Raw genomic sequence first — 51,140 nt, 5'->3', positions numbered from 1 at the left:
AGATGTGTATAAGAGACAGGGCGGCTGGAGGCATCGACCATCCCGGCCGGGCCCAGGGCACGGTAGCGGTCGGCCCAGCGTTTGGCAGTGGCGGGGCTGGTCTAAAAGCGTTCGGCGGCCCGGCGCAATGCCCAGCCGTCTTGGACCACGCAGCGGGCCAGGGCCAAACGCCCGGCGGGGGTCAGGCGGGCGTTGGCGTGGGTAGTGTGGATCATTGAGGGCCTCCTGGCGGTCGGGTAGATGTCGCAATCCACACCGATACCGGAGGCCCTCTTGTCGTGTGCCGGGGGTGGGTGTTACCAACCTCCGTGGTCAGTACAGCTAGAGCCCCCGGAGGTGGTGCCGTTGTCATGTCTGGCGTGCGACACGCAGCCTTCGCCACCTGAAACTGTCACACCCACCCGTAAGCCTGGCCTGGTGCGCTACTTCGAGATAAGGCTTCGGAAACCCGCTGACCCGGCACTGACCTCGCACGGGCTCGACGCGCTGACACCGGCTCGGCAGCGGACGCTGCTGTGGAGGGTGGCCCGCGACTACTCCGGCGCTCAGACGGCCGATCACATGCCCGAATGGACCACTCGGCCGTGCCCAGTACCGGCGCTGCGAGCATCGCGGTTCACATCCGCAGTCCTTGGAGATGACGGGCGCCACCACCTGTGGCATCAGAACTTGGGCATGGTGTGCAACGAGGAAGCTGTAGCGTCCCCACCGGGCGGCCCTTGGACTCACAAGCAGAAGTACATGTGGACGTCGAACGGGCGCCGGCGGCAACGCACTGTCGAGTGGTCGATCCGCTACGAGGGCGAACCTGAGCACCCCGATCTTGTGCCGTACGGGGAACGCTGCCAAGTCCTGGATCGGCTTCTCGGATGGCCGGAATGGGTGGACTTGGCGAGCCCGAGGTCCCGCCTTCGGTGGCAGGTGGCAGAACAGGTTGGGTTTGGTTGCTCGGTCTGTGGGGGCGTGGGTCTCGGGTTCATGGATCATGACCCGTTTACCGGGTTCATCCGGGGGATGCTGTGTCTGTCTTGCAACAACGAGGTGGACTTGTGTCCACACGCATCGGGGTGCCGGTGGGCAGAGTACCTGAATCGTCCCCCTGCGGAATCTCTGGAATTGGTGTACCCGCATCTATCGAAGACAACGCGGAGAACCTTGGAGAGGGCGCAGAAGCGGGGATGGGACCCGATGTTGTTCGCAGATGTTCGGGCGTACCGAGAACGGAACCAGTAACAGGATGCGTTGTGGTGATGGCCTATCCAGTTTCCTGTCTCGTGCTGGGTGTGATGGAGGGCATGTTGGGTGTCGGGATCGCCTCCCGTCACTCACGAGAGTCAGATCCCGACGGAGCAGGGGTGGAGCAGGTGCCCAGTTGGCGTGGCGCTTCGTTGCCAACCGCACAGGAGATGAGCGGCAGGAGCACGATTGCCTAGGGCACCGCGGCCCAGACGAGGCTGCGCGCGTTTTCGTTCTCGGCCTCCAAGCGCCGGATCCTTCGTGAGCTGAACCGTGAGGGCTTGGTGGACCATGGCGGTTCGACCCTGCCGCAACGTTCGTCTGTCAGTGGGCTCGCCCATACTTGGAGGGCGCGCGGCGATCATCGACGGTGGCTGCCCTTCCGGGAAGCGGAGACCGGGGGTTCCAAAGCGAAAGCGCTCTCCTGGATGACGATGATCGGAGTGGATTGGCTGACGAGCGAAGAGCGGTACCCGACCGAGACGCGTACCTGCTGGCGCAGGTGCGCGAGTCCTTCGGGCGGGTGGTGTACAGCCACAAGACCCATGAGAAGCAGGCAGACATCTGCTTCAACAAGCACCGACTGCAGCAGGGCGTGCTCATCGCTCTCACCGCGATCAGTTCTGGCACCTTCCTGGCCGCCGTGTTCGGGCTGTTGGGGAACCCGGTGCTGACCACTCTCGCGACCTCGTCCATCGCGCTGCTCGTGAGCTGGATGAGCCTCGGCGCGAAGACCTTCAAATTCGAAGAGGAGTCCAACGCCCACCGCGACATAGCCTCGGGGCTGTGGGACGTCCGCGAGTCCTACATCTCGCTCATCGCCGACCTGATGTCCAATGCCGTCTCTGACGCAGAGGCCAGGGAGCGCCGCAACGAACTCCAGCAGGCCACGCGCGACGCGTACGCCAACGCGCCCAGGACGAGCACCAAGGCCTTCGCACGGGCCCAGGACGGACTGAAAAACAACGAAGAGATGACGTTCACGACCCGTGAGATCGACCTCTTGCTTCCCGATACGCTCCGACTCGATGAGGGTGAGGGCCGGTCATGAAGACGTCCGAGATCTTCGACGCCCTGCTCGAGAACCTCAAAGTGGGCGAGACAGCGACCATGATCGCGTCCCGCCGGGACGAGATCACCAAGGCGCTCAACAAGGACTTCCGTTCTAAGGAAGGCTGCACCGATTACAAGCTCATGGTCGGCTCGTTCGGTCGGCACACGGCCATCAAGGGCGTGTCTGACCTCGACATGATCTTCATTCTCCCACCAGGGATTTGGTCGGACTACAGCAGCGACACCGGACCACGTCGGATACTCGAGCGCGTCCGGGACGACCTCAAAGCGCGGTACACGGACACCGAGATCCGTGTCGACCAGTGCGTCGTGCGGGTGCAGTTCAAGAGCAACGCCTTCAAGTTCGAGGTCCAGCCAGCGTTCAAGAACTCAGACGGTAGCTTCAACTACCCGGACACGGTCGCCGAGGGCTGGAAGGTCACCAAGCCGCGTGAGGAGATCGCCGCGACCAAGGAGTGCAACGACCGCACGTCGACGAACATGCGTCACCTGGCGCGGATGGCACGGGCGTGGAAGAACGCGAGTGGTGTGAACATGGGCGGCCTGCTCATCGACACCCTGGTGCACAATTTCTTCGCGCAGACCGATGACTACGACTCGGCGGGGACGGGCTCGTTCGACCTCATGGTCCGCGACTTCTTCGCGTTCCTCAAGGACGAGCCGGAGCAGGACCGCTATCTGGCGCTGGGTAGCAGGCAGTGGGTCAAGGTGAAAGCGAAGTTCCAACCGAAGGCTAAGAAGGCGTACGGCCGCTGCCTTGATGCGATCGAGAACGAGGGGAAGGTGGCGGCGAACAAGAAGTGGCGTGAGATCTTCGGGACGTCCGTGCCCCTGTCTGTCCGTGAGGGAGCTAAGTCGTATCGGGATACCGAGGAGTTCATCGAGGATCGCTACCCCATCGACATCTCGGGGACGGTTCTGATCGACTGCGATGTCACGCAGAACGGCTGGCGGCCGACTCGGCTGAGGGAGATGCTGCGCACGGGCGTGCCGCTTAAGGCCAACAAGGACCTGAAGTTCTGGGTCACCAGCTGCACCATGGCGCCGCCGTACGAGCTGAAGTGGAAGGTGCTCAATCGAGGCCCTGAGGCTGAGCGCCGGAACATGGTCCGTGGTCAGATCGTCGGGTCGAGCAAGCCGGGAGTTCGCCTCGAACACTCCGACTTCAAGGGTGAACACGTCGTCGAGTGCTACGTCGTCAAAGGCGGCGTCGTCGCTCGTGACCGCATCGACGTCCCGATCAACAGCACCAGCGTTGAGTCGCCGAGCGTTTCGTAGGCGCCTTATCACGGTGTATGACGAGGCCTTCGCGACCCTGCGGGGCCCGATCTCTAAAGACTGTCCTGGAAGGCGGAATCGCAAGCAACTCCACGAAGCGTCCTTAACCCTTGCTCAGGAACACCGACTTGAACAGGTCGGCGACGTCTCCGATTTCCCTGGTCGGCACTCGGAGTTCGCCGCTGGTGACGGCGTCGTTGCCGTCCTCGGTGAGGACCCAGGAGACCTCCACCGCGTTGGCGTGAGGATTCCTCGAGAGGATCACGTAGTCGTCTTGGTCGCTCGTCCACGGCACGTTCGGGCGGAACGACTCCGGCGTGAGAACGACTTCGGCGTTCTCACCGTGATTGCTCCAGGCCACGGGGTAGCCGCGCGAGACGGACCGGAGCACGGAGTAGTCGATATTGGGTTGGAAAGGATCATGCGTTCGCAACACGGGTTCGACGGCCTCCTTAAAGTCGGCATCGTCCGGGTCTAGGTGATCGAGCAACTCGCAGCCGTGGAAAGTCAAGACCATCTGCGGCTTTGCGACGAACCGGCCGTGGCTGACCACACGGATGCCTGCGCCTGGCAGCCCGACGCCCAGGAAGTGCTCGCGACCCTTCGCGATGTGCTCCGCCTTCCTGCTCTGCCAAGCAACCAGGGCTTTCTCCCGTTCCTGGGCCGACAGCGGACCTGGACTGGCGAAGACGCTCGACGCTGGCCAGAACGAGGTGGAGCCGAGACGGTCCTTGGTCGGCTGTGACTGCTTGCCGAACTGCTCCTCCTGGTAGTCACGCAGCGTCTCCAGGAGCTCTTCCACATGGTCGACCCTGCAGACCGGGCCGAGCACTTCCACTTCGAGCTTGATCGGCGGTTTCCCGCCACCGCGGGCGCGTTCCACGAGGGCGAGTACCTCTCCGGATCGGGCAGGCCGCGTGTTGCTGGTCCCTCGCACGTAAATCGCGCCGTCCTGGAGGCTGTCGCGGCGGTCACCGCTTTCGAAGCTCTTGTGGCACGGGAAGATCGACTGGCCGTCCTTCGGCGGTTGCGCGATGACGAACAGGACTTCGCTCTCGGAGCCAACGCTAAGTCGACCGAACTCGAAGGCCGGGAACTGAGGCCCGAGGTAGGGGCGGAGCCGGTCCTCGAGCTCATGGGCCTCAACCCCGCGGGGCACGCCCACAGCGCTGTCCTTTTGCGCGCCGATCACCAGCACCGCGTAGCCGTGGAAGTGCCGGGTTGCTTCGCTCGGGCGCCGGTTGGCCGAGCTGAGGAGGAACTTCGCGATCTTGGCCACGGCGGCCTTGCTGCTCATGTCGAGCGTGCTCTTGACCTCGAGGTAGGTCGTTTCGGCTTCGTCTCCGACGGCGATCACGTGATCGAGGATGCTTCGCAGGGTCCGCTCGCCGAGGGGGATGACGTCGGTGTCCAGCGCTGGGCCGAGCGAGCTCACTTGATCATCAGGCATGAATGATTCTCCCAATCGTCGCTGCTCGCCAGAAGAGGATCCGAGCGGGCCGCCTAGATCCTGACCAAGATTGGCGTCGGCCGGTTGATCTCCCAGATCTGCCAGCCGATCTTCTTCCCTAGGTCGCCGAAGCATCCTTGGACTCCGAGCCGGTGGAGGCAGAACCACCATGCGTCCAGCTCGTCCGCGATGGAGCCGCGGAGCCTCTTTAGGTAGGCGTCGAGCGCGGCGTTGTCACTGTACGGGACTTCGTGGAACTCGGGGAGAGACTCCCTGATGTGCACTTCCACTCGTTCCCAGTACTCGGATGGCTTGTCGTGTTCGCCGGGCTCGTCGGTTGCGAGGATGTCCAGGTGGTGGAAGCGCCCTGACCTCCCGTACCGAGCGAAGGCAGCGAAGACGAGGGGAAGGAGCATGCTCTCCTTGATGTGTCTCGCGAGGTGAGCGGAGTACCCGGGGGCAGCCGTGTTCTCCACGCCCTCGTCGATCACCCCCAGGACGTGAAGGTTCAGCTCCTCGATGTCATGGCCCCAATTCTTGAGGACCTTCTTCGTGGGCCAAGCGCCTGCGTCCGCGACTGCCGCGCACCCGAGCATGACCTTCATCGCCTTCTCAACGCCGATGCTGCCCAGGGTGAAGACCGCGTCGCCATCGAGATCCACGTAGCGCATGTCCCGGATCGCCTGAATCGAGTTGCGCATCAAGTTGCACACGGAGGCTGCTTCCTCAATCAGGGCGAACCCCTGGAGCCTGGAGAGGGCCGGGTGCAGCCCTGATCGGTGTCCTGCAGGAGTCGAGGTCATGCCCCACCCGCCTTCCGAAAGCTCGCCTGGCGGAGCTGTTCAGCAAGGTCCAGGAAACCGAGAAATTCAAGGATAAGAGCCAGCGCGTAGCCGGTGGGCCCGTGGCTGCTCTGATTTATCTTGAGCTCCACCGGTCACCCGGTCAAGGTCGATTTCACGTATGGTGCGGGAATGAGCTTTCGTGCTGTGGTTCTGGGAGGCTCGGGCCAGCTGGGGATATTTGTGAATTCTCCAGAAATTGATATTGCTGTTTCGCTGGCTATGTCTTGAGTTGCTTGAATGAAGCCCTCTACTGCAGTGATGTGGATGGATGGCCCATTCTTTGTTGTCGGGAAAAGCTTGGATTTGTTGCTCATTTTCTTGGGATTGCCGCCATGCGAGAGAAGATTGCGAAGGCTTGCGAGATCCCTTAAGTAGATGTTGAGTTGACTTCCTGTGAGAAGGATCCAGGGATCGCGAGACCACGTCGGGCCTCCGCCAGTTCTAGTCCGCGCAGACCAGGATGCGGTCACGTTTGAGACGCCGTATTCTCTATGAATCGCGTCTCTGATTCTGTCGGGTTCGATGGAGAGTGTGCGGTTCTTCTTCTTTCGATACCCCGTGATGTTTTCAAAGAAATTTTCAAATGGGCCATAGGTCAGAAGAAATGCGCCGTATCGAAGGCTTTGATACTCCTTGCTTCTGCCCTGTGATTCGTCTTGACGGTGAATCTTAATCATGTCGCAGGGGAGGGTTAATTGCTCGGCGAGTTCTTGCAATGCTTCTTCTATTTTATTCACGAGTTCTAAAACATTCCCTCTTGTGTTGCGGTGGAGGCAAGGTCGTATCGGGGCTTTCGGTCCTTGTCGGATTCCGGGAATTTGACTTCCTTGGTCTTCATTGTCTCAAGGGTGAGAATCGGGCCAGAGAGTACCTTGTTCAGTAGTTCTCTTTGGGCATTCTCCAGCTCGGTGATTCGGCGAAGTGCAGTCAGGAGCTCGTTGAACTCGGTGATCCATTCCTTCGGCCACGTATCGAGATGAATGTCGTCGAGCGGACTGGTTTTCTTTCCGCCAGGTTCTGATTTGCGGTAGGAGAACCACTTGCTGATGACGTTCATGCCGCCAACATCATAGTTCCACATGCGCTCTGTGACCGGTCCGAATGTGCCCTGCCCAACCTTGATCTCTCCCCGGCCCTCCTCGCCTGGGACATAGATCGGCTTTCCCGGGAGCTCTGAGCCGATAGCGGCGAGGTTCTTTGGCCGCCGCGGATCCTGGGGGTCGAAGCTGATCTTCCCCTTAGGTCGACCGTTTGCGGGGTCGTCGAAGACTTCACCGTAGGTGGCTGTCCACACGACCTGTCGGCCGATCTCGCAGGCCTCAGCCCACAGTTCGGGGTCAGCAGTGAGTGGTATCCGAATCCCAGGAGTGACTAGTTCCTCAGCGAACTGCTTGGTGAACGCGGGGTGCGCCGCGACCCCTGCAATGTACGCCACCAGGTCATGCGCGGTCACAGAGGTTCCGAAGATGTTCTCGAGCTGAGCGAGTAAACCGGGAGCTGTGTTAAGGGATCCATCGGGATGAAGCACCGGAAGAACCCGGCCGCCCTCACTCCCCTTAAAATGATGTTTATCGGGGATGAGAGTTGAGAATGTTATGGCAGGGCCTGACATGATGGCTTGTGAGTGCTGTTCGGTGATATAAACCTGGCCATCCACAGGCTCAGCCGACCAAAGGTCTTTGCGGGCGCGGTCGATAAGTCGATGATCGGGGATGATCCATTGCCTGTCAAAAGAGCGGTAGGCGATCCGCTTTGGTGGTGGGCATACTCCCGATTCTTCATTTATCGTTTTATCGTGTGATGGCGTGTTGGGAAGAGGTTCCTTGTTGCTTTTTACAGTGCAGCCGTGTGTCTCCTTGAGAAGTTTAGGCTTCTCTTGTGGTTCTGCTGAAACTAGCGCATTCCAGCGCTCTTGCAGAATGCTTGGATGCGGGCCATAAATCCATGTGCGTCCTGGAGTGATTCCCGGAGTCACCCAGCAAAACAGATCCCCTAGGGCAGGGTAGTCGTCCCAAGCTGACTCAGTCGCAGGCAAGAAGGGGGCCTCCCAACTCGTGCGAGCGGTCTGCCAGTTCGCACCGTCAAGGGTGAGTGCATCAAGTTGATCGTATTTCTGCTCTCGTTTGCCGGTCACCTTGGTGTAGTGAATGGCAGCGGGGACACTGGTGTCGGTGTCTGCACGACGGACGAAGATGGCGATGGCCAGTGGCTGCTGCACTCCAGGGAAGACCCGGGTCGGTACATCGGGCTGCATTCCCTCAGGGGTGACGTTGATGATCCACCCCTCCGAACAGGTCTCTCGCAGGTATCGGCGCATCCCCTTGAACCCCGGGCCCTTGAGATATCCAGAGGTCGTGATGAAGCTGACCACGCCGTGTCGGTCCTGAGGTTGGGCGTCGAACACCTTCCACGTCGCCCAGGCCCAGAAGTAGATGTAGAGGTTCTTGAGCACGTACTCCACACGCCCGTTGCCCTCCTTGCGGAAGCGCTCCAGCGGGGCCGTGGTGTCGGTGTTGTCTGATCCGGCCTCCACCCACCCTCCGAGCCCTTGAGCTCGCTCGTGGTAGGGCGGGTTACCGATGACGACGGTGACCGGGGTGTTCGCCTTGATCTTGTTCGCCTGCATGTGGGACTTGGCCAGTGCGTCCAGGCCGGGAAATGCTGCGGACTCGGCGATGAAGGGGTCGTCCAGTGTGTTGGTCACGTGCAAACGAACGCCGCCCTTGGGCAGCTCCGCACCGTAGCTTTTGAGGATGTCGACCGCGCGCATCTCCGCGACGGTGTAGGAACCCATTTTGAGTTCGAACCCGATGAGTCGCTGTGCGAGGTCGGTGATGGCGTGGCCTACCGCCCCTGGTCCATCGAGTTCTTCCGCGCGTTTGGCGGCGTGGTCGATGACGCCGTGCAGGTATGCGCCGGTGCCCATCGCGGGGTCAATCGTGGTGACCGAAGGGGAGAGGTAGCCCTGTTCGGCGTCCAGGCGGGTGGTGAGGACGTCATCGGTCAGTCGGACCATGTTCCGTACGACTTGGATGGGGGTGTAGTAGACGCCCGACTGGCGACGCAGGTCCGGGTCGTAGACCGAGAGGAATGATTCGTAGAGGTGGATGTAGGCGTCTTCGCGCTGCTCCCAGATGGGTTCCCACTGCACGGCGCCGATCACCCGGCGCAGCAGGTCGATGGTGACCTCGAAGGAAGCGACCGCGCTCTGGGACAGCAGCATGAGGGCCTGCGACATCAGCGCGTGTGGATTTCCGGCTTTGAGCTTGTGGGCGATCTGCCAGGTGTGCAGCTCCGCGACGTTAATGCCCTCGGTACGGGCCAGAAGGAACGCGAAGGTGACTGTCTGGGCGTACCCGTCGGCGAACACCTCGTCAGTCGCACTGGGAAAGAGCAGGTCACGCCAGTTCTCGGCGAGCTGGGTGAACTGCAGATCGTAGAGATGCGCGCCAGCTTTGAGTGCTTTCGCTTCGACCGCAAGTTGTTCCAGCACGGAGTCTCGTAGCAAGCGACACAGGGGCGCTACAGTCTCCACGAGCTGCTTGACCGTCGTGATGGGGGGCGGGGCCCACTTCAAGAAGGTAAGGAAGAGGGCCTCGGTTGCCAGGTCGTGGCTGCTCAGGTCCGAGCCAGAGGTGTGCAGGTCACCATCGAAGTCGACCTGGAGCTGAAGCTCCCCGTGCCGGTACAGGCGCCACTGCGTGCCGTTGGTGTAGAGCAGATTCGGCAGGTCCTTCAGCCGCTCCCACTGCTTCTTGTTGTGCCCCTTGAACTTGGTGGGGTCAAGGTTCTGCTTGGGCTTTTTCAGCTCGACATGGCCCGTGATCGCTCCGCCCACGCGCACCGCGAAGTCCGGGCGAGCCCCCTGTCCCTTCATGCTCGCTTCGTCGTGCACGACGACTTCCAGCTCCGCAGAGAGACCAACCTTGATGAGGAGACCTTCTACCGGGCCGCGGATCGCGGCCTCTGGCTGGCCAACGCCGTCCTGCAGCTTGTTCGCGCACTCTTGGCCGTACTCGGCGATCGCTGCACTCAGCCAGTCCTTAGGCAACCCGGGGGCTCCGATCCTCACGATGGCGGGTGTGTAGCCCATTCATACCAACTCGCGGGGACACAGGGACCAGGCCAAAGTCATCAAGTTCCTCTGACCCCACTAATTGTTCTGGTCTCCAGGCGTGGGCGCGAGCACACGGAATGTCACCTGTACGAGAGATAGTCAGGCGACCACCTTCTCCGCTCCTCACCCCTCGGGAGTCCTTGATGATGGGCACCTCGCACGCCGCGTCCGGTGTACTCGCAGGAGGTGCTGTTGGCCTCCTCTGCAGCGACGATCCCTTCGTGACCTTGATGTGCGCCGCGGTCGGCGCCGGCGCAGCCCTCCTGCCCGACCTGGACGAACCCCGCTCGACGGTCGGCCGCTCTTTGGGCCAGGTCACTGAACTCACCTCGACGAAACTGCGAGAGCTGTCCAAACGCACCTACCACCGCACGGCCACCGAGCTGGAGCTAGCAGCCCCGAAGGACGGCGGTCACCGCCATTTGACCCACACCATCCCCGCATGCTTGGTGTTCGGGCTGATCGCGATGGTGGTCGCCCTGGTGCCGCTCGGAGCGGCCCTGGTGGTGTTCGCGATGACCGCGCTGGGGTTGGGGACGGTGGCCCGCTCGCTGAAGAAATGGGGCACGCACAGGCAGCGGAAACGGGCGGTGTTGTGGATCGCAGGGTTTTTCGGCCTGTGCACGTTGTTCGTGGAGGGGTATGGGCCTGCGGCCTGGTTGGTGGGGCTGGTGGTGTGCACGGGGGCGCTGACCCATGTGCTGGGGGACTGGCTGACCCGTTCAGGAGTCCCGCTGGCATGGCCGTTCGTCGTGCGGGGGAAGAGGTGGTGGATGCTGAGCTCGCCGGTGGCCTTCCAGACCGGGAAGAGTCGGGTGGAGGACGGGATCCGGGTGGGGGCGTTGATCGGGTTCCCGATCATGCTGGCCTTGGGAGCGCCTGCACCTCCGGTGGCGTGAGTATCGGAAGCGTTGAACCATACAGCGGCTGACAGCACCAGAGAACGAGCTTCAGAGCGCCCGCTTCAGCGGGCCTAACGGTCTCGCGCACCCGGCGTGTTGCGCCCGGTTCTTCTCAGCGTTTCTGCAACACGATCAGCGCTTTCGTTGTTTATCTACAGCACAGCCATCGGCCGAGGAAAGCTCTGGGGGAATCATCTGTGGATAGCCCTGTCTGCGACTCCCAGATGGGTAGATCGAACTTATGGATGACGACGCTCCCCTGAACTTGGACGACCGAGCCTGGCTGGCTGACCTTCTTCGTGAGGTTGGTCCCGAGGGTGCTTATGAGATCGCTGAACTCTTGGGTATCGACCTTGATGACAACGTCGAGTAGACCGACCTGGGCTTGATGCAGCGCGTGGTCCTTCTCGCTGTGTCCCTGGGTTCTGGTTATGCGCAGGCACGGCCGTGGTTGGTGGCCGTGATGTGTGGAACTGACGAGGGCCGCCTCCCTTGAGGGGCGGCGGCCCTCATGTGGAGGGTCCGTCACCAGCCGCCCGAGATCTCCAGCCCCGTGTGGCCGGTAGTCAGCTGCCAGCCTCGAAGGTCCTGGACTACTTGGTTCCGGGTGATGCAACGGCAGTGGACGACCAGGCTATGTCCAGTCTGTCGGCCGCCATCGTGATCGCGTTCTCCAACTGTTCGTGTAGGTGCGTGGGGAGGACAGCCCCGGTGAGACCGGAAACGCCAAGCACTCTCGTTAGATCCCTGCTTTGATCAGCTGTGCCCTTCCACGAGCCGAGCAGTTCTCGGGCGGCGTACCCGTCCTCGGCACGTAAGACGATCGCCGTCACCGTGTCGGTGAGATCTGCTGTTTCGGCTCCCACACGGTGAAGCAGGTGTAGCGCAGCCAACCCGAGCCGTACGGAGAACAGAGGTCGGCTCACATCGAATGCCTGACTGACACTCTCGTGAAGATCGTTGACTTCGAGCGGGGTCTGATCCGAGAGTTCTGCTCGACACCACAGGTCCAGAACCGCTCGGAGTACCTGTTCCCACGGTTCTTGTACGGTCGAGCCCTCGACGAGAGCCAGGGCGTGCTCAGCGCGGCCCGACAACAAGTGGGCGACGATCAGGGTCTGGCGTCCATCGAAGAGCCGATCCCCGACCCCGCCGTGCCGCTGAGCCTGCTCTGCGGCTTGGTCCCACCGTCCTGCTGAAGTCAGGGCGCGGAGCCCGTCACCGAGCAGGATCGTCCACACCCACCGGTGCACTTCCTCGTGATCAGCCTCGGTCGCGGTGAGTCGATCCAGGGGCAGCGCTCGGCCGTCGAGCACGATCGCCTTCCCTGTACGCACTCCTTCGTGAAGAGCAGTGAGCATTGCGAAGGCCTGTCCACCATCGCCCGCGCGGATCCGCAAACGGGCCAGGTTCACTACGGGTTCCAGGGCACGTTGGGCCATCGTGGCGCTCAACGGAAGGTGAGCGAGGTAGTGCTCGGCATGCTTCCAGCACCAGGTGTGGGCCAACTCCTGCTGTCCGGTGTCGGAGGCGATCAGAGCGGCCCCGTTGTAGACACGCGAGGCCGCGTCCAGCGCTTCCTGGTCGATCCCCGCGCGGGCCAGAGCAGCGTCCTGGGTGATCATGTCGACCCGGTTGGTGAGTCGGTGGCCGGGTGGGCGGGGCCGCGGGACGAGAGGGAACCACCGCTCGAGGTTCATGCGGGGTCGCCCCAGGCGACCACCAGCGCGGAGCCGCCCCTCGCCATGACGCGCCGCGTCTCGGTCTCCTCGGCGGGTGTCGGGCCGTAGTGCAGTGCGAAGTGCAGCGGCTCGTCCCGGTGCGTTTCCCACGCGGTGATCTGTTCGGCCATTTGCTCAGCGAGTACGTGTCCGGCCTTGGCGTGCCCGATGACGCCGAGCTCGTGGCGGCCCGGCTGGTTCTCTACGGGGCGCAGGGTGAGATAGGCCAGGCCGCGTTCGACCACGGGTACCCCGGCCATGTCGCCCCACGGCAGACCTGGTGTAACCAGGTCGCTGTCCACGGCAGGTCGGGTGACGGGCATGCGTGAGAGGCGGTTGGGCAGGTGGGTGGCCAGCCAAAGCCACATCGGGTCCAGCGGCTGTCCCTTGCCGAACGTCACCCCCGACCACACGGTGCGGGGCTGTTCGGCCAGCACCTCGTGGACCTGGGCGCGTTCGATGGCCTGGTCCTGGTTGGTCTGGAGCAGCACGGTGGCGTCCGGGTCCAGGGCCAGGACGGTGCGGGGGTCGTCGCCGATCCCACCGCCGCGCAGCGGCATGAACGTGCACAGCTGGCTGTCGGTGCTCGACCAGTGGTCGCCGTCGGCTTCGAAGACGATGGAGCGGGAGACGTCCCCGGCGATGCGCACCGGGGCGATGAGCTTCCCGCCTGGGGCGAGCTGGTCCACCCAGGCGCGGGGTACGTCGTGTGAGCCGACCGTGGCGATGATCCGGTCGAAGGGGCCGCCTTCGGGGTGGCCGAGTGCTCCGTCTCCTCGGAGGACCTGCACGTTGGTGATGCCGTTCTCCTTCAACCTGGCCCGGGCTCCCTCGACCAGGTCGGTGTCGACGTCGATGGTGGTCACCGATCCGGCCGGTCCGACCAGGTGGCCCAGGAGGGCGGCGTTGAACCCGGTGCCGGCGCCGAGTTCGAGGACGCGCATGCCGGGTTCCAGGGCGGCCTGTTCGAGCATCATCGCGACCACGCCGGGCTGGGAGCCGCAGCTGATCGAGGCGCCGTTCTCGTCGTGCTTGATGTGTACCGGGGCGTTGTCGTAGGCCTCTTCCAAGCTGGCGTTGGGGACGAAGGCGTGCCGGGGGATTGATCCGAACGCGTCAGCTACTGCTTCGCTTCGGATCTGGCCGCTCTGGCGCAGTTGGTTGACGAGTTCTTCTCGGAGCCGGGCGGCGTCTGCCGAGGAAGCGGTGGTGTGGGTGGTGTCGGTCATGACGACTTCTTTCGCGGTTGTGGTCAGGATGTGCTGGTCGAGGTAGGGCAGGCCCCACCGGTTGAAGGCGAAGATCAGGTGGTGGGCGAGCACGGCTCTGAGTCCTCGGGCCAGGAGCCCGCGGTTGGACAGGTCCGCCAGTGCTCGGCCAGTCGTGGTGAAGGCTTCTGCCCACGGGGCGAGCGTCCCCAGCAGTCCTGTGCTTTCCAGACCCTCGGGTGCGGTGCGCATGAGGGTGTGCACCTGGGCACGGAGCCGGTCATCGGCGGTGAAGAGTGCGGTGGAGGGGCGCAGCTCGGCCACCCGCGCCCACGCGTCCCCCTGTTCGAACCAGTCCAGGCCCGCACCGCGCAGCAGAGCGGACCCCAACAGCAGGGCGAGTTCACGCCGCCCCAACTCCCGATCAGGAGCCACGTGGAGGCGGGCCAAGTAGGCCAGGGTGTGGCGGCTGTCGGCCTGGAACAACTGGTGGGCCAGATCCATGCTCGCCCGACCTCCGAAGGCGTGAACCTCCGGTTCGTAGACGGAGTACACCCACTCGGACACGGCACCGCCAGAGCGGAGCCTGGCGAGCTCGGCATCGAGAAGAGCGACGGCCCCGGGCCCCGCGCTATAGCGCAGCCGCCAGTGCGGGCGCTTGCGGATGAACCACCACGAGCCCAGCGCCGCAGAACCCTCCAACACCCGGACCAGGCACACCGCTGCCTCTTCGGCGCTCTCCCAGTCCGACCAGGTGATCAACACCTGCCCCTGCTGTTCAATCACGGGCGCCTCCTGTGGGGTCGCACAGCAAGAATCCCGCCCACCCGGACTTAGGAGCAGGGCCGGTCAGGGTGTGCAGGGCCAGGGCGGTTCCGGCTGCGCCTTCCAAGAGGCCGATGCCGCCGGTGGAGAGCAGCTTGGTCGCGACCGTGTGCGCGTCGCCGCCGCCCCCTACCGGGGTTAGCAGATCGTCCGCTTGTCCTGTGCCGGTGGTGTGGGCCAGCAGCGCCAAGCCCGCATATCCATGGCACAGCGAGGCATCGTTGACCACCGGCGAGACCGCAGCGGTCGTGAACACCCGGTGGAGCACACCCCGGCACCGCTCGGCCCTGGTCGCGTCCCCCAACGCTTTGGCGGCGAGCAGTTGGGCGTGGGCGACCCCGGCCGTCCCGTAGCACCAGGACGGCCGCTGAGGGCCCGCCACTTTCTCTGCCCCGAAGCGCTGGGCGCTGGTGACCCAGTAAGGCCACCAGACCAGGTCTGCATCGCCCTGCTGCCAGACATCGAGCCAGTCCAGAATGCAGCCCATCGCCTCCGCGCACTCCTGGACTGCGATACCGCGTTGCAGCGCCAGGGCGAGTAGCGCGAGCGGTCCGCAGATGCCGTGCGCCATGCCGGTGTTGGCGTGCCCTGACGGGAAGCGCGGATCCTCTTTTCCGTTGGGGCCAACGCGGGCCCACCAACCGGGAGCCTCCGCATCGTCCACCGTGAGGGGGCCGGTCAGGGCCTTCAGGTAGGAGAGCACCCCGGGCAGGAGCGGGTGGTGTTCGTCGCGGGCCAGGAGCAGGGCGCCGAGCCCGGCCAGGCCTCGGATGGTGTCGAACTCCGCCAACACCGGGCCTCCCCCGGACGCCAAGCGTGCCTGTGCGCGCTCCAGACGGTCGGTGACGATCCGGTCCACGGCCGCATCGAGCCGGGCGAGTTGGGGCCCGAACTCCGGGCGCACGCTCTGCGCCCGGTGCAGAACGTAGGCGAGCGCGGGCGCCCCGTAGAACAGGTGCGCCGCGGGGGAGGCATCCACCCCCTGGGCCACGGCACACTCCAACCACGCCTGGGCCCGCTCCCACGCACCCTCTCCGGTGCGGGCGCGCTCGATGTGCAACAGCGCGACTCCGGCCGCGCCCTGGGCCAGGGACTGGGGCCACCAACGCTCCCTGGCCCAGGCGCGCGCCTGCATAGGGCTGGCGAGCAGGTCGGCGACACGGGCGGCCACAGCACTTGCCCGGCTGGTGGTGCACGCCGCTCTCATGCTGACCTTCCTCGGCGCAGTTGCAGGACCACTTCGACCGGCCGGCCGCGGCACCAACCCGAGGCGGTGGGGGAGGGGGCTTGGGTGAGCACGGCGCTGCCTTCCTTGTTCAGGTGAGTGCGCAACAGGAACAGGCATCCGGGCTCGGACAAGTCCAGGCGGAGCCGTTGATCCCCCGCCCCCAGCTCAACCGTTTCGGGAAGGCGGCGTCGCCGCGCCCAGGCACTCCAGGCCTGGTACCAGTGCGGCCAAGCCGCGCTGGGAGGGGGGAGTTCGGTGGCAGTGAGGCGCCAGCGGGCGTCGGTGAGGACGAGGTTGCCCCAGCGCAGGCGGGGCAGGAACGGCAGTACGGAGGCGGCGCCCCAGTCGAAACCGGTGATCACGGTCCTGTTGGCCCGGGGAAGCTCGGCCAGGAACCGGGCCAGGGGTGGGGCGTAGCGCAGGTTCAGCGCATGGGGCACGAACGGCTCGATCCGAGCGTCCAGGGTGTGGGACCACAGGAACAGTTCGCGGCCGTCGTCGCCGACCGCGAGGTCGTCCACAGTTAGGGAGTCGTTCCTGCTCGCCGGGTATTCGCCGATGTGCATGAGGTGTTCCACCAGTTGCGGGGCGTGGGCGATATGGGCGCTCGCAGCTCGTACTGGCGGAAAGGACAGCTGGACCGGCACAGCGCTCATGCCTTGCGAGAGCAGGCCTGCCCAGTCGGGCTTCGTTTCGGTGAGGGCGGTGAAACGCCCGGCCATGGTGGCCATGGCACGCGAGGCGCCCAGAACCGCCAGGCGGAAGCGGCCGCTGTCCAACGCTTTGATCGAGGGTGATTCGATACGCAGGTTCAGCTCGGTGTGCTCTGGTGGGCGCAGCTCCCGGGAGGTGGCCAACTCCTGCACGAGCTCGTCCACGAGGACCTCTTGCTCACCCTCCAGCGCCGCCACCTGGGCTCGTTTGAGCAACCACCGCTCGCGCAGCCCCACCCGCTCTCCGGCCGCGGTCTGAGCGGGGGCGCTGTGAGCGGGAGGCAGCCCCAGACCTCGGGGGGCGATGATTTCGGCCAAGGGCACGAGCCCGTCCCCGTAGCGGTCAGCGAAGCGTTCCCGGTAACCGCGCCAGGCAGGAAGGCCTTCCGGGTGGGGGGAGAGAACACCGAGCAGGTGCGCGGCCTGTTCGGCGCAGCGCCCCACCGAGCAGGGGAGCGTGATCCGGGCATCCACGCGCAGGTCTACCCCGAGGGGCTGGGCCGGTGAGAGCTCGTCAACGGCCTCTTGTGCTTTGCGCAGCAGGTCCGGATCGGCTCCGCCTTGGTTGTGCGAGCGGATCAAGGAGTGCACTTGCTCGAGCTGAGAGACCGAGGGGCGGGTCTGGGGCAGGGTGTGGCCGCCCAGCCGGGTGAGGGCACTCAACAGGTGTTCGAGCGGGTCCTCGACCGCCAGGGGAGCGTACAAGTGGGAGTGCAGGGCCCGCACGCTCAGCAGACGGGCGAGCATGTCCTCGGCTTGGTCGAGCGATCCGCCAGGGTGGCTGCTGATGAGCGCCCGCACCAGGGCATCCCACCTGGTCGGAGAACGGGCTTTGTCCAAAACGAGCCGGACCGGAGGGGACGCGCCGACCCGTACCTCTCCAGGGCTGGTGCCGGGCCCCGAACGGGCGAACTGCGCCACGGTGAAGGCACCGTCCTGCTCGGTGACGGTGTTGTCCGCTGCCAGAAGCAGGCGTTCGCGCACCTGGGGCAGCGACACCAGCTCCCCGACGACCTGGGCCATCCAGGCTCCGTTGACGCGGGCGAGGCGCTGATGGTCGGTTCCGAACATCGTTGAGGCAGCCTCGGTGAACTCGGCCGGCGCCACCCCGGCGAAGAGCCCGAAGGGCGTGGCCCGGTGGCGGATACGGAGAACGTACCGCAGCAGAGCTGCCGTGGTCTTCCGGGCGCGCTTGACCGACACGTTCCCTGGTTCTTGGGAGCACAGCGATTCGACACCTGCAGCAAGGGAGGGGGAGGCGTGCGTGATCGCTTCGGCCACCGCGGGCTCGGCCCACACCTGGCGCGCCCATCGCCTCCAGGCGGCGGTATCCGTACCGGTCAGGTCGGGGACACCGGGGTCGGCGAGGCGGAGAGCGCACGTGCGCACGTGGGGTTGGGCCACCACCTGCCAGCCCGGTGTCATCGCAGCCAAGATTCCCGCTTTCCTCCTGGCGGGCAGGCCGTGACCAGGCCCGCCCGCCTGCAACAGAGACCGGTCAGTCCGCCGTGCTGGTGGTGCAGGCGCTGGGGCAACTGGATCCGCACCCGTCATCGGTGAGGTTGATCAGCGGTGTCGTGTCGCTGTTTTCAATCAGGCGGATGTCCAGGGTGAAGGGGGAAGAGGTCTCCTGCCGGGTTTCCTGTGCAGCCTGCAACATGGGCTCCTTTGCCGTAGGGGGGTGGGTGCACGGGAAACACTAGGGACCCCGATGGGCCAGCTGAAGGGCTTTCTCGGGTGCGAATAAATTCGCCCTACGGAATGTCCGATTTCGCTCTGGAACGGAACTCTCGGGCGAGTTCACCGAGGAAAGAGCGGCACTTTTCGCCTGAAAGGGCGTGCTCGTGGAAGAAGTCGAAGATCTCACGGCTGTAGGAGATGTCCTTGGGATCGCGCAGGGCGAGTTCCCCGGTGAACACCTCCACGGTGACCAGACGGTCGTCGTAGAGCGTGAAGCCGTTGAGCGGGCCGCTGGGCACCACAGTGTGGGCCGGAACGATGCGGATATCGACCCCCGCAAGTTCGCTGAGGGAGGCGATCCGGTCCATCTGCAGGGCCATGACCGCAGGCGGACACAGGGGCCAGCGCAACGCGGCCTCGGTCAGTACGAACACGAACCGTTTGCCGGGGCGGTAGAGGATCTGCTGGCGTTCCAGGCGCCGTGCCAGGGCGGATTGCCACTCCGCGCCGCGGTTCACCAGCGGGTGCGTCAGAGTCTGGCGCGCGTATTCGGGAGTCTGGAGCAGCCCGGTGATCATGCACGGCAGGAAGAAACGCACCGTGGAGGCGGCGCTCTCGATCGCGGACAGGTCTCGCTGGAGCTCGCCCAGACCCCGTTGCAGGGCCGTGCGGAACCCTTGGTAGTCGGAGTTGGCGACCCGGGCCAACTCCAGCAGGCGGGCACCGTCCTCGCCGGTGGTGGAGATTCCGAGTGCGGTGAGGATGCGTTCGACATCCACCACCGAGGGGCGGATGCGGTTGTTCTCGATCTTGCTGACCTTGGCCTGGCTCATCCCGGTGCGGGTAGCCAGGCTGGCACCGGTCAGACCGGCAGCGCGGCGCAGGCGACGCAGTGCGTCGGCGAGTTCGTCACGCTGCCGGTCGGCGTTTTCGGGCTCAAGGGTCAAGCGGTGCGGCCTTGTAGTACTCGGGGAAGGGGACGGCGTGTTCCAGGGCCAGGTCCTTGTACCGGACGTAGGGGGCGGGGTCTGTGTCCTGAAGGAGTTCCCGGCCGGTCTGGGTGCCGTCGGCAGCGTAGTGCATCAGCACCACGTGCTCGTCGTCGAAGAGCCAGAAATCCTGTTGGGGCAGCCCGGGATCCGGGGTGGTGGCGAAGTCGAGGATGTGGACCTCCTCGCCCGCCGCGGCACTGAAGGCATAGCCCCACTCGAACTGGAACCTCAGGTGGTCGTTGAGCGGACTGGTGAGGGTGTGGACCCGGCGCATCCTGCGGCCGGCCTCGACGTGTTCGCGCACCTTGATCAGGTAGGTGTCGGTGTGCAGCTCCGCAGGCGGGCGGGTCACCCCGGCCAGGAACTGGCGTAGCTCGTCCTCTTCCTCGGGCACGGTGTAACCGGGCAGGGTTTCGAGCCGGAACGCCTCCCGTTGGAAGGAGTGGAAGAACTCCTGCCAGGCCTCACCTTCCAAGCGCACGGGCGGCCTCCTCGATCAGGTGGGCGGGGATGCGCACAGCAACCTCGCCTTCGGAGAAGGTCAGCCCTTCGTTGGATGTCAGTAGGGGGCCCTGAACGATGACTGATCCGTCGCCGCTCGTGTAGACCCCGGGGCAGTCGTTGCGGTTGCAGTCACCAGAAAGCTTCTGAAGTGCCACGAAATAGCCTTTCCTTCCAGCATAATCCGGAATTCACGTTAGAGATTCATCGGATGAGGGTCAAGATTGCTGAAGATATTCACGTCCGAGAATAAAAGATCGGCCTCGGTGGGGTCCGAGGGTAAGTGTTGCACTCGCACAGGTCGGACCACGCTGGGCATCTCGCTCATGATCACGTGCCGTGGCGATACCGGGGTCGGGGCGACGCGTTTCTGCACGGGAAAATGCAGGAGCGACTGGTAGGAGCCCGTTCTCGCTACGTCGCCTTCGAGATCTGGGCACCGGCCCTGGGCCGGGGGTGATGAGGTCACCAGGCCGCTCCCGGACCCGGTCGGGCGTGGGGGTGCTGTACCTCGATGTGATCGGCACCGTCCAGCCGCAGCGACAGCAAAGGGGCGCGTGCCGTCACTATCACCACGGACGGGCGCCGGCCCGGAAGGAGGGCGTGCACCTGCGCCGCGGACACGGCGTCGTCGGCCAGGACCCCGACCTCGCGCCCGTAGGTGTAGGAACGCCAGGCCGCGGATCGGGCACTGAAGTCTGCGGGGACGGCGTCCGCATTGACGTGGATCGCGCGTAGGAAGCGGTCGAGCACCTCGTTAGGGTCGGTGGGCCCTTCAGGGTTCGACCCCTGAAGGCCGGCGAACAGGATGCCGTTGCTGTAGCGGTCGAGGTGTTGGTGGAGCAGGTGCGCGGCGATCCGGGTTTTGCCTGCCCTGGGTAGGCCGTGCAGGACGATGACCCGGATCTGATCGACGTGTGCTTCCCGCAGGAGGGTGTCCAGCCCCAGCCCCGAGTACGGCGGGGGAGCAGGCAGTTTGGGAAGCTGGATTGGGCGCGGTCGCACATAGGTGTTGATCACGGTGATGTTCCCGGCCTCGTAGGCCTGGACGATCTTGCCGCCATCGACGTTCTCCACCTGTGCCGTGAAAGGAGTGAAGGGGAGTGCGGGCCTTGAAGCGTCGGCGGGGTGGGTGCCCTTCACAGGGCCCCCTGGTTGCGCCAGCGGGCGAAGTCGGCCAGCGGGGTGGAGTGCTGGCGGGCCGCCCATCCCAGGAACGCGGTGGTCGCGGTGACCAGCTCGGGGGCGCTGATCCGCAAAGCTCCGTTGCGCGAGCTCACCCGGGTGTAGCGGCGCAGGTAGACAGCGCCGGGTGTGACTTCGAGGTCGGGCAGTATCCGCTGTTGCTCCAGGTGGTGGAGCTTCCAGACAGGCAGGACATCCACCGTGCCTCCAGCAGCGCTCACGTGCTGGTAGCGGGCCAGGCAGTACTGCCCGTACCGGCCCAACGGTTGGGCGGGTAGCCACAAGGTGCGGCGAGTGAGGCAGCGGGCGCGGTGTTCCTTGATCTGTTGCACCCTCGCGGGACGCTGCTTGAACAACATGGTTTAGGCGTGGAGGGTGTCACCCTCGGTACCAGTGCTGCCAACTCGTCCAGTCCGGAGGTGCCTGGTCGCGGCGGGCCAAGGTCCACCAAGTCCCGGAGCTGGCCCGGTCGAGTTCGGAGGCCAGCTCCTCTTCAGTGAACGGTTCGCCGATGGCGGTGGCCAGCAGGTCGAACAGAGTCACGATCATGCCCGCGAACACCGCGAACACGCGGAAAGGGCCGAGTTCGCGGGGCTGCGGGGGGTGTGTCCTGGTGAGCATGCGGGACTTTCTACGTGTTGGGGCCCGGGGCCTGCTTGAGCCGGGCAGGCCCCGGGCGTGGTGGGCCGCAGGAAACCCCACCGCGTTCGGGGGACGGGTATGGGGTGCGTCGGCGGCCCGCCGGTTCAGGAGGCCGGAGCGGTGTGCCGGTCGAGGTAGTGCTCGACCTCGTCCAGGCAGTAGAAGAGCTCGGCTGGTCCACGCAGCGGGAGGAGTAGGTAGATCGCCCCGAGCAGGCGCCTCTGGCGGGTCAGGACGAACCCGCGACCTGTCGTGGCGGCCTTCCACCGCAGATCCATGAAGCGTTGCCGCCGCGTGGTGATCCGCCACCGGTGGTCGATGCGGCGGCTCATCGGGATCCTGGCCTGCCGGTGAGGTGGTCCACGAGGCCGAGGTCCTGGACGTGCACGGGTCGGCAGACGTCTCCGAGGAAGGCCAGACGGCGCAGACTCTTCGCTGAGGGCGGCATGGGCCATTCGGTGGGGGTGCGGGCGGGGTACTCGGCCAGCCACCCCAGCTGGTCTGGGTGGTGTTGGTGCAGTCGCAGCGCGACCGCGTACAGGGGGTGGTGGCCGATGGGGCGCCCGTGTTCCCAGTGGCGGTCCTGGTAGAGGCGGGCGTCGATCGACCACTCGCCCACGTGTACCTGGGGGGTGTAGCCGGTATCGAGCAGCACGCTTTCCAGGGCGGCCATCACGGCGTGGGTGCGGGGTGTGGGCCGGGGCATGGCCTGGGTTAGGGGCACCATCGAGAACAGCAGGCTGCTCACAGGCTCACCTCGGCGTAGACGCCAGTGCCGATCTTCAGCGGCCCCCATGCGCGGGTGAGGGCGTCCACGAGGGCGAGGCCGCGGCCGTGCTGCGCGGACAGGTTCGGGGTGCGCCGGGTGGGGCTGCGGCCCTGGCGGGGGCCGGCGTCGCGGACGGTGACGCGGATGTGGTCGGTGTGGAGCGCGAGACGGAGGGTGAACCGGCCGTTCTCGCCTGCGCTGTGGGTGTGGTCGATGGCGTTGGTGGCCAGCTCGGTGACCACGAGCGTGAAATGGTCGGGGACGGTGATGCCCCACCCGGTGAGGGTCTGGTGGGCCCAGCGGCGGGCCTCGCTGACCTGGTGGGGAAGTCCGGGGAAGCTGTGGCGGGCTTGGTTGCTTAGCCTGGTGTGTGTGGGTTTGGGGGCGATACACTGCATGCGTCTTCACCTCGGTTAGCTCGGGGTGGGGTGACAGCTCCGTTGACCGCTCTCTATCTCGGTCTCCGGAGCTTTGTTGTTTGGATTCGGCCCGCCTTGGCTCCCAACCGGGGCGGGCTGACGTCTGCTCGCACCCGATCGTGGGCGGGGTGTGTCTGCAACTGCTTGCCCCACAGCCAAGCCCGTGGTTGTCGGGCAGCGGCCCCCAGCCAGAAGCTCCCTTATCTAGCCAGATCAGAGTGCTCTGAGGTGCTTGAGACCGACTCTTCCACTGCTCTCGAGACTTGGTCTATATTCATCGCATAGAACGTTTGTGTTCGTATGCCAAGCGATACGAACTGATAGTCCGGCGATATTGGTGGTGAGACGTGGGATCAAGCGATTCTGCTCGGCAGCGTTTCGGTAAGCTGCTCCTGAAATACCGTGGCCTATCAGGCATGACGCAGAAAGAGCTCGCTCGGGCCGCTGCGATCGCGCAGAGCACGATCAGCGATCTGGAGTCAGGAAAGAAAGGGACGCGGAGGTCTCATATAGAACAAATCGATGCCGCCCTGAACGCCAACGGAGTGCTACTGAACTCCTGGGACGCGATGTTCTCCCCGACAGGCATGATCGGGTACTTCCGCGAAGTTGCCGAGGACGAACAGGTGGCCGTCGAGATTCGCGAGTACGCCCTCGGTCTCGTGCCGGGCCTGGTGCAGGTGGAACAGTACGCTCGCGCGATCAGCCAACTCGCGTCCCCCTACGATCAACCTGCGAAGATCGACCAAATAGTGCAAGCGCGACTGTTCCGGCAGCAGATCCTCGACCGAGAGCACCCGCCCATGATGGTCGTGTTGCTCGACGAGTCAGTTCTCCTGCGCCGGTTCTCCAACCCCCACGTCATGCCAGCCCAGATCGACCACTTGGTGAAGCTGAGCCATCGCCCTCGCATCACCGTCCAGGTCATCCCTGAAGCGACCGAGGATCACGTTGGTCTGAATGGGTCGTTTAGGCTGAGTACTGCCCCCGACAGCAACCCCGTTGCCTACGTCGAGAGCCAGAAGACGGGCATGACCCTCAGGGGACCCGAGATCGTGGCAAGCTACGAGCGGACGTTCGCGGACCTGCGAAGTTCAGCGTTGCCGGTGGCCGCATCACGGTCACGGATGGAAGAGATTCGAGGCAGTATCACATGATGACCGAAGGTTGGAAGAAGTCCAGCTACAGCAACGGTGAAGGCGGCAACTGCGTCGAGGCTCGTGCCACCGACCAGGGAGCCGCGGTCCGCGACACGCAGAACCGCGATCTGGGCCATCTGGACGCCCCCGCCCCTGAGTGGGCGGCCCTGGTGGCGGCAGTGCGCGGCGCATAGCGCGAAAGCAGACCGTCCCCGCCCAGGTGTGTTGGGCGGGGACGGTCTTATGTTCGGCTGGTACAGGTTACCCCGGGGCCACCGCTCCCCTCCAGGACCAAGAGCCACTTGTCGGTGAGTGGCACAGGATGCTCGGTGTTCGCAGAGTGGAACGTGTTCATCCTGAGCTGCTGTGACGGCAAGTTCGACACCCCATCGGTCAATTCACCGTGAAGAAGATTGCAAACAACCCCGGATCGAGAAGAGTCTCGGTGTATTCACAGCTGAGATGAGATGTGTCGGTTCCATGGGTCGTTTCGGGGGTGATTATGGTGCGCCAGAGAATCTTCCGTGGTGGTTTTCTGGGCGTGATCTTGTGCGTGTCGGAGAAGTCCAGGAAGAATTTTTCAGAGATCCCTAGATCGAACACTCGCGGTGACTCATGAGTCCACTGAGTCAGTCGCTGAGCCATCTCGTGAGTCCAGCATATGTGCAGGTAGTGGCTGTGAGTCCACTCCTGGTCGCGTGACTCACGCGCCCCTCCGTTGGTGCTCCAAGGCAAAATGCTTTACCTTCCATTGGTGTTAGTGAGTCACTTCTGAGTCTGGTCTGAGTCAGGTTTGAGCGTGCTGTGAGTCCATTCTGAGCAACCCCTGAGTCCACGGTGCTTTTAAGTGGTCCTTGTCGGATCCCGATGGCACTTCCAGGGGGAACACATGAACCTTTCTCTGCTTCGTGAGATCGAATCCAGCTTTGTGGAGATCGCGCCCACACACCTGACCTTGCACGGCGCCCACGTGCACCCGTGGTTGGAGGGGCGCACCTACTCGCTCCTCGAGCTGCGCGAGGTCCTCCTGGACCGCGCGACCCCGAACCTGGTGCGTGACGCACTCTGGCGGCACACCATGCGGGCGGCCCGCCGCTCGCAGGAGCGGATGGTCGGCGCTCTGGGGCTGGCGATGCCTCTGCTGCGCGGGTGTGTGGGCCGCGCCTGTCGGGGCCTGGACCCCGACAGCGCGCAGTGCGTCGAGGCCGAGCTGGTGGCGTTCACGATCCGCCAGATCCGGACCGCCACCTTGGACCACGGCGCGTTGGGCTACTACCTGCTGTGCCGGGTGCGCCGCGCCGCTCTGGGCGAGCGCAAGCGCGCCCTGGCCGCCGCCGCACAGCGGGGGTGGGGTTCGGCCGAAGCCACCGACCTCGAAGACGACCCCGAGACCACCCGCTCGGCTGAGTCGGTCCTGCAGGCCGCGGTGCGGGCCGGAACCGTTACTGCTGCGGAGGCGGAGCTGATCGCCCGCACCCGCCTGGAGAAGGTCTCGCTGGTGGCGCTGTCCACCGAAACCGGGGTGGCCTACAAAACCCTGGCCAAGCGCCGCCAGCGGGCCGAGAGCCGACTCGCCGCCGCGCTGAGCACGGCCCCCGGCCGGGCCCCGAGCGGTCCTTCCCTCGCGGTGAGTGCGCCGGTTTCGCCTGGAGACAGGCACCGCGCCAACGAAGTCGCCCGACCGGAGGCGTCGAAGACGCCGTGGCCATTGGCTTCCTAACTCAGTAAAAGGGCCGGCCGGGCCACGCGAGCTTCACGAGAAGGGCCCGACCGGCCCCCGACAGAGGGCCACGACGCCGAGCCACCTCGAAGAACTGAGGTCTCGGTGGTGCTGAGAAGGGGGTCGGGGTGCGCAGGTTGTTGGTGATCATGGTCGCCGTCTTGGTGGCCACGGTGTGGTGCATGGTGACGGCCGATGATGCCTCGTGGGTGTGGGCAACTACCACCGAGGGGGACGTCGAGGGACCGGTGGAGCCAGCGGAGGCTACGGCGGCGCCGCTGGTGGCCGTGGTCAACCGGGTTTACCTGGTGATCATGGTGCTCGCTACCGCGCTGGGGACCTTGTTTCTCACGATCGCGGGGGTGCGGTGGCTGGTCGCCGGGGGCGAACCGGGTGCGATCGACGGGGCCAAAAGGGCGCTGACGGGTGTGGCCATCGGTTACGGGATCGCGGTGCTGGCCACGGTACTGATGAGCATCTTGGAATGGATCCTCGCCGCGGGTGAGGCCGGTGGTGGCGCATGAGGCCATCGCTGACTTGGGGTCGGGTTCCGGCTGATCCGCCATCCGATGAGCCGTTGCCGCCGCCCTCGGACGACCCGCTCCCACCTCCGGAAGAACCCGCACCCGACCCCGAACCGGCAACAGGGCCCGGGCCCGATGAGTCGGAGCCTGCTCCGGAGCCGGAGATCACCGACGACCCGCTCCCGCCTCCCGAGGATGAGCGCGAGGACGAGCCTCGAGGCGGGCAACAGGACCCGACGGAGCTTTCCGAGGAGCCGGTGGAGTTGGAGACCGATGACAAGGTCTTCGACTGCGGGCTGACCGACGGCGGCTGTCACGTCAGCAACTGGTTCGCGGACTTCGTCATCAGCGGGCTGAATCCGGCCCTGGCATGGGTGGCCGAACGGGCGTTTTGGACCCCGATGCCGACCGAGGGCATGAAGGCCCTGCACACCGGCATCCTGACCACCGCCAACATCGTCTACCTGCTGCTGATCGTGGCGGGCGCTGTCATCGCCATGGGCTACCAGACCATCCAGATGCGCTACTCGGCCACGGACCTGCTGCCCCGGCTCGTAGCCGGGTTCGCCGCCTCGAACCTGTCGATGTGGATCTCCACCGAGATCATCCGCCTGTCCAACAACATGTCCACCGCCATCGGTGCGCGGGGCATTGACGCCCGCGAAGCAGCGGAGAATCTGCGCGAGCGAGTGGACATCATCCTCGTGGAAGCGGTCCTGTTCACCGTGCTGCTGCTGGTCGTCATCGTCGTGCTGTTAGTGGTGTGGATGATCAGCGAAGCGGTCCGCATCTGCGTGGTCATCGTCCTGGTCATCGGTGCCCCGCTGCTGCTGATGTTCCACGCCCTGCCGCACACCAACCGGCTCGCGGAGCTGTGGTGGAAGTCCCTGGTGGGGGCGTGCGCGATCCCGATCGCTCAAGCCGTGGCGTTCCTGGCGATGATGCAGCTCTTCTTCGAGGGCCAGATGTCGTTGATGGGCAACGACACCGCCGCCACCACGACCGGGCCCGGCGGGAACCAGGTGGTGCTCGATACCGGCTCCGAGCACACCATCACCCTGGCCAGCAGCGTCATCGCCGACCCCGAGACCGGGAGTGCCAGCGGTGACGGGTGGCTGATGAACATCATGCTGCTCCTGGTGCTGCTGTATGTGCAGATCCGGATCGGCTCGTGGGTGTCCCGTCTGGTGTGGCAACCCAACCCCGGCACGAGCCCGCTCGCCGCTTTGTTGAAGAACATCGCCTGGATGATGGCGTTCCGCAGCCTGGGCTCTTTGAGGCTGCCGGAGGCCTTCGACCTAGGGTTCCGCAAACCCCAGTTCGGCTGGCCCCAACGCCGCCCTGGCAAACCGCTGCCCCGATACCAGACCAAACCGGGCTCCGGGCTCCAACCGGTCCAGCCCCAGGCCTGGTGGTATCGCCACCGCCACGACCCGCCCGATCCGGTCGGAGACCTGACCAGGGGTAGTCGGCGCGCTCTTCCCGGACCCGGTTCCAGTGGCCCGTGGCCTCGCCCTGGACCGGGCCCCGACCCCGGCGGTCCCACACCTGCTCTGCCGGGTCAGAAAGCACTGCCTCCGGTGCCGCCGCCGCGCCCCGCGCCGTCTGCACCCGCACGTCGGGCGTTGGAGGAGGGGCGTATGCCCGGATCACCCACGACCGGACAGCAGACGCTCTTCGCACGCCCCTCACCGTCTGGCGCCACACCGCAGGGAGGTAGCGCTTCCGGGGTGCCGCAGCGCCGGTGGCGGCAAGGCGTGCTGCCGACCCCGCCCCCGGTCCGGGTCCCAGGCCGGCGCGCGACCCAACGCCTCGGCTCGCCCGAACCCGCGCCGCGCCCGGCGTCCGCGCCGAGTTTGCGTCACCTGCCGGAGGCGCTGCCCGTGCAGTGGAGCAAACCCGCCCACGTCAAGGGGCAGCGGCCGCTCTTCCCGAACCCGAAACGGCGGTGGAAGCAGTACGGGCTCTTCCCCAAACCCCGCCGCGACACCCAGTAACCACCACCCGCGTTCGAAGAACTCTGAGAAAGGGAGCCTGTGCCTGAAGAACCCTCGGCGTGGCGGGGCCGGATTCCCGCTGACATCGACCGCCCCGAACCTTTGCTGTTCAACCTCACCGCCCGCCAGTGCCTGATCATCGCCCCGGCCCTGGCCGCAGCATGGGTCGCCTATCTGCTCCTGCGTGAGGCCATCCCGCTGTGGGTCCTCGCGCTGGTGTTGGCCCCGCTCCTGGGCGCGGTCATCGCGATCGCTCTGGCCGAGCGCGACGGCCGTGGCCTGGAGAAGGTGTTGGCCAGCGCGTGGGCGTGGAAGCGCGCGCCCCAGCACCTGGTCCCCGCACCGTCCGGTGAACTTCCGGCGTTGCCGCGTTGGACACCCCGATTCAGGCAACCGAAGCTCGCGCCGCTGCGCCTGCCCGCCTCGGCCATCACCCCCGGCGGGGTGATCGACCTGGGCGGCCGGTGCGCGGCGGTGATCGCCTGCACCACCATCCCGTTCCAACTCGCCTCCGGACGCGAACAGGACCAGGTCGTCGCTGCCTTCGCCGGGGTGCTCGACTCGCTGACCGAACCTGTCCAGATCCTGGTGCAACGCCGCCGCGCTGACCTGTCGGGGCTGGTAGCGATGGTGCGCGCCAACGCCGACCACCTGCACCGCCCGGCCCTGGCCGATGCCGCGGCGGCGCACGCCGACTTTCTCGACGAGATCGCCGCCACCCACGAGCTCTCCCACCAGCAGGTGCTGGTCGTGGTCACCACCACCGGAACCGCCCGCCGCACAGGTGGGGCTCTGCGCCGCCGTGCGGAAGACGTCGCGGACCGGCTCGCCGCGCTCGGGGTGCGCACGCAGGTCCTGGACGGCCAAGCGGCCGAGCAGGCACTGCGGGCGTCGATGACCGCCCCCGGCACCCACCTGACCGACCCCGACGAGCAAGACCTGGACGTCGACGCCAACAACGAGCAGGAGGCATGAACACCATGGTTGCGCGCAGTTCGTGGAAAAACGCCGGTTCACCGGCTCTGGGCGGCCCGGCCCTCCATGTCGGGGCCCGACACCTGGAGGTCGAGGGCGGGGTATGCCAGACCCTCGCGGTCACCGGCTACCCGCGCGAGGTCGCGGTCGGCTGGGCCGAACCCTTGCTGGCCTACCCGGGCCAGCTCGACATCAGCTTCCACCTGGACCCGGTCCCCGCACTCCGCGCCGCCACCCAGCTGCGCAAACGGCGGGCCCGGTTGGAGTCGGCGCACCGCACCAGCACTGGCCAAGGCCGAGTAGAGGACCCGCACCAGCTGGCGGCCGCGGCTGATGCGGCCGAGATCGCGGACCGCATCGCCACCGGCCAAGGGCGACTTTTTCGGGTCGCGGTGTATATCACCGTGCACGCCACCTGCCTGGAGCATCTGGAGGCCGAGCTTCAACAGGTGAAAGCCCTGTGTGACTCGCTTCTGGTGGACGCGGTCCCCTCCACGTTCCGTGCGTTGGCGGGATGGATCTCCACACTCCCGCTGGGCACCGACGCACTCGGGATGGGCCGGTCGATGGACACCGATGCCGCCGCCACCCTGCTGCCCTTCACCTCACCGGAACTGGTCGCGGATCTGGGCGAGACCACGGTGGTCTACGGCACCAACACCCACTCGTCGGGGTTGGTGGCCTGGGACCGGTTCTGCGGCGATCTGGACAACCACAACGCGGTCATCCTCGCCCGGAGCGGGGCCGGAAAAAGCTATCTGGCCAAACTCGAAATCCTCCGATCTCTGTTGGTGGGTGTCGAAGTCGCGGTCATCGACCCGGAGGGGGAGTACCTGCGGCTGGCTGAGGCGGTGGGCGGCACCACTGTCAGCCTTGGCAGTACCGAAGGGCGGCTGAACCCGTTCGCCCTGCCCACGCCCGGCGAGGGTGAGGACGGCAGGTCGTTCACGTCCAGGGCGCTGTTCCTGCACACCCTGATCGGGGCGATGGTCGGTGAGCTGACCGCGATCGACAAGTCGGTGTTGGACCGTGCGATCGTGACCGCCTACGCCGGAGCCGGGATCACCCGAGATCCCGCCACTTGGGGCAGGGCCGCGCCGGTGCTGGCGGATCTGGTTGAGGCGTTGGAGGAGATCGCCACCGACCCTGGCACGGGAGAGAGCCCGGCTCGAGCAGCCCAGGGCCTGTCTGAGCGGCTGGAGCCTTTCGTTCACGGCTCCTACGCGGCACTGTTCGAAGGCGGTTCCACTGCTCGGGTGGGTGGGCACCTCACGGTGGTCTCCCTCAAGGAGTTGCCCGAGCAGGTCCGCCCGGTGGGGGTGCTGCTGGCACTGAACGCGATCTGGCGCAATGTCACCGGCCCCGGACTCGCACGGCCTCGGATGGTGGTGGTCGATGAGGCGTGGCTTCTGCTCCAGGATCCGGCCGCGGCCCGCTACCTGGCCCGCTGGTCCAAGGCCGGACGCAAACACTGGATGGGCCTGACCCTGGTCACCCAGGACGTGGGGGACGTGCTGGCCACGGAGCTGGGGCGGGTGGTGATCGCCAACGCCGCCACTCAGGTGCTGCTCAAGCAAGCCCCGCAGAACCTCGACGCGGTAGCCGAAGCCTTCCACCTCTCGGCGGGCGAAACCCACCTGGTGGGCACCGCACCCCGAGGCTCCGCCCTACTGGTGGCCGGACACCAACGGGTCGGGTTCCACCCCCTCGCTTCACCGCATGAGCACGCCCTGATCACCTCCGACCCGGGCGAGCTGGCCGCGATGCGCGCCGACGGACAAGCGGCGGCTGAGCTCGAACACCACGACCAGGACCACGACATCGACCTGGCCTGGGACGAGGACGAAGACAAAGGCAACGACGGAGAGGCGGCTTAATGCTGGATTTCCTGCTCGGCGGGGGGATCTTCCTCCTGATCGCGGCTATCCCACTCACCGGGGCTTTGGTGGGCGCGGTGGTGCTCGGGCTCAGGTGGGCCCGTCACATCCACCTGTCCAAGGAGGCCAGGGTGGTGGAGATCCTGCCCCCGTCCGAGGCCAGCCTGGAGAACGCGCGTGCGTTCTGGCAGCACACCATGGGGCTGCTGCGCCCGCGCTGGTCACGGTGGCTGCTCCAACCCCACCTGGCCCTGGAAATCATCGGCTCCGCGGCCGGGGTCCGCTACCAGGTGTGGGTACCCGGAACCGTACCTCCGGGCACGGTGGAGCGGGCGATCTCGGCGGCCTGGCCCGGTGCCACCACCTCCACCCGCCACCTGGCCCCGAACGAGTCACCGCTCCCAGCGGGTGCTTACACCACCGGCGGGCACCTGGGTCTGGGGCAGGCGGAGGTGTTTCCGTTGCAGACCCGGTTCGATGACGACCCCGCGCGCCCTCTACTGGGCGCGATGGAGGCCTTGGTCGAAGGCGAACACGCCCTGGTCCGGATCACCGCACGTCCGGTCACGGCTTGGCGGGCCGCACGCGCCCGCCAAGCGGCAGCCCGTATCGCCGGGCACACGGGGATGGGGGCGGCCCTGGTGGACGCCCTCACCCCGGTTGGGGCCGGAGGCGGGATGCGCAGGCCGGTGTCGTTGCCGGGGGTCGGGGACGACATCCGCGCGATCCTGAACAAAGCCTCGAGCCCCAGGCTGGCGTGCTCGCTCTCCTACGTTCTGACCACCACACACGAGGGCGATGAGTTCCGGGAGCGGTTGCGGGGCCGGGCCCACGGCATCGCCTCCAGCTTCGCCGTGTTCACCTCGGGCACCAACCACCTGCACCGGCACGTGATGTTCAAGCCCGCCTGGTGGGCGGTGCACCGCTTCCTGGCCCACGGCGCCTTGTTGTCCACCGCCGAACTCGCGGGGATCGCGCACCTGCCCACCGACACCAGCGTGCCCGGCCTGGCCCGCGCTGGGGCCCGCCCGGCCGCACCCGCACCGGCCGTCCCACGCGAGGGAGAGAACACCCGCGTGGTCGGCGACGCCGATGCCGGCACCCAACGCCCGGTCGCGTTGGGGGTGGTGGAGGCCCGCCAGCACACCCACATCCTCGGCAAAACCGGCTCCGGCAAGTCCACACTGCTGGCCAACCTGGTCTTGCAGGACGCCGAGGCGGGACGGGCGGGACTGGTAATCGACCCGCGCGGGGACCTGATCACCGACATCCTGGCCCGCCTACCCGAGCACGCGGTGAACAAGGTGGTGCTCTTCGACCCCGACGACAACGCGGCGCCACCCCGCTTGAACCTGCTCCAAGGCCCGGACCCCGATTTCACCTCCGACACCGTCGTGGGCATCTTCCGCCGCATCTACGCCGAGTACTGGGGGCCACGCACCGACGACATTCTCCGGGCGGCCACACTCACTTTGACCCGGGCCAATGACCCGTCACTGACCTTGGGAGACGTGCCACGGCTGCTCTCCTCCGATGACCTGCGCGCCGAAGTGATGGCCAAGGTCGTCGCCCGCACCGGCGAGGACGAAGCCCTGGCCGACTTCTGGGGCTGGTACTCCGGGCTCACCGTCTCAGCAAGGTCGTCGGTGACCGGCCCGGTCCTGAACAAACTCCGCACCGCACTGCTGCGCGCCTGGGTGCGACAGGTGGTGGCCTCAGGGCCCTCCACCATCGACATGCCCACCCTGTTCGACACCGGGCACCTGGTGCTGCTGCGCCTGCCCAAGGGCCGCCTGGGAGAGGACACTTCGAGTCTGATTGGTTCCTTCGCCCTGGCCGCGACCTGGCAGGCGGTCACCGCCCGCATCCACACACCCGAACACCAACGCAAAGACCTGGGCGCCTACGTGGACGAGTGCCAGAACTTCCTCAACCTGCCCGGAAGCTTGGAGGACATGCTCGCCGAAGCCCGCGGCTACCGCCTCGGCCTCACGTTGGCCCACCAAGAACTCGGACAACTCCCCGGGGACCTGCGCAAGGCGGTCTCGGCCAACGCCCGCTCCAAGATCTACTTCTCCGCCTCACCCGACGACGCGGCCAGCCTGCAGCAGCACACCCAACCGGTGCTGGGCGCCTACGACCTCACCCACCTGGGCGCCTTCCAAGCCGCGGTCCGCCCGCTGGTGGGCGCCAAGGAACTCGGGGCGGCCACGGTACGGACCCGGCCGTTGCCGGACGGCATCAAAGGCCGAGCCACCCAGGTGCGCAAGGCCGCTCGCGCTCACGGACCGAGCCAGAACCCCAACACCGAGGGCCGAGGCGAAAGCGAGAGGGACAAGTGGGCACAGTGAACACCCCCGCCGATACCGGCCCTGAGGGCGACCTTGCCGGATACGCGCGCAGGCTCATCTACCTGGCCCCGAGGATCACTCCACGCGACCGAGAGATCCTCGCAGGCCTGTATGCGCATCACGTCATGACCACCGGCCAACTCCACCGCCTGCACTTTCCCGCAGCGGGAGGGCGGCGTTGCCGCGAACGGCTCCTGCAACTGCACCGCTACGACCTCCTTGACCGCTTCCGTCCCTTCCCCGGCCGTCACGTGGCCGATCGGTGGGTCCTGGCTCCGCTCGGAGCCGCCCTGGTGGCCGAACAGCAAGGACTCCAACCCCAAGAGTTGGGGTTTCGTCATGACCGTGTCCTGGCCCGAGCCCACTCGGCCCAACTCCAGCACACACTCGGTCTGGTCGAGTGCCTGATCGCCACCACCCAAGCCGCCCGCGAGCGTGAGGACGCTCGCCTGGCGATCTGGGAATCCGAACGCGCCTGCGCCTTGAAATGGGGGCGCTACATCCGCCCCGACGCCTACATGCGCTGGTGCCAGGCCGAGGCCGAGTTGGACGCCTTCTGGGAGTACGACACCGGAACCGAGCCCCTAACAAAAGTGCAGCGGAAAATGGTCGGCTACGGGCGCCTGGCCCGAGAGAGCCGACTGCCCTCGATCGTGCTCTTCGCCGTCCACTCCCAGGTGCGGGAGGACCACTTGGCCGCGAAACTGGCCTCGTCGGTCTCCGGCATGGTCGGCGCCTACCTGACCACCCATGATCGACTCAGCGCTCCGGGACCGGCGGAGGAGGTCTGGCGGCCCGCCGGGCAAGGGGTCCGCCAGCGACTGAGCCTGCGCGATATCGCCCACCGCCACCATCACCCAAGGCAGAACCAGGAGTGATCCGGTACGCGATCGCCGGTGCAGGTGCGCTCTTCCTGGTGCCGGTGCTGTTCATCGGTGTGCCGGGCAGCCCAGAGCGGCACCCACCCGGTGTGCCGGGGGAAGTGGAGGGGATCCCCGCGTCTGTCCTGGAGGCCTACGTCCAGGCCGCCGCAGGGTTGGAGAGTGAGCACGAGCAGTGCCGCGGAATGACGTGGTCGGTCCTGGCCGGGATCGGCAAAGTCGAATCCGACCATGTCACAGACCGGAAGGTGTCGGCGTCGGGTGACGTGCGGCCCAAGATGATCGGCCCGCGGCTGGACGGAAGCGGAGCCGGAGGCAACACCACACCTCACATGGACAGCGACGACGGCGAGTGGGACGAAGACGTCGAGTACGACCGGGCGGTCGGGCCGATGCAATTCCTGCCCACCACCTGGGCCACCCACGGTCTGGACGGAAACGGTGACGGAGTCGCCGACCCGCACAACATCCGCGACGCCACCTGGAGCGCAGCGGTCTACCTGTGCGTGAGCCACCCCAACGCCGAAGTAGTCGACTTCACCGATCAGGATGACCTTGAGGCTGCTCTGCTGCGTTACAACCGGGCCAGTTGGTACGTCGACAAGGTCATGGGGCACATCAAGACCTACACCGAGATCGCAGCCCAAGCCGTCACGCAAACGCCTCGGGTGGGGTCGGGCGTGAGCAGTGAACAGGGGCGAGCGGCGGCGGAGTGGGCGCTGGCCCAGGTCGGCAAACCCTACGTGTGGGGCGGCACCGGCCCACACGGGTTCGACTGCTCAGGGCTAACCATGCAGGCCTGGAAAGCGGCCGGAGTCACCGTGCCCCGGGTGACCACCGACCAGGTCAACACCGGAACCCACGTAGACCTGCAAGACCTACAGATGGGGGACCTGCTCTTCTACGACACCGGGGCCCCAGGAGGCAGCCCCTCGCACGTAACCATGTACGTGGGCGAGGGACAGATGGTCAACGCACCGCGCACCGGCCAGAACATCCGGGTCGAACCCGTCGACGGCGACTACTACACCAGCGTGTTCGTGGCAGCCGTGCGGCCGAGCTGAACGGCCATCCTCCACCCCACATCGGGGCAGGTGATCATCAAGGCCGGGAGCGGGTCGCGCTGCGGGACCCGAAGCCGTAAAGGGGCTGCGTGCAAGCCACACCCACACAGCACGCACTTCTGTGTTTGTGCTGGTCCATGTCTTCTACGCAATGTGGGGTTGAAACTTCTCGCGAGTATAGGGAAACATCGCAACCGCAGCGTTCGCCCGGGCGAACAGCCATTCCCATTTGACCGACTTATGTTCCGTGCCCAAAATGAGGGGTTTATTCGCTATGCCCGCATGCGCCCACCACATGCTCCGAGGCATCTCTCGCACCAGTAGCGCGAGAGCCGGGTAGAAGCACCTGGCGACGGCGCAGGGTCGGGGTGAGGAAGCGCAGCTTCATGAGGGGCGCACGACCTCGCGGGGCCATTGACACCCACCCCGATCCGAGCAGCCGACCGTGCAACCGAACACAAAGCAGAACTAAAGAAAAAAGTGCCTCGGACGGTGCTGGAACACCACCCGAGGCGTGACCTCCCACCTGAATACACCAGGAGGAAGACCATGGACCATGGTAGGGGCCGACACCGCAAGCGTCGACGCGGCTGGGCCAGCCGCGTGCGTTGGACGGTAGGAGCCGCGCTCGAAGCCATCATCGGCGCGGGCAAGCCGCCACCCTCAATTCGCCGACAACCGGTGGCCCAAGAGCGATCCGCGCAAGGGGTGGCAACGGTGCAACAGCCGGTACCGCTTGCGGAGCCGGAGTGGGTCCGGCGCTACGACCAAGCCCGCCGACAGCACACCGACCGGGCTCGCGGCCCGAACGCACCGCGAGCGGTGGAGCGATTGCCGAGGTTCGGTTGGTGCGAGGACGAACAGGGCGGGCGCGGGGTCCGCCCATACCTGGTTGTCCACGAACAGCGTTACCGCGGGCGACAGCGAGAGCACCCCGCCCCACAACGGCACAGCTCTCCAACACCGGGTTCTTGCTCAAATGTGCGTCAGGTCCCAACTCCCGGGGAGTGGGACGAGCTGGCCGGACTCGTGCGGCAGTGGGAAGCGCTGCGGCAACCAGTCGCCTGACATAGAACGCAAAGCAGGGCCGCTCCAATGCCGGAGCGGCCCTGATTGTGTCTGCTCATTCCGGTGTTTGTGCAGGTAGACAGTTCGACACCCCAAGGTGGTGGTTCTCTTCACAGTTCTGGTTACAGAGAGTGCCCGAATTCCTCTTGTGAAGTGACTCTAAGTGTGGCTAGTGTCACCCTTCGAAAGCACGGGTGTGAGGTTGCGACGGTTGAGGAATCGGAGGTGCGCGGTGCGCATGCTGGGGTGGGCAGCAGCCGTGGTGGTGTTGGCAGGGTGCGCGTCACCGGAGGGTGCACTCGAGCAAGCAGAGACGAGCACTCCACCGACTCTGGCCGCACCCTCCGATCCGGTTACTTCCCCCGAGGAGCCTGCATTGGAGGCCTACACAGGAATGATGGGTGCCGTGGTCGAGGCCTCACTGGAAGGAGCCGAAGACCATCCGGACCTGGATCGGTACGCGCGAGGTCAGGCCCTTGAACTCACCACGGACATGCTCGATGGCGCTACGGCAATAGGTGAGCCGACCCTGTACCCCGAGGCCACGGACATCGATCTGGAGAGTGATCCAGCGACTGTCGTGGTCGAAGACTGCATGGACAACACCGCATGGGTGTTGGAAGGCTATTCCCCTCGTGATGTGTCTGATGACAGCTCGAGGCTTTACACAGCCACCGTGACTCAGGTTGGGGATGAGTGGCTGGTAGAGGAGCTGTGGGCTGGAGAACCCAACGGATGTTGACCGGATGGTTGAGTAACGGACCTCTGGTCGGTGTTGTGGCACTTGCGTGCTGCGCGTTCCCTGTTTCGACGGCTTGGGCTGATTCCCTCGGTTTTGATGATCATCTTTCCTGTTCAGGCGCGTCCTGCGAGGTGGTTGCCCGTACCCCTGGCTCGGGTCCAGTGGCGACAGGGAACGCGGCTGCTTCGTCCCTGACCCAGGGTGGACCTGGGGGAGGCCCCAACACGAGCTCTCCGTGTGTGACGCCGGATATGGAGTTCATCCAATCCGGTCAGGAAGGGCCGGTTCAGATCCCCTTGGGGCAGGCGAGGTGTTCCGCTACAGCCCTCTCGGCCTCTGAAGGCGAGGACACACCGGTAGTCATCGATCCGGCCGTGCTGGCTGAGCAGGCGCGTGCATCGATGAGCCTGCCTGCCCCGGAGATCGGTACTGCGCCACCGTTGGGCAAACCGCGGTTCGTGAACATGCCCTCGTGGATGTGGATCGACGCTGCCTCTTGGGAGCAGGTCTCAGCTACGGCATCCGTGAGCGCGGGATCGGTGACGGTGACCGCCACACCTGAGCGAGTGCTGTGGGACACCGGTGACGGCCATCAGGTGGTGTGCCAAAGCGCCGGGACGGTGTTCTCGCGTGCGGTCTTCCGTGAGAGCGGCTCACCCGATTGCGGTCACACCTACACCTCACTCCCACCCGGCGGCCCGGGTAGCGAAGTGGGCCTGGAGGCCGTGTGGGAGTGGTCGGTGTCCTGGTCCACCAGCACCGGAGACGGCGGCGACTTGGAGGGCTTGTCCACGTCCTCGACCGAGGCGGTTGTGGTGAGTGAGATTCACGCGGTGGTCACCCACACCCGCTGACCAGGCAGCAGACAAAGACACGGAAAGAGAGGACGGGATGGTCGCACTCGCAAATCCCCAGCAAACCAACCAGAAAACCAAGGATAGGGACCATGGGGCCAGCGGTGGTCGGGAGTGGGAGTCGGTGCGGTTGGCGGCGACCACGCGCCGCCGGTGGAAGTGGGCTCTGCTGGCCGCAGCGCTGATCGCGGGCGGTGGGGCGGCGGGGGCGTGGGCCGGAATGGCGGGAGAGGAGAGTGCATCGGTGGCCGTGCTCGCTGCTGATCTGCCTGCCGGACACGTGATCAGCGCCGAAGACCTCGTATCGGTGGAGACCACGCCTAGCGAAGGGTTGCGGTTGCTGGGCCCGGACACGGTGACCGGGATGGTGCTGACCCGCCCGGTGCCGGCGGGGTCACCGTTGGTGGCGAGCGCGGTGTCGGACTCCGCACTGTGGCCGGAGCGAGGGTCGGCGCTGGTCGCCGTCCGGGCTGCAGTCCTTCCCCAGGATGTGCAGGCGGGCACGACGGTGGACCTGATCCCCGGCGGGACCGCGCCAGAGGCCGCAGAGGAAGAGGACACAGAGCAGGCGAGCCCGGGGGTGGTGACCGCTTTGGTGCATCGCGTGGTCGCGGATGCCGGAGACGGGTTCGGTACCGAAAGTCAGGTGGTCGAGGTGGTGGTGCCCCGAGAGGCGGTGGGCCGCGTGTCGGATGCGGTTTCTGCCGGTGAGGTCCAGGTCGCGGTGGTCAACCCGCACGAACAGACCCAGAACCAGGATGGGGAGCGGAATCGATGACGGTGGTGGCGGTGTGCTCGTTGAGTGGAGCTCCGGGTGTGACGAGTCTGGCCACGGCCATGGCCGCCGCGTGGCCGAGCGGCCCGGTGACCGTGCCGGTGCTGGTGGAGGCCGATGCCTCCGGGGGCGATGTGGCGGCCTGGCACGGCATGGAAACAGCTTCATCGGGTTTGGTGTCGTTGGCCGCGGCCTCGCGCTCACCCCTTCCGGCGGGCTCGTCGGTGACTCTGCCCTCGCCGGAAAACACCGGCACGGGTGGCCACCATCCTGTGTTGCGTCACGCGGTCGAACTCTCGGGCGGGCTGCAGGTTGTGGCGGCACCGAGTGACCCTCTCAAGGCAGGACGCGCGGTGGAGGCCCTCGCCCGTCATCCCCGGCTGTTGAAGTCAGGGAGGGTGACGGTGGTGGATGTGGGGCGCGCGGTGCCGGGGTCCGCGGGGGCGGCCCTGCTTTGCCATGCCGACATCACCGTCGTAGTGGTCGAAGCGGGCCGGGTCGACCAGGCCGAACGCCTGCGGGTGTGCGCCCCTGTCCTGGCCTCGCTGCGTCAGGACGGGGTCCGGGTGGGTTTGGCCATCACCGGAGCGTGCCCGTATCCGGAGGCGGAGATCTCCCAGATCGCCGGTGGCCTGCCGGTGTGGGCGCGCATCCCTTGGGACCTGTCGGGAGCGGCCCTGGTCAGGGGCGAACACCACCCGCCTCAGCGGATACGCGACCGCTTGGCGGCCTGGCATGCCCACCGACGCGATCCCGACTCCCTGGAGTGGATGCCGCTCATCAGTGCCGCCAAGGCACTGGCGGAGCTGTGCGATGACTTCGATGGACTCGGCCTCGGCGTCGGACAGACGCGCACACTGGAGGTACGGGCGGCATGAGGACCATGCACCACACCCCTGACCTGGCACCCGTCGACCAACCGGGCCCCGGTGAGAACGCAGTGCGCGCGATCACGGTCGAGCTGGCCGCCCGTGTCACCGAACACTTGGCCACCCACCCGAACCACGCTGCGGACACCGAATCGGTGACCCACCTGGTGGACCAGCTCATGGAAGAGCGGGCACGCACGGCCCTGGTCCAAGGCACACGGGTGACAGTGGACGAACCGCGGTTGCGGCGCCTGGTCCTGGACCACGTTCTGGGGCTGGGACCGATCGAAGAACTCTTGGTCGAGCCCGGGGTGCAGAACATCCACATCACCGGCTCTGAGGAGGTCGTACTCGACTTCGGGGGAGGGCACAAGGAACACCGGCCTGCCGTGGCTGCCAGCGACGATGAACTCGTGGCTCTGGTGCAGTGGGCCGCCGCTCGCGCCCCGGGCGGGGAACGCAGGTTTGATGTGGCCGCGCCGATCCTGTCCATGGAGCTCCCCGGGGGCGAGCGGTTGTCGGCGGTGATGCCCGGGGTCGCGGCCCGCCCGACCCTGACCATCCGACGCCACCCCGCCCGGTACCTGCGTCTGCGGGATCTGGCTCGGTCCGGGATGATCGACCAGACCGCGCAGGAGCTGCTCCGTGCAGCCGTGGGGGCTCGGTTGAACGTGCTCATCTCCGGTGCGACCAACTCCGGAAAGACCACCCTGTTGCGGGCACTGCTGGGCGCCCTGGAAGGAGAACGCCTCGTCACGGTGGAGGACGCCTTCGAGCTGGGGTTGCACCGCCTGCCCGACACCGATCTGGACGTCCAGGCCCTCCAGGGGCGCCCCGCGAACGTGGAGGGCATCGGCGACATCAGCGTGGCGGAGTTGGTGCGGGCAGCCTTGCGCATGTGCCCGGACCGGGTGATCGTCGGCGAGACCAGGGGAGCGGAGACCATTGCGTTGTTGAACGCGATGAGCATGGGAACGGACGGATCGATGTCCACCATCCACGCCTCCTCCAGCCGGCAGGTCTTCGCGAAGCTGGCCGCCTACTGTGCCCAAAGCCCGGAACGCCTCACGGCTTCGGCAACGGCGTCACTGGTGGGGGCGGCCTTGCATCTGGTGGTGCACATCGACACCTCCCATGCGGGGGAGCGGTATGTGGCCAGCGTTCGCGAAGTCGTCGGCGCCGAAGGCGAACAGGTGATCTCCAACGAGCTCTACCTGCGCACGTCGCACACCTGCTCGGGCGAGCTGGTGTGCGCTCCCTCCGGGGTGGTCGCGGACCGATTGCACCGGGCCGGATACACGTTCCGGGGGTGGGTGTGATGGGCCCGTGGGCGGAGGGTGCCGTGGGCTTGTCGCTCGGCGGACTTCTGGTGGGAGCCGGACTCGCGTGCGCTGCTTACGCCGCGAGCCTGTGGCCCCAACGCACCACCACCGGCCCGAGCACACCGGCTTGGGCGAGAAGGTGGCGCCAGCGCGACACCTGGATGCGCCTGGCGGCTTCAACCGGCGCCGGGGCGCTGGTGGGTGTGGTGACGGGCTGGCCGGTGGGCGTGGTGCTCGCCGCGGCGGCCGGTTGGTGGATGCCCACGCTGCTCGGCCCCGACACCACCTCACAGAAACAGGCCGACCTGGCCGAGGGGCTGGCCTCGTGGGCTGAACAGCTAAGGGACATGATCACCGGAGCCTCCGGCTTGCATCAGGCCATCACCGCGACAGCGCCGGTCGCCCCCGAACCGATCCGCACCCAGGTACAGGGGCTGGAGGCACGGCTGAGGGCGGGACAGCCCATGGACCAGGCGGCCTCGGCCTTCGCAGGCGATGTCGATTCGGATTTGGGCGATCTGGTGGCCCTCACCTTGACCATGGGCGCTTCTCGTCAGAGCGGAGACGTGGCCGGAGCATTGTCGCGTCTGGCCGAGGCGGCCAGGGAGCGGGCGACCAGCATCGCCCGGGTCTCCTCCTCGCGAGCTCGGGTGCGTTCCTCGGTGCGCATCATCGCCGCCGCGACCACGATCATGCTGGTCGGGATGGTCGCACTCAACCCCGAATTCCTGGAACCCCTGGGCACGGTCACCGGCCAGCTGGTCCTCGGCCTGGTCGGTGGGGTGTGGGCCCTTTCCTTCCTCTGGCTGGCCCGCTTGGCCGCCCCGGCCGAGCAATCGCGCCCTTTCTCCCCATACCCGCCAGCTCGGATGACCGCGGCCGCAGTGGCCGGTGGTGGGCGATGAGCACCATGATGCTGGGACTGGCTGGGAGCATGCTCGGGGCCGGGGTGTGTGTCGGCGCCTATGCCTTGCGCCGCCCCACCCTCACGGAGCGACTGACTCCCAGGCCTGACCCCTCACCACGTATGGCCGTCCACGAAGGGTGGGCGCGACGGATTGGGCACCGGGCGGGCGGCATGCTCGCCCACACGCGAATCCCCGGGCCACGGATGGCCGACACGCTGTCGGCGGCCGGTACTTCGGTGCAGGACTACCGGGCGGAGAAAGCGGCAGCGACCGTGCTCGGACTACTCCTCGCCCTGGTGCTGATCGCTGCGGGCGGTGCTCTCCCTGACACCCTGCCGGTGGGGTTGCTCGCCCTGATGATTCTCATCGGGTGTGTGCTGGCCCCGGACCTGTCCGCCCACAGGGCGGCCACACGTCAGCGTGCCGCACTGCGGACCGCCACCTCGGTCTTGGCGGACCTGGTGGTGATGGGGTTGGCGGCCGGCGCGGGCAGCACCAGCGCCCTGACCACCGCACTCCAGCATGGGCGAGGAACGGCCCCCGAGCGCATCCGCAGCGCGGTGCGCACCGCCACGCTGCGCCACCGACCCCCCTGGGAAGGCCTGGAGGCCCTGGCAACCCAGAGCGGGGTGCGTGAACTCGCCGAGCTCGCCGCCTCGCTGCGGCTGGGCGGAGCGTCGGGCGCGCGCACCCGCACGTCCCTGACCGCGAAGGCAGCGTCGTTGCGGACCCGCCGGTCGGCCGAGGCCGAGGCCGCCGCGCTCGCGGCGACCGAGCGCATGGCGCTGCCCACCATGGGCCTGGTCTCGGGCTTTCTCCTGCTCATCGTCTATGTCGCCCTGGTCCACGTGATGGCCGGTTTCTGAGTCTGTAGAAGGAGTTCCCAGCGTGAAGAGCGTTCTTCGCTATGTCTGGAGTCGTGCACGCATACGACTTGTTCCCGCACGCAAGGCCACAACGGATGCGGGTTCCTCGACCACGGAGTGGGTGTTGACGATCATGGTGGCCATCACCATCGCCACCGTGGTCGGCGGCATTCTCATCGGCGAGTTCACCTCAGCGGCTGAGTCCATCGACCTGGGCGTGAACCGGTGACCCACCCCACCTGCCCGCGCACCCGTCGCCAGTGGGAAAGGCGCAGTGACCGAGGCAGCGCGGAAGCGTTGTTCGTGCTGCCGGTGGTGTTCATGATGGTGCTGGCCGTGGTGCAGATGGGGCTGTGGGCGCACGCCCAGCACCGCGCCCAAACGGTGGCCTCCCAGGCTCTGTCCGCCGCCCGTGCTTTCGACGGGACCACGACTGCTGCCTACGAGCGCGCCGAGCAGGCCCACGAACAGCTGGGCGGGAGCGTGCTGCGACAGGTTCGGGTCGAGGCCGAGCGGGGCCCGGAACAGGCACGCGTACGGGTCAGCGGCCAGGCCCCGAGTCTGCTGCCCGGGGCACGGGTGCCGGTCTCCTCCCAGGTGTCGGGCCCGGTAGAACGCCTGGCCCCATGACCAGCAGCAAACCCCGTGGCCAGGAGCGCAGACGCTGCAGGGGTGATGGGGGCAGCGCGTCAGTGGAACTGACCCTCCTTATTCCGGTGATCGTGCTGGCCCTGATGTTGATAGTCGTGGCCGGTCGCCAGGTCTCGGCCGCGCTCATCACCCAGGACGCCGCGGCGGCCGCGGCGCGGACCGCCTCATTACAGCGCGAGGCGGGCGCCGCGCGCACTCAGGCCAGGCAGGCGGCGGAACAGGAACTCACCGACCGGGGACTGGCGTGTACCCGATTCGCTGCGCGGGTGGACACCGGCCGGTTCGCTCCCGGCGGGGCGGTGGAGGTGGAGGTGGAGTGCACGGTGACGGTGGTGGACCTGGGCGTATGGGGTGGGAGGCACAGGGTGTCGGCGAGTGCATCCTCGCCGGTCGACCCCTACCGAGGGAGCACTCCATGACGGACTTCGTTCCCGGCCCGGTCCAGGGGCGCCGTTGCCGCTTCCGGGCGGATGACGGACAGGCGTCGGTGTTCCTGATCCTGTTGATGCCCCTGCTGGGGGTGGTGTTCGCCCTGGTGTGGGAGGGCGGTCAGATGCTGGTGGCCAAGGCGGAGCTGATGACTCTCGCGCACTCAGCGGCCCGGGCCGGCGCCCATCAGGTCGACCAAGAAGCGACCTTGGCCGGGGGCGCCCCGGTACTGGATCCACCAGCAGCCCACGATGCGGCGCTGGCACACCTGCACTCGGCCGGAACGAGAGGCCGAGCCGTGATCGCCGACGGCCGGGTCGCGGTCCGGGCCCAGACCTCCTACGCCCCGGTTCTGCTACCGATCGCCGAGCGAGATATCGAAGCCGAAGCGACCGCGGTCGCACACCAGCCGTGATCGCAACCAGGCCACACAGCCGCGAACAGCGCACGAAAGAGAAAGGCGGATGAGGAGTATGCCGAAGAGCTCGGGTCCTGTCGTGGCAGAAGCACTGATCACCGTGGTCGTGCTCATCGGGCTACCGGCGCTCGCCTCCAGACTTGGTTGGCCGCTGAGCGAAGACCTCTCCTGGGTGTGGCTGGGGCAGTACCTGCGCGGCGGAACCCTGCCCGCCGAAGCCGTGTCGGCGCTGTTCGTCACCCTGGTGTGGGCGGTGTGGGCCGCCCTGCTGGTCCTCATCGCCTTGGACATGATCGCTCTACTGCGAGGATTGGTGCCCCGCATCGGACTGGTGCGGCTGGTGTGGGTGCTACTCACTGGAAGCATGACCATGGGCGGCACGCACACCGCGGCCATCGCCTCCCACACCGACACAGCCGGTGAAGCCGCAGCCCGGACCGATCCCCACGAGCGAACCGAACCGGCGATCGAACACCTGGCCCCAGAGCAGGACACACAGGCACTCGAGAGGGACCGCACCCTGCCCGGATTCGGCTTCGACTCGGCCGACCTGACCCCCTCGATGCGCGACTCCCTGGAACCGACCATAGGCATGATCAACGACTTCGGTCATGCCGACGCACCGGTCGTGGTCACCGGGCACGCCGACCCCGTGGGCGATTCCGACTACAACCAAGGCCTGTCCGAGCGGCGCGCCCAAGCGGTCGCGGACTACCTTGCCGAACACCTGGAGCAGGACGTCGAGTTCCAGGTGAAGGGGTTCGGATCGGCCCGGCCCCCGACCGACTCGGGGGCCTCCTACGCCGAGCAACGGCGGGTGGAGATCTCCTACACCCTCCAGCCCCTGAACCGGGAAGAGCCGAACGCCGAGGAAGCGGACGAAGCGACAGAGGCGACACCTGAGCCTTCACCCGAGCCGGTACGGCTCGACGTGACCACCAACAGCGACCAGGGAAACCTCAGCCCGCTGCTGGTGGGTGCCGTCGCCGGCACGATCGGAGTGGGTGTGGGGTATGCGGCAGGGCGCCGCCACGTACCCCCGCGCAACGGCCACACCCAGAAAAGAGTTCGCGCTCACGGGCCGGTAGCAGCGGCGCAAGAGAGCTCGGACGTGGTCGACACACAAGCCACACCCGCGGGCCAGGCGTTGGTCTCGTCAGACCCGCGCGGGCCCGAGAACGGTGTCATCACCGACTCCCGTGTGCTGGTGAGCGACAACCTGCGCATCGACGGGAGCCGCGGACTCGCCTTCACCGGAACCCACGCCACGGATGTCCTGGCCGCCATCGTCACCGACCATCTGCCCTTGCCCGCGGTGGTCACACAGGCTGCAGCCGTGGCTCTCCAGGAAGGGCGCGCCTTTCCCGAGGGCCTGATGGTCGTGCCGGACCTGGAGCAAGCGCACATCGCTGTACAGGCCAAAGCCCTGGAAGAAGCGCGCACCCGTCTGGAAGATGATCAGGAGGAGCCCACCGAGTCCCAACGCACGCCGGATGTGCCCGTGCTGGTGGTATGCGCGCCGCACCAGTGGGAGGCCACCGACTCTGCACCATCACTAACCACGGGGATCGAGACTGTGGTGTGTGTGCTCGGTGAGTCAGCCCGAACCCCTGTGGTGCACTGCGATGACCCGCACCGCGCCCATCTCTTGGCACCCCACGGCCGCATCGACCTGCCCGAGCCCTTGCGACACCGAGGCCCCGACCCTGGCAGCGCCGAACACATTGACAAGAGCGCGGAAGATGCTCAGGACCGCTCCTGTACAGCCCTGACCGGGACCGAGCCATCGCCGCACCAGATCGATACCCCAGCTGCCCCCACACCGCCCGATCCGGAAGTCGCCAGGGCGCAGGTACAGGTGCGGTTGTTCGGAAGGGACGGGGAACCCGAGCTGACGATCACCGGGCGTCGCGTCTCCGGCCTGCGCTCGGCCGCTCGACCGTTGGTCGCCTACCTGGCCCTGCACCCACACGGGGTCGAGGCCGACCAGCTCGACGCCGAGTGCTTCGGTGATATCGAACCGGCCAAGGCCTATACCCAGCGCCGCAACGCACTGCAAAGCCTGCGCCACACACTACGCAAAACCACCGGCGCCCCAGAGGCGCCGGTCATCGCCAAAGACAAGTCAGGGCTCTACCGGTTGGACGAAGACCTCTTCGATGTGGACCTGTGGAAATTCTTGAGTCTGGCCAAGGTCGCACGAAAAGCCTCACAAGATTACTCCGAAGAAGTACTGCAGGGAATGATCGAAATCCACCAGGAGAAGCTCCTCGCGGGATGTGAAGAGGTCTGGGTGGAGCCCATCAGGCAATACTGCGTAAAAGAAACGGTCTCCGCCTGTGCTCGACTGGCTCACATGAACCAAAGCGCTTCACGGAAAATCTATTACCTAGAAAAAGCCCTGGATTTCGATCCCTGCAATGAGCCACTGTGTCAGCGTCTCATCGACGCCCATCGTGAGAACGGATCACATGAAAGGGCGCACCACGCCTACCGTGCCCTGAGGGAAAGCCTCCGGCAGATCGGCGAAAAACCGACCAAGGAAACCCAACACATCATCAACCAGATCACCTCACCCGCCAGCTGAGGGCCAGCCCCCGCGCTGCCCGCACCCGCGGGTGCAGCATCGGGAGCGAACCCCTACTCCAACGACCCCTCCAGCGACCCCTCCAACAGCCCCTCCAGCCCTGTGGACCCCCTTCGGAGGCACGTTGTTGCAGTTCAGGGCGCATGTGGTCGGTGTGAATCACGTCCAGACTTATACCCAGTGGGTAGTCAACTTCACGTAGGGGGCGGCGGCCCCTCCCTCCCTCGGCGGCGGGTCGGCCTACCGGCCGACCCGCCCCCTTTTCTTTTCTCTCTTCCTCTCTCCTCCCTTCTCTCCCCTCTCAAAAAACCGAAAAACAACCCCATAAATAAAACCCATACCATTACCTTGGTCTGTGGTGATCACCCAGAAGTGTGTCGCTCATGCGTTTCATGATCGCCCAAAAACGCGCCAGGCATGCGCGCGGCCGGCTTCCACGCGCGCGTAGGCGCGCACGCGCGATTCCCCTTCTAGAAAATCCGCGTCGAAAAGAGATCCGAGAAAATCGGCGACACGAGTTGACAACCCGCCCCGGGCCAAGTTGCTATGGGGTTGTTCCCGAAACGGCGTCGCCGTTCCGGGGCGGCGGGGAAACTTTCTCGCGACGCGAGTTGACAAACACGTGTCACCCAAGATCATCTTGGGTTCCACCCCGAAGTGCATGCCGGTTCGGGGGCGGGTGAAAAAAGGTTTCGCACCGGAGTTGACAAACGCTAGTCACTCAAGCGAACCTCGGACCGAAAAACGGAAATACCCGGCCATTTAAAGGGAGTTTGTTAATGCGCACGTTGCGCGCAATCGGAATGATCGGAATTCGGGTTTTCGCCCGGCCGAAGCCGCCTACCGAGGCGATGATCGCCAACCAGGCCCGCGCTCGACGGACGGCGCAGGCGCGGGCCGACTACGAGGCGACCATCATCCGGGAGTTGGCCGCGCGGGGCGAGGCACACCACCTGTTTCGTACACAGGGGGCGAGTGAGGACGCCCGATACGCGGCACTAGTACACCTGCGCGCCGAGGCGGCGCGCGCGGCCGCCGGAAACACGCTGTTCGAGCTGCGCGCTCACCACAGCGTTCCCGCATAAAGCGGGCCGGTGCGCAGGAGGCAACCTGCACACCGGCCCACAGAACCACCCGCGCCCACCGAACGGTGTGGAAGCCAAAGACGGCTGGGCGCGGGCCCAACACAACAACCCAGAAGGAGTGTGCTGTGAGCACGAGTATGCCGCACCAGCGGCGTCCGATCGAAGTCACCGCCGACCAGGTGGCCTACCTGCGACGCGCCGAGGCGGGGAGCCTGCTGGTGTGGATCGAGGCAAGCAACGAGGTCCAGGTCTACGCACCCACCGGACGGTTCGGTGAGCACCGGATGATCATCGCCGCCCAGGACGCGCTGGAGGGTCTCACGGAATTCCGGGACGAAGAGGGCTGGCCTGCCGGGGACACCGAACTGGCCGAGGACCTGACCGACATCGCCAACGACTGGCTGAGCGGCTGGCCCCAGGTGCGGGTTCTGACCGCCATGCTCACCCCGATCCGGCTGCGCCTGGACCCGGTGGGCATCTACCCGGCCGACAGCGTCCACCTGGAAGGGCGGGGCCCTGGTCCGGACCAGCCCCGGATCACGGAAACCTACGCCCGACCCGGAGGGAACGCGGCGGTCAGGGTCACGGTGCCCCTGGGCTATACCGAACCGGTGCGGATCCAAGCCCACGGGATGAACGGGCCAGTGAGCGAGCACATCATGCTCTTCGACTACCAGGTCATGAGGCCCGAACAGATCGAGGCCAAGGTCGCCGCCACGGTCGCCGCACACCTGGCCCTCTACCAGGACTGAGCAGGCCGCGCCTTCCCGGGGCCGCCCCGCATACGGGGCGGGGCGGCCCCCACCACCCCGAACCACCTTCTTGCGCGGAGCGCTCAGCTTCGGCATGCCATGAAAGGACCCGGTTGTGACACCGACCTGGCCGAACCTGCACACCATCACCGTGCCCATGCTCACCGACCTGCACGAGGGTGGGCCCGGCACCTTGATCACCGCCCAGGGCGGCATGGCCCCCTACCGGGTACAGCGCCCCGGCGAGGTGGACCTGAACACCCCCTGGCTGATCATCGCCTACGGACACGGCGACCTGCGCCTGGACCTGATCGAGCATGACGACTGGGACCGGGTGGCCGCTGCGGCCACCCGCACCGCCGCCAATGCGCATCATCGGTTGTTCTTCCAGCCACCGCCCCCCTTGGCTCGGGCAGTACGCCGTGACCTGGCCCGGCACGGCCTGATCCTGGACCACCGCCCCGATGCCAGCCGCACCGAAGACGACGGCTACCGGTGGGACGACCACCTCACCTGGGCTGACAACCCCCGGCTCACCTTCGCGATGACCTACGTACAGCGCCACCGCGACAGCCTCCTGATCAACCTGGCCATGTACGACCAGGATCGTTACGTGACCAGCTGGCCCGAGCGCATCACTACCACCAGCGGCGTCCCGTTCTGTGTACGCGAGGCCCCCGAACGGGCCCGCCGCCACCTGGACCTGCACGAATAACACACCGGCCCGGGGGCGCCCCGTCAACGAGGGCGGGGCAGCCCCCAACACCCACACCCATATTCGCGCGCCGAGCGCTGTGTTCAGCGCGCCCACTGAAAGGAACCCGTTGTGACCACACCCTCACGCCGCCTACACGACGCGATGGCCACCTACTTCGACCATTCCGAGGTCACCTCGAAGATGTTGCGCACCCTGGGAAACATCGGGCCGGGCGGCATGATCGTCGCCGACTTCCGCGAGAAGGCCTTCCGCGTCACCCACAGCCGCACCCTGGCCCACGGCGACGACCTGACCCTGCCGGTGTTCGGGCACGGCGACCTGACCCGGCACCTGGACTTCCTCGACCAGGAGTACGGCACCTGGGAGGACTTCGTCGCGGCGGTCGACTCCACCGCCTACGAGTGCATGGCCGAGCGCATCGACGACCACAACGCCACCAGGTTCGAGGTGATCAGGATGCGCGAGCGCCTGCAGGAGCTCGGCTTGGACATGAACACCGCGCCCTCCTACCACCGCCGCCCCCTGATCCCGGGCCACCACCGGGGCCCCTCGGTCCTGGAGGTACGGGAGAGCTACATCGACCGCGGCCACCCCCACGTGAGCGTGATGCTCAAGCACCCCCTGCCCGAGAAGGGCCAGCGGCTCGGCCTGTCACTGATCACGATCAGCGACCACGACCGCCACGTGAAGGGCTGGCCCAAGTACGTGCCGCACCAGTTCACCGCTAACGCCCAGGCGTACCTGATCCGGGAACGGGTCAACGCCCACCTGGCCCGCATCCGCCCCTAACCCCCGCACCACCCGGGGCCGCCTCGCGACGGGCGGAGCGGCCCCCACACCACCGCACGCCAACCGCTGTGTTTGGTCTGCCCAAAAGTAAGAGGAGCCACTATGGCTTTGGAAATCAACGCCGCCTACGTCCAGGCCCGGTTCGGGCCGCTGGCCGTGACCCCCGACCAGGTGCGCCAGGTGCGCCAGTGCGGCCCCGGGGCGGTGATCACCGCCGACCTGGTCTCAGGCCGCTACCGGGCGCACGCCCCCGGCGAGCTCGACCCGCGCCAGAACGCCCGCTTGGTGGTGTTCACCCACCAGGACCTGCAGCACCTGGTGAACAAACAGCACAACCTCGACTGGGAGCGCCTCGCCCAGGACACCACGGTCGCGCTGCGCCAAGACATGCACGACTGGCCCTCCGGCTGGTTCGCCTCGGCCACCGTTGTGGCGTTGCGGGCCGCCCTGGCCACCGAAGGGTTTTGGCCCCACACCCGGACCTACGTCACCGACTGGGAAGAAGCCAGGGCCATCCAGATCCTGGTGTTCACCCCCGACCCCCGGGTCCTGATGAGCATCAGCCTTCCGGCTCTGAGGCCGGGCCCGGTGATGTGCGAGGCCCGCCTGATGAGCGACCGCTACGCGGAACTGGCCCACGCCCAGGGGCCCGTGTGCACCGACACCGCCCCCGACATCGCCCAGGGACTGGCCGGTGAAGCCCGCACCGTGCTGAACCACATGTGACCCCAACTCTCACGGGGTGCGCCCGGCACCAGGCGCACCCCGACCAGGCCCCACACCTCAGGGCCCACCACCCACACTCGAAGGGACCACCCGAACATGACCACAAACACCGCACCCTCACGCGACCTTCTTCTGACCGCCCTGACCCGGGCCAGCGCGCCCTTGACCGTGACCGACCTGGCCGAGGAAGCCGGGGTGGGCAAGTCCACCGCCTCCAAGTACCTGCCCGCCCTGGAAAAGGAAGGGCTGGCGGTGCGCACCCCGGGCG

Annotated in this window: 50 protein-coding genes and 1 pseudogene; 32 read left to right on the top strand and 19 right to left on the bottom strand. The window is 66.5% G+C overall.

What is annotated here, in order from left to right; all coding sequences use genetic code 11:
- Positions 1 to 215, bottom strand: a pseudogene (locus tag DSY14_RS06985) (leucine zipper domain-containing protein); the annotation flags it as partial.
- 25 nt (positions 216 to 240) lie between these two features.
- Here DSY14_RS06985 and DSY14_RS29570 point away from each other — a divergent pair.
- The 3 genes from DSY14_RS29570 to DSY14_RS06970 all read left to right on the top strand — a co-directional run bounded on the left by DSY14_RS29570 (position 241) and on the right by DSY14_RS06970 (position 3,588).
- The gene (locus DSY14_RS29570; protein WP_374223987.1) at positions 241 to 1,233 is read left to right on the top strand and encodes an endonuclease domain-containing protein; all 993 of its coding nucleotides are present in this window, start codon (positions 241 to 243) and stop codon (positions 1,231 to 1,233) included.
- A 451-nt stretch (positions 1,234 to 1,684) separates the two neighbouring features.
- Positions 1,685 to 2,287 (top strand): SLATT domain-containing protein, encoded by a 603-nt coding sequence (locus tag DSY14_RS06975; protein ID WP_249187437.1) that lies wholly within the window; start codon positions 1,685 to 1,687, stop codon positions 2,285 to 2,287.
- Entirely contained in the window at positions 2,284 to 3,588 is a 1,305-nt protein-coding gene (locus DSY14_RS06970) for a nucleotidyltransferase (protein ID WP_211715630.1), read from the top strand. Before DSY14_RS06975 ends, DSY14_RS06970 begins: the two co-directional genes overlap by 4 nt.
- A 103-nt stretch (positions 3,589 to 3,691) precedes the next feature.
- On the opposite strand, the gene DSY14_RS06965 is transcribed toward DSY14_RS06970, so the two are convergent.
- The 4 genes from DSY14_RS06965 to DSY14_RS06950 form a co-directional block, all read right to left on the bottom strand.
- Positions 3,692 to 5,038 (bottom strand): hypothetical protein, encoded by a 1,347-nt coding sequence (locus tag DSY14_RS06965; protein ID WP_211715629.1) that lies wholly within the window; start codon positions 5,036 to 5,038, stop codon positions 3,692 to 3,694.
- A gap of 53 nt (positions 5,039 to 5,091) precedes the next feature.
- A complete protein-coding gene (locus tag DSY14_RS06960; protein WP_211715628.1) occupies positions 5,092 to 5,841 on the bottom strand; it encodes a hypothetical protein in 750 nt (249 codons plus the stop codon).
- A gap of 134 nt (positions 5,842 to 5,975) precedes the next feature.
- Positions 5,976 to 6,620, bottom strand: a complete 645-nt coding sequence (locus DSY14_RS06955; RefSeq protein WP_211715627.1) for a hypothetical protein — start codon at positions 6,618 to 6,620, stop codon at positions 5,976 to 5,978.
- A gap of 5 nt (positions 6,621 to 6,625) precedes the next feature.
- Positions 6,626 to 9,976, bottom strand: a complete 3,351-nt coding sequence (locus DSY14_RS06950) for a type ISP restriction/modification enzyme (RefSeq protein WP_211715626.1) — start codon at positions 9,974 to 9,976, stop codon at positions 6,626 to 6,628.
- 167 nt (positions 9,977 to 10,143) lie between these two features.
- On the opposite strand from DSY14_RS06950, the gene DSY14_RS06945 reads away from it, so the two are divergent.
- Positions 10,144 to 10,899, top strand: coding sequence for a metal-dependent hydrolase (locus DSY14_RS06945; protein WP_211715625.1), 756 nt, complete (start codon positions 10,144 to 10,146; stop codon positions 10,897 to 10,899).
- A gap of 596 nt (positions 10,900 to 11,495) precedes the next feature.
- On the opposite strand, the gene DSY14_RS06940 is transcribed toward DSY14_RS06945, so the two are convergent.
- The 14 genes from DSY14_RS06940 to DSY14_RS06875 all read right to left on the bottom strand — a co-directional run bounded on the left by DSY14_RS06940 (position 11,496) and on the right by DSY14_RS06875 (position 22,764).
- Entirely contained in the window at positions 11,496 to 12,527 is a 1,032-nt protein-coding gene (locus DSY14_RS06940; RefSeq protein ID WP_211715624.1) for a hypothetical protein, read from the bottom strand.
- Positions 12,528 to 12,598: 71 nt separating this feature from the next.
- Positions 12,599 to 14,617: a methyltransferase, FxLD system gene (fxlM, locus tag DSY14_RS06935; RefSeq protein WP_211715623.1), complete on the bottom strand. Its 2,019-nt coding sequence runs from the start codon at positions 14,615 to 14,617 to the stop codon at positions 12,599 to 12,601.
- The gene (locus DSY14_RS06930; RefSeq protein ID WP_211715622.1) at positions 14,610 to 15,863 is read right to left on the bottom strand and encodes a lanthionine synthetase C family protein; all 1,254 of its coding nucleotides are present in this window, start codon (positions 15,861 to 15,863) and stop codon (positions 14,610 to 14,612) included. The genes fxlM and DSY14_RS06930 overlap by 8 nt, the downstream gene beginning before the upstream one ends.
- The gene (locus DSY14_RS06925) at positions 15,860 to 18,022 is read right to left on the bottom strand and encodes a lantibiotic dehydratase family protein (RefSeq protein ID WP_249187447.1); all 2,163 of its coding nucleotides are present in this window, start codon (positions 18,020 to 18,022) and stop codon (positions 15,860 to 15,862) included. The genes DSY14_RS06930 and DSY14_RS06925 overlap by 4 nt, the downstream gene beginning before the upstream one ends.
- A gap of 73 nt (positions 18,023 to 18,095) precedes the next feature.
- Positions 18,096 to 18,257 (bottom strand): FxLD family lanthipeptide, encoded by a 162-nt coding sequence (locus DSY14_RS06920; protein ID WP_211715620.1) that lies wholly within the window; start codon positions 18,255 to 18,257, stop codon positions 18,096 to 18,098.
- Positions 18,258 to 18,351: 94 nt separating this feature from the next.
- Entirely contained in the window at positions 18,352 to 19,224 is an 873-nt protein-coding gene (locus DSY14_RS06915; protein ID WP_211715619.1) for a helix-turn-helix transcriptional regulator, read from the bottom strand.
- Positions 19,214 to 19,750 (bottom strand): DUF6879 family protein, encoded by a 537-nt coding sequence (locus DSY14_RS06910; RefSeq protein ID WP_211715618.1) that lies wholly within the window; start codon positions 19,748 to 19,750, stop codon positions 19,214 to 19,216. The genes DSY14_RS06915 and DSY14_RS06910 overlap by 11 nt, the downstream gene beginning before the upstream one ends.
- The gene (locus DSY14_RS06905) at positions 19,734 to 19,928 is read right to left on the bottom strand and encodes a hypothetical protein (RefSeq protein ID WP_211715617.1); all 195 of its coding nucleotides are present in this window, start codon (positions 19,926 to 19,928) and stop codon (positions 19,734 to 19,736) included. Before DSY14_RS06905 ends, DSY14_RS06910 begins: the two co-directional genes overlap by 17 nt.
- A gap of 307 nt (positions 19,929 to 20,235) precedes the next feature.
- Positions 20,236 to 20,847, bottom strand: a complete 612-nt coding sequence (locus tag DSY14_RS06900) for an ATP-binding protein (RefSeq protein WP_211715616.1) — start codon at positions 20,845 to 20,847, stop codon at positions 20,236 to 20,238.
- A gap of 62 nt (positions 20,848 to 20,909) precedes the next feature.
- The gene (locus DSY14_RS06895) at positions 20,910 to 21,314 is read right to left on the bottom strand and encodes a DUF6879 family protein (protein WP_211715615.1); all 405 of its coding nucleotides are present in this window, start codon (positions 21,312 to 21,314) and stop codon (positions 20,910 to 20,912) included.
- Between the two features lie 19 nt (positions 21,315 to 21,333).
- Positions 21,334 to 21,576, bottom strand: a complete 243-nt coding sequence (locus DSY14_RS06890) for a hypothetical protein (RefSeq protein WP_211715614.1) — start codon at positions 21,574 to 21,576, stop codon at positions 21,334 to 21,336.
- Positions 21,577 to 21,701: 125 nt separating this feature from the next.
- Positions 21,702 to 21,929 carry a hypothetical protein gene (locus tag DSY14_RS06885; RefSeq protein ID WP_211715613.1) on the bottom strand — a complete coding sequence of 76 codons (228 nt, stop codon included), beginning with the start codon at positions 21,927 to 21,929 and terminating at the stop codon, positions 21,702 to 21,704.
- A complete protein-coding gene (locus tag DSY14_RS06880) occupies positions 21,926 to 22,345 on the bottom strand; it encodes a hypothetical protein (RefSeq protein WP_211715612.1) in 420 nt (139 codons plus the stop codon). Before DSY14_RS06880 ends, DSY14_RS06885 begins: the two co-directional genes overlap by 4 nt.
- On the bottom strand, positions 22,342 to 22,764 hold the full coding sequence (locus DSY14_RS06875) for an ATP-binding protein (RefSeq protein ID WP_211715611.1): 423 nt from the start codon (positions 22,762 to 22,764) through the stop codon (positions 22,342 to 22,344). The genes DSY14_RS06880 and DSY14_RS06875 overlap by 4 nt, the downstream gene beginning before the upstream one ends.
- A gap of 368 nt (positions 22,765 to 23,132) precedes the next feature.
- Between DSY14_RS06875 and DSY14_RS06870 the strand changes: the two genes are divergently transcribed.
- From DSY14_RS06870 to DSY14_RS06735, 28 genes are all read left to right on the top strand, one after another.
- Positions 23,133 to 23,942, top strand: coding sequence for a helix-turn-helix transcriptional regulator (locus DSY14_RS06870; RefSeq protein ID WP_211715610.1), 810 nt, complete (start codon positions 23,133 to 23,135; stop codon positions 23,940 to 23,942).
- Positions 23,939 to 24,118, top strand: coding sequence for a DUF397 domain-containing protein (locus DSY14_RS06865; protein WP_211715609.1), 180 nt, complete (start codon positions 23,939 to 23,941; stop codon positions 24,116 to 24,118). The genes DSY14_RS06870 and DSY14_RS06865 overlap by 4 nt, the downstream gene beginning before the upstream one ends.
- 695 nt (positions 24,119 to 24,813) lie before the next feature.
- Positions 24,814 to 25,644: a sigma-70 family RNA polymerase sigma factor gene (locus tag DSY14_RS06860; protein ID WP_211715608.1), complete on the top strand. Its 831-nt coding sequence runs from the start codon at positions 24,814 to 24,816 to the stop codon at positions 25,642 to 25,644.
- Positions 25,645 to 25,787: 143 nt separating this feature from the next.
- Entirely contained in the window at positions 25,788 to 26,168 is a 381-nt protein-coding gene (locus DSY14_RS06855; RefSeq protein ID WP_307851148.1) for a hypothetical protein, read from the top strand.
- Between the two features lie 257 nt (positions 26,169 to 26,425).
- The gene (locus tag DSY14_RS06850; protein ID WP_211715607.1) at positions 26,426 to 28,165 is read left to right on the top strand and encodes a hypothetical protein; all 1,740 of its coding nucleotides are present in this window, start codon (positions 26,426 to 26,428) and stop codon (positions 28,163 to 28,165) included.
- A 39-nt stretch (positions 28,166 to 28,204) separates the two neighbouring features.
- Positions 28,205 to 29,140 carry a PrgI family protein gene (locus DSY14_RS06845; RefSeq protein WP_211715606.1) on the top strand — a complete coding sequence of 312 codons (936 nt, stop codon included), beginning with the start codon at positions 28,205 to 28,207 and terminating at the stop codon, positions 29,138 to 29,140.
- Positions 29,137 to 31,017, top strand: a complete 1,881-nt coding sequence (locus tag DSY14_RS06840) for a VirB4 family type IV secretion system protein (RefSeq protein ID WP_249187434.1) — start codon at positions 29,137 to 29,139, stop codon at positions 31,015 to 31,017. Before DSY14_RS06845 ends, DSY14_RS06840 begins: the two co-directional genes overlap by 4 nt.
- Entirely contained in the window at positions 31,017 to 33,368 is a 2,352-nt protein-coding gene (locus DSY14_RS06835) for a type IV secretory system conjugative DNA transfer family protein (RefSeq protein WP_211715605.1), read from the top strand. The genes DSY14_RS06840 and DSY14_RS06835 overlap by 1 nt, the downstream gene beginning before the upstream one ends.
- Positions 33,356 to 34,246 carry a replication-relaxation family protein gene (locus DSY14_RS06830; RefSeq protein WP_307851147.1) on the top strand — a complete coding sequence of 297 codons (891 nt, stop codon included), beginning with the start codon at positions 33,356 to 33,358 and terminating at the stop codon, positions 34,244 to 34,246. The genes DSY14_RS06835 and DSY14_RS06830 overlap by 13 nt, the downstream gene beginning before the upstream one ends.
- Positions 34,243 to 35,313: an NlpC/P60 family protein gene (locus DSY14_RS06825; RefSeq protein WP_211715604.1), complete on the top strand. Its 1,071-nt coding sequence runs from the start codon at positions 34,243 to 34,245 to the stop codon at positions 35,311 to 35,313. Before DSY14_RS06830 ends, DSY14_RS06825 begins: the two co-directional genes overlap by 4 nt.
- 1,444 nt (positions 35,314 to 36,757) lie before the next feature.
- Positions 36,758 to 37,123 carry a hypothetical protein gene (locus DSY14_RS06820; RefSeq protein ID WP_249187433.1) on the top strand — a complete coding sequence of 122 codons (366 nt, stop codon included), beginning with the start codon at positions 36,758 to 36,760 and terminating at the stop codon, positions 37,121 to 37,123.
- A gap of 251 nt (positions 37,124 to 37,374) precedes the next feature.
- A complete protein-coding gene (locus tag DSY14_RS06815) occupies positions 37,375 to 37,977 on the top strand; it encodes a hypothetical protein (protein WP_211715602.1) in 603 nt (200 codons plus the stop codon).
- A gap of 244 nt (positions 37,978 to 38,221) precedes the next feature.
- On the top strand, positions 38,222 to 38,755 hold the full coding sequence (locus tag DSY14_RS06810) for an SAF domain-containing protein (protein ID WP_307851146.1): 534 nt from the start codon (positions 38,222 to 38,224) through the stop codon (positions 38,753 to 38,755).
- Between the two features lie 38 nt (positions 38,756 to 38,793).
- Positions 38,794 to 39,630 (top strand): hypothetical protein, encoded by an 837-nt coding sequence (locus tag DSY14_RS06805; protein WP_211715601.1) that lies wholly within the window; start codon positions 38,794 to 38,796, stop codon positions 39,628 to 39,630.
- Complete coding sequence (locus DSY14_RS06800; RefSeq protein WP_249187432.1) at positions 39,627 to 40,940, top strand: CpaF family protein; 1,314 nt, start codon at positions 39,627 to 39,629, stop codon at positions 40,938 to 40,940. Before DSY14_RS06805 ends, DSY14_RS06800 begins: the two co-directional genes overlap by 4 nt.
- A gap of 23 nt (positions 40,941 to 40,963) precedes the next feature.
- A complete protein-coding gene (locus tag DSY14_RS06795) occupies positions 40,964 to 41,848 on the top strand; it encodes a type II secretion system F family protein (RefSeq protein ID WP_307851145.1) in 885 nt (294 codons plus the stop codon).
- A gap of 206 nt (positions 41,849 to 42,054) precedes the next feature.
- The gene (locus DSY14_RS06790) at positions 42,055 to 42,717 is read left to right on the top strand and encodes a type II secretion system F family protein (RefSeq protein WP_211715599.1); all 663 of its coding nucleotides are present in this window, start codon (positions 42,055 to 42,057) and stop codon (positions 42,715 to 42,717) included.
- A gap of 22 nt (positions 42,718 to 42,739) precedes the next feature.
- Positions 42,740 to 42,946, top strand: a complete 207-nt coding sequence (locus DSY14_RS06785) for a hypothetical protein (protein ID WP_211715640.1) — start codon at positions 42,740 to 42,742, stop codon at positions 42,944 to 42,946.
- On the top strand, positions 42,943 to 43,347 hold the full coding sequence (locus DSY14_RS06780) for a pilus assembly protein (RefSeq protein WP_307851144.1): 405 nt from the start codon (positions 42,943 to 42,945) through the stop codon (positions 43,345 to 43,347). The genes DSY14_RS06785 and DSY14_RS06780 overlap by 4 nt, the downstream gene beginning before the upstream one ends.
- A gap of 62 nt (positions 43,348 to 43,409) precedes the next feature.
- Positions 43,410 to 43,787 carry a TadE/TadG family type IV pilus assembly protein gene (locus DSY14_RS06775; RefSeq protein ID WP_211715598.1) on the top strand — a complete coding sequence of 126 codons (378 nt, stop codon included), beginning with the start codon at positions 43,410 to 43,412 and terminating at the stop codon, positions 43,785 to 43,787.
- On the top strand, positions 43,784 to 44,212 hold the full coding sequence (locus tag DSY14_RS06770; protein WP_211715597.1) for a TadE/TadG family type IV pilus assembly protein: 429 nt from the start codon (positions 43,784 to 43,786) through the stop codon (positions 44,210 to 44,212). Before DSY14_RS06775 ends, DSY14_RS06770 begins: the two co-directional genes overlap by 4 nt.
- Positions 44,213 to 44,294: 82 nt before the next feature.
- A complete protein-coding gene (locus tag DSY14_RS06765) occupies positions 44,295 to 46,802 on the top strand; it encodes an OmpA family protein (RefSeq protein ID WP_307851143.1) in 2,508 nt (835 codons plus the stop codon).
- Positions 46,803 to 47,653: 851 nt separating this feature from the next.
- Complete coding sequence (locus DSY14_RS06760) at positions 47,654 to 47,887, top strand: hypothetical protein (RefSeq protein ID WP_211715595.1); 234 nt, start codon at positions 47,654 to 47,656, stop codon at positions 47,885 to 47,887.
- A 125-nt stretch (positions 47,888 to 48,012) separates the two neighbouring features.
- Positions 48,013 to 48,639: a hypothetical protein gene (locus DSY14_RS06755; RefSeq protein ID WP_211715594.1), complete on the top strand. Its 627-nt coding sequence runs from the start codon at positions 48,013 to 48,015 to the stop codon at positions 48,637 to 48,639.
- 115 nt (positions 48,640 to 48,754) lie between these two features.
- On the top strand, positions 48,755 to 49,354 hold the full coding sequence (locus DSY14_RS06750) for a hypothetical protein (RefSeq protein WP_211715593.1): 600 nt from the start codon (positions 48,755 to 48,757) through the stop codon (positions 49,352 to 49,354).
- A gap of 111 nt (positions 49,355 to 49,465) precedes the next feature.
- Complete coding sequence (locus DSY14_RS06745) at positions 49,466 to 50,146, top strand: hypothetical protein (protein WP_211715592.1); 681 nt, start codon at positions 49,466 to 49,468, stop codon at positions 50,144 to 50,146.
- A gap of 102 nt (positions 50,147 to 50,248) precedes the next feature.
- The gene (locus DSY14_RS06740) at positions 50,249 to 50,872 is read left to right on the top strand and encodes a hypothetical protein (protein ID WP_211715591.1); all 624 of its coding nucleotides are present in this window, start codon (positions 50,249 to 50,251) and stop codon (positions 50,870 to 50,872) included.
- A gap of 96 nt (positions 50,873 to 50,968) precedes the next feature.
- The coding region (locus tag DSY14_RS06735) for a helix-turn-helix domain-containing protein (protein ID WP_211715632.1) at positions 50,969 to 51,140 on the top strand (172 nt) is incomplete at its 3' end.

This window comes from Nocardiopsis sp. MG754419 (assembly GCF_018207095.1).
In the GTDB taxonomy this organism is placed as follows: domain Bacteria; phylum Actinomycetota; class Actinomycetes; order Streptosporangiales; family Streptosporangiaceae; genus Nocardiopsis.
The sequence above is the reverse complement of the archived record's forward strand: the minus strand, read 5'-3'. Positions and strand labels throughout refer to the sequence as shown.

Bases quoted from the DNA above. Each gene is read 5' to 3' on its own strand.
- DSY14_RS29570 (WP_374223987.1), top strand. From the start codon at position 241: ATGTCGCAATCCACACCGATACCGGAGGCCCTCTTGTCGTGTGCCGGG.
- DSY14_RS06970 (WP_211715630.1), top strand. From the start codon at position 2,284: ATGAAGACGTCCGAGATCTTCGACGCCCTGCTCGAGAACCTCAAAGTG.
- DSY14_RS06965 (WP_211715629.1), bottom strand. From the start codon at position 5,038: ATGCCTGATGATCAAGTGAGCTCGCTCGGCCCAGCGCTGGACACCGAC.
- DSY14_RS06960 (WP_211715628.1), bottom strand. From the start codon at position 5,841: ATGACCTCGACTCCTGCAGGACACCGATCAGGGCTGCACCCGGCCCTC.
- DSY14_RS06950 (WP_211715626.1), bottom strand. From the start codon at position 9,976: ATGGGCTACACACCCGCCATCGTGAGGATCGGAGCCCCCGGGTTGCCT.
- DSY14_RS06945 (WP_211715625.1), top strand. From the start codon at position 10,144: ATGATGGGCACCTCGCACGCCGCGTCCGGTGTACTCGCAGGAGGTGCT.
- DSY14_RS06940 (WP_211715624.1), bottom strand. From the start codon at position 12,527: ATGATCACCCAGGACGCTGCTCTGGCCCGCGCGGGGATCGACCAGGAA.
- DSY14_RS06930 (WP_211715622.1), bottom strand. From the start codon at position 15,863: ATGAGAGCGGCGTGCACCACCAGCCGGGCAAGTGCTGTGGCCGCCCGT.
- DSY14_RS06925 (WP_249187447.1), bottom strand. From the start codon at position 18,022: ATGACACCGGGCTGGCAGGTGGTGGCCCAACCCCACGTGCGCACGTGC.
- DSY14_RS06920 (WP_211715620.1), bottom strand. From the start codon at position 18,257: ATGTTGCAGGCTGCACAGGAAACCCGGCAGGAGACCTCTTCCCCCTTC.
- DSY14_RS06895 (WP_211715615.1), bottom strand. From the start codon at position 21,314: ATGTTGTTCAAGCAGCGTCCCGCGAGGGTGCAACAGATCAAGGAACAC.
- DSY14_RS06890 (WP_211715614.1), bottom strand. From the start codon at position 21,576: ATGCTCACCAGGACACACCCCCCGCAGCCCCGCGAACTCGGCCCTTTC.
- DSY14_RS06885 (WP_211715613.1), bottom strand. From the start codon at position 21,929: ATGAGCCGCCGCATCGACCACCGGTGGCGGATCACCACGCGGCGGCAA.
- DSY14_RS06875 (WP_211715611.1), bottom strand. From the start codon at position 22,764: ATGCAGTGTATCGCCCCCAAACCCACACACACCAGGCTAAGCAACCAA.
- DSY14_RS06865 (WP_211715609.1), top strand. From the start codon at position 23,939: ATGATGACCGAAGGTTGGAAGAAGTCCAGCTACAGCAACGGTGAAGGC.
- DSY14_RS06860 (WP_211715608.1), top strand. From the start codon at position 24,814: ATGAACCTTTCTCTGCTTCGTGAGATCGAATCCAGCTTTGTGGAGATC.
- DSY14_RS06840 (WP_249187434.1), top strand. From the start codon at position 29,137: ATGAACACCATGGTTGCGCGCAGTTCGTGGAAAAACGCCGGTTCACCG.
- DSY14_RS06835 (WP_211715605.1), top strand. From the start codon at position 31,017: ATGCTGGATTTCCTGCTCGGCGGGGGGATCTTCCTCCTGATCGCGGCT.
- DSY14_RS06815 (WP_211715602.1), top strand. From the start codon at position 37,375: ATGGAGTTCATCCAATCCGGTCAGGAAGGGCCGGTTCAGATCCCCTTG.
- DSY14_RS06800 (WP_249187432.1), top strand. From the start codon at position 39,627: ATGAGGACCATGCACCACACCCCTGACCTGGCACCCGTCGACCAACCG.
- DSY14_RS06790 (WP_211715599.1), top strand. From the start codon at position 42,055: ATGGCCGACACGCTGTCGGCGGCCGGTACTTCGGTGCAGGACTACCGG.
- DSY14_RS06770 (WP_211715597.1), top strand. From the start codon at position 43,784: ATGACGGACTTCGTTCCCGGCCCGGTCCAGGGGCGCCGTTGCCGCTTC.
- DSY14_RS06760 (WP_211715595.1), top strand. From the start codon at position 47,654: ATGATCGCCAACCAGGCCCGCGCTCGACGGACGGCGCAGGCGCGGGCC.
- DSY14_RS06740 (WP_211715591.1), top strand. From the start codon at position 50,249: ATGGCTTTGGAAATCAACGCCGCCTACGTCCAGGCCCGGTTCGGGCCG.